Origin of the sequence: Veillonella parvula, assembly GCF_040097785.1 — a bacterium.
Classification (GTDB): Bacteria; Bacillota; Negativicutes; order Veillonellales; family Veillonellaceae; genus Veillonella; species Veillonella parvula_D.
In genome coordinates this window covers 173014-230684 of the sequence record NZ_JBBNNS010000001.1, presented here as the reverse complement: position 1 = coordinate 230684, position 57671 = coordinate 173014, and the positions used below count along the sequence as shown (strand labels likewise).

Genomic DNA, 57671 nt, shown 5'->3' with positions numbered 1-57671 from the left:
TTACTGTAGGCCACTTACGCATGAACGCAAAGGTAGCTAGCATTAAAGCAGGATGACCAATAATGAACTCTTTTTCACGCGGTCTCGCATACATTGTATTTTCAAGAAAACGACGTAGCATAAGTTCAAAGCCTGGTACAGGAACACCTGCAGTGTGTCCACTACGGCCAACAAATACCCATACTGCACCACCAAGTGCTGCTATTATAAAGAATACATATAATTTAACATCCATAGTTAAGAATTCCACTACAAATGTTTTCGCTTCTTCTTTGGAATTAATCATGCGGCCGTTCCACAATGGGAATCGTTGAAGGTACGCAATAATAACTAAAATAATTGGCAGAACAAAGGTCAACTTAACACCTCTAAAGAGAGCAAACTCCATAAAGAATTTCGTATTGCCCAATAAAGATGCGATATACATTCCGCCAATAGCAGCAAATAATGCAGCAATTACAAGATATAATAAGGCAAGAATCGTAGACTTAATGGCACCTAATGGACGTGCACCATCATAACGGCGCCACTCTTCCATCAAGCGTATCATAGCACCTACAGGAGCCATAATAGCACTAGATAGAGCCCATATTTGAGTAATTAAGGTACCACTTGTAAGAATAAATACAACAATGGATGCCAAAGAAATTCCAAAAAAGGCCACAAGTTGCGTATGCTTAGACATTGGTAACATCATTTGTAGAACATATACAAAAAGTGCTATAGCCCCGATCATTGTAATAACTACTAATAATGGATTTGGTGTATAAGCAGGATAAATATCCGCTGGACCAAATTCATAACCTTTTACAGCCAATTTCTCTGTAGCTATGTTAATATAGTTGATTGTAGTCTGTAATACAGTTTCATTATTTATACCTGTTTCATACATCGGAAACAAGTTAAAACGAATATTTCGCTCTATATCACTAATGTAAAAGCGTTGTGCCGCTTCTTCAGGGGTAATTTTCTTTAACTCCTCTTTAGCGATAGTATACACACGACCTACACTATAATTATTTTTGGCCGCCATTTCCAAGAAACCTTGTTGTGGCTCATACTGCAACTGATTTACAGCTTCGATACCAACTAGTGGAATATGGTTTTTATTTAGTAATGCTAATGTTTCATCCGTTAAATTAGGTGCACCTAGAGCTTCTTTACCAGCAAAAATCATCCCTGTTACATGAGGAATGCCTTCAAGTCGTTTAAATACATATTGAATATCTTCAGATGTTACGTTTCTATAGTTTGTTGGACGAACGATAACATTGAAACCACGATCTACAACCTCTTGTGCTTGCAACTTTGAAATACCAAGATTCATCTTTGCATAGCTATCTGCTGTTGCACCATACAATTCAAGAACAGGACCAATACTTGTATTAAGCTCTTTCACCTTGTCCTTGCCAATACGGTGGTATAAATCCTCTCGAATTTCTTTATAATAACCTTCTTTACCTGAAATTAATGCCACATAAGTCGCCCCAGGTTTAATCGCAGCGCCATTAACACGAACAGAGTCCATCTCTTCAGAGCTTAATACTTTAACTTGGCCCGCATCTTTTGCTTTTTCTAACGTGCGATCATAAATAGCAAAAGCAGTCACACCAGCATTACGTAATGCATTAAAAGCTTCTTGTTGACTACGCTTTTCAAAGGCGCTGGCTCGTAAAACTGCATCATAGTCTACAATATTTTCAATATGATTTTGAGATTTCTCAATCTGATGGCGTTCAAATACTAAGTATAAGGAAGATAAAAGACCTATAATAATACAAAGTATAAGAATCCATGAGTACTTACTTTTTTGTGCGTTCCGATGATTCACGACAAATCCTTTCTAGTTGAGTACAGGTTTAACTTTAATGAGAATTTCACCATTATCAACAGTTAAACTTTCCGCTTTTACAGGAATTGGAAAATTGTTAAAGTCATAAATTTGAGTACTTTCTAACACATTAGATGTCATACCAGGAATTGTAGCACCATTTATGGTGAACTTTTTAGGTGAAAACAATAATGTATTGCCCTTTAACTCTAAATTCCCATCTAATTTAACATCCCCTTTAAACACCATGCCTACATTCATTTTACCGGTTAGGCTGATATTATCTTTACTAATGTCAACTTGTACGTCTTGAATATCACTACCTGCTTCATTACTTAAGAAAGTCCCTAAATCAGCTTTATTAATAGTCCCATCAATACTAGCATTCCCAACACTAACGATATCAATTTGTTGACTAGCTAATAAAGAAATTGGATTAACAAAAATTTGTTTAGCATCAAATCGGAAGCTAGCAAAATTCAATTTACCCAGTTTAATATTCTCCAAAGTGCCATAAACACGATCCACCTCACCATATAAAATTTTGAAAGCAGGTTGAGCCTCAACATTTACTGTTTGAGCCGTTGGTTTCAATGTTTCATTTAATTGACTTTCAATACGAGAGCCAATAAAAGATGGTAATAAAAATTGGGATGCCACTACAAGAGCAATAATTAGCACTAATAGGAATAGTAAAAACTTTTTCATAGTATCTCCTAAATTGTTAAGTTAGCCTCTTTTTTTAAGAAACCTTCGATAAATGGGTCTAAGTTGCCATCCATAACAGCTTGAACATTACCAGTTTCTACACTAGTACGATGATCCTTAACAAGATTATATGGATGGAATACATAGGAACGAATTTGACTCCCCCACTCAATTGCTTGGTAGGTACCTCCAATCTGTTCTTTAAGTTCAGCTTGCTTTTCGAGCTCTAACTCAAATAGTTTCGCCCGTAACAAACGTAAAGCTTGTTCTCTATTCTGCATTTGAGAACGTTGTGTTTGGCATTGTACTACAATACCTGTTGGCTTATGGGTCATACGAACAGCAGAATCGGTTTTATTAATATGCTGACCACCAGCGCCACTAGCACGATATGTATCAACTTGAACGTCTTTCATATCGATATTAATTTCTACAGTATCATCGATTTCAGGCATTACATCGACAGCAGCAAATGATGTATGACGTCGAGCCGCGGCATCAAATGGTGAAATACGAACGAGACGATGCACACCTTTCTCAGACTTCAAGTAACCAAAGGCATTTTCACCTTTAACAAGGAATGTAGCAGATTTTATCCCTGCTTCATCACCAGGTTGTTCATCCATTAACTCGATGGAGAAGCCAGATTTTTCAGCCCAGCGCAAGTACATGCGAATTAACATAGAACACCAATCTTGTGCCTCCGTCCCACCAGCACCAGCATGAAATGTTAAAATAGCATTATTTGCATCATATTCACCACTTAACAATAAAAGTACTTCTTGCTTTTCCAAGGTTTCTTCTATTTGCTTAACATATTCCTTGATTTCACTCTCCATGGAGAGGTCATCTTCATCTATAGCCATTTCAAGCATCATATTAGCATCTTCAATATCACTAACAAGTTGCTTATAGCTTTCTACAGCATTTTTTAGTTGTGTGGCCTCTTGAGAAATCTCACGAGCTTTATCTGGATTATCCCAAAATGTAGGATCACTCATCTGTACATCAAGTGTAAATATTCGGTCTTCCTTCTGAGCGATGTTAAAGTGAATCCCTCATCCCATAAATACGTTCTTCTAGATTAGAAATAATCGGTTTTAAATCTTCTAACAATTTATGTTCACCACCTTTAGTTAATTAGCCTATTACATCAATAAACTATTACCTTAACAAAATAGAAAAATGGCCGTTGCCCAGTGGAAATCCCTTTGAGCAACGTGCCATTCACAAATCTTAATCTATGTTTTGTGGCTCCAACACATCTTCATGATGGGATTGTGCACCTTCTAAGTGATCAACTGGTTCTTCGATTTCTTGAATCAATTGTGCACGAATTTTATATAATGCCATGATTGTCTCATCTTGAATAGCTGCAATCATGTTTTGGAACATATCGAAAGCTTCAAACTTATATTCTACCAACGGATTCTTTTGACCATATGCACGGAGGCCAATACCTTCTCGTAGCATATCCATATTATCCAAATGTTCCATCCATTTATTATCAACAACGCGCAACATAATCGCCTTTTCAAGTTGACTAAACATAGCCTCTCCAAGCATATCAACGCGATCTTGATACTCTTCATGAGCAATTTCTAATAAGCGTTCTAATAAGTCTTGACGACTATATTCTTCCATATCTTGAGAAGACATAATCTCCTCTGTTAAGAAATATTGACTTAAATGTTTATAGAGACCTTCATAATCCCATTCTTCTGGATAGAGCTTTTCATCAGCATAAGCATCTACAGATTCGGTAACAAGCTTGTCAATCATTTCATTAATTGTTTCACGCAAGGATTCGTTACGTAAAATACGACGTCGTTGTTCGTATAATACTTCACGTTGTTGATTCATAACATCATCATACTCGAGAACATATTTACGAATATTATAGTTATGATCCTCTACTTTCTTTTGAGCACGTTCAATAGATTTAGTAATCAAAGAATGCTCGATAGGTTCATCCTCTTCCATACCAAGTTTATCCATGATACCTGTAATATTATCAGCACCAAAGATACGCATTAAGTCATCTTCTAATGATAAGAAGAATTGAGAAGAACCAGGATCCCCTTGACGACCAGCACGTCCGCGTAATTGATTATCGATACGTCGGCTTTCATGGCGTTCTGTCCCCAGAATTGCTAAACCACCTAGTTCTGGCACACCTTCTCCAAGAGTAATATCTGTACCACGACCAGCCATATTAGTAGCGATTGTTACCATTCCCATTTGGCCAGCAGCTGCAACGATTTCTGCTTCTTGTTCATGATGTTTAGCATTCAATACTTTATGAGGTACACCTGCACGCAACAACATGTCTGAAAGTTCTTCAGACTGTGTAATAGATGTAGTACCAATCAGAATAGGTTGCCCTATTTGGTGGCGTTCTACTGCATTTCGTACTACAGCACGATATTTAGCAGCTTTAGTTTTAAAAATTTGATCAGGCAAATCCATCCGGATTAAAGGCTTATTTGGTGGAATTGGTATAACCTCTAATCCATAAATATCGATAAATTCTTTTTCCTCTGTTTTAGCAGTACCTGTCATGCCTGATAATTTATCATACATACGGAAATAGTTCTGGAATGTAACAGATGCTAAGGTTTGGCTTTCGCGTTCAACTTTCAAACCTTCTTTAGCCTCAATAGCCTGATGCAAACCATCAGAGTAACGGCGTCCAAACATCAAACGGCCCGTAAATTCATCGACGATAACAACTTCACCATCTTTAACCACATAGTCTGTATCACGATGCATCATAGCATAGGCACGCAAAGAAGCACCAAGCAAATGATTCAACTCGATATTTTCTGCATCATATAGGTTTTCAACACCAAGCATTTTTTCAACCTTTGCGATGCCAGAATCTGTAGGGGCAATAGTTTTTTGTTTTTCATCGATAACATAGTCTTCATCTTTTATAAGGTGAGGAACAATTTTAGCCAATTTATAATAATTATCAGTGGAACGTTGACCAGGGCCTGAGATAATTAATGGTGTTCTTGCTTCATCAATAAGAATGGAGTCTACTTCATCCACAATGGCATAATTCAATGGTCGTTGTACCATTTGAACAACATCGGTTACCATGTTATCGCGTAAATAGTCAAAACCAAACTCATTATTTGTACCATATGTAATATCACACGCATAGGCTTCTTTACGTTGATTAAAGTCAAGATTAGCCACAATAAGACCCGTGGAAAGTCCTAAGAAATTATATAAACGTCCCATTTGCTCGCTATCACGAGTCGCCAAATAATCATTTACTGTTACAACGTGTACACCCTTACCGGTCAATGCATTCAAATATACGGGCAATGTAGCTACTAATGTTTTACCTTCACCAGTACGCATCTCCGCGATATTACCATTATGAAGGCAAATGCCTCCCATTAACTGTACATCGAAATGACGCATGCCTAAAACGCGTTTAGATGCTTCACGAACTACAGCGAATGCTTCTGGCAATAGGTCGTCTAACGTTTCCCCTTTTTGCAAACGACGTTTAAACTCATCAGTTTTTGCCACTAAGTTAGCATCACTTAATTTAATATAATTAGGTTCAATTTCATTAATATGATCTGCAATAGCACGCATTTTTTTAATTTCTTTTGCGTTATTATTGCCTAATAGCCTTTGTAAAAAGCTTAACAAACAAATCACTCCTCTACGGGACATCTTACATTATTTTATCTAACTTATTATAACGAAAAAGCCTTGAATAGTCAAAGAATTCAAGGCATTTCAAGATTATTTATAATATTATTTTGGCAAAAAAGGTGGATGACTATTTTAAGTCATCCACCTTAATATAATAATCGGCTGATTTAAAGTAGAAAGGAGTTAGGATTAAGTTCAGCCGACATTATATATTATTGAAGTTCTGGCTCGATCAAACCATAGAAACCATCATGTCTACGATATACAACGTTCATCGATTCAGTTTCAGCATTGAAGAACATAAAGAAATCATGACCAATAAGATTCATTTGTAAAATCGCTTCCTCAACATCCATAGGACGCACAACAAAGTGTTTGCGTTTTACAACTTCAATAGTTTCTTCTTCCACAGGAGTTGCCAAAGCTTCAGGATGGAAAGCTTCTTGTTTTTTGAAACGTTTAGCCAAACGAGTTTTATATTTATGGATTTGGCGAACAATTTTATCTACTACTAAATCAATAGCTGCATACATATCATCGTTGGTTTCCACACCACGAAGAACGATTTTATCAACAAAGCATGTAAGTTCAATTGTAGATTTATCTTTTACAACGGATAAAACCGCTTGTGCATTTAACTCATCATCGAAGTAACGAGTCAATTTACTCAATCTTTTTTCGATATATGCTCTTAAGGCATCTGTTACTTCAATGTTTTTTCCTCTAATTGCTACTTTCATAAGTCAACACCCTTTCTAAAAATCATCCACGAGATGCGAGTGTGTGGTATTATATAACCTTATCTCTCGTGTTATATTTAGTATTTCTACATCCAACTGTAAAACTCCTTCTTTTTTATCTAAAAATCTTATATTTTTTGTAGAATTATGTATAAAATGTATATAGAAAATCAAAAACCCTGATAGTATATACTATCAGGGTCCAATTATATATTGTTTTTATAATTTTTTTGGTATGTAGTTACGCTTTAACAACGTTAGCGGCTTGAGGTCCACGGTTTCCATCAACAATCTCAAATTCTACATTTTGACCTTCAGTCAAAGATTTGAAACCTTCGTCTTGGATTGCAGAGTAGTGTACAAATACATCGCTACCGTCTTCACGTTCAATAAAACCATAACCTTTTTCTGCGCTGAACCATTTTACTTTACCTAACATGGTAACATCCTCCTAAAAATATATATATTGTCTTGCTGTCTTGCTCTATATGTGTATCATAACACAGCATGTATAAAATATCAAACAACAATATTTACATTTTTAATGAATATACAAACACTAGAAATAAGAATATCATTTGCTGTAAATCTCAACAATCCCTATATCTATACATGTTATAAATAATTATATACACCCTATAAATTAATTGTATATTTTTATAATCATAAAAATATGTGAATTAAAAATTATTATTTTAAAAAATGACTGTATAAATTATTGTTATATCACAAATATTTATAGCAATAATCGTGTTTTTCAGATTAATCTACCCTGTAAATCTTTATACAAACTCTTTATAATTAATAAATTCAGTCTAAAAGTTATCAAATATATTAATAGATATTAAGCTATACATATATAATAAAAATTAATATAAATAGATAGGTTAAATTTAATGTAAAAAAACAGGAAGCAATTTCTAATTCTAGAATTTGCTTCCTATAATTATATTATTTAATCTAACAAAATTTTATCTAAGAATGATTTTGTTCTTTCATTGGTAGGTGCATCAAATACGCGTTCAGGTGTATTATCTTCTAAAATCAAGCCACCATCAACAAATAACACTCTATCCGCTACCTTTTTCGCAAAGCCCATTTCATGAGTAACGATGACCATCGTCATACCTTCCTCAGCTAAAGACTTCATAACATCTAGCACTTCACTAACCATTTCAGGATCAAGAGCTGAAGTAGGTTCATCAAAAAGCATTACTTTTGGTTTCATAGCTAAAGCACGAGCAATAGCAACACGCTGCTTTTGACCGCCTGACAAAGAATCAGGGTATGCATTGGCTTTATCCGCCAAGCCTACTCGATCAAGTAAAGCTTGACCTATCTTCTTAGCCTCTTCCATAGATGTTTTACGAACCTTAGTTTGTGCTAAGGTAAGGTTTTCCATAACTGTCATATGTGGGAACAAATTAAAGTTTTGGAATACCATTCCTACTTCAGCACGAACGTCATTTAACTTTTTCTTATCAGAAAGATCCATGCCATCTACGATAACCTTACCAGATGTAGGTTCCTCTAAATAGTTCATAGTGCGCAGTACCGTACTTTTACCAGAACCAGAAGGGCCGATGATTACAACTACTTGACCTTGTTTAATATGTAAATTAATACCTTTTAGTACTTCATTTTTACCAAAAGATTTATGTACATTTTCTAATTTAATCATTTAATGCTATATTTCCTTTCAAGATATCCAACTAATTGTGAGATAGTCACTGTCATAATAAGGTAAATCACAGCAACCGTACCCCAGATTTCAAAGGATGCATAGGTTTTAGCAATGATTAATTGACCACGACGTGTCAACTCCTCGAAACCGATAACAGAAACTAAAGAGGAATCTTTCAACATGGCAATAAATTCGTTCCCTAACGGAGGAATAATTGCTTTAAAAGCTTGAGGCATAATGATGTAACGCATGGTTTGTCCCCAAGTTAAACCAAGAGAACGACCAGCCTCCATTTGACCTTTATCAATAGATTGAATACCAGCACGGAAAATTTCAGATACATAAGCACCAGAGTTAATACTACATGCGGTAACAGCCGCAATATATGGATCAATCCGTTGACCTGTAATCATAGGCAAGGCAAAATAGATTAGGAAAATTTGCACCAGTAATGGTGTACCACGAATGATATCTACATAACATTTTGCAAGCAATCTAACTAATCTAAATTTAGATAAATTTGCTAAAGATACTAAAAGACCGATAAAAAAGCCACAACCTACAGACATGGCTGTAATTTCTACAGTCACTAGAGCACCTTGTAGCAAGAGCGGTAAATTATCCGCAATTAACCCCCAATTAAAACTCATAATCTCTCCTATTATTTAAATTCTAAAACTACTGGCATATCAGCAGGTGTATCTACATTAAACCATTTTTTATATAATGTATTAAATTCACCATCAGCCTTCATATCAGCAATTGCTTTATTAATTTCTTCTTGCAATGCTTTGTTATCCTTATTAATTGCTAAGCCCAAATATTCTTTAGTATTTGGATATGCCATAAATTTAATATGTTGATCAGGATGCTTAGTACTGTAATATTGAGCTACAGGTAAATCGATTACAGTTGCATCTACTCCACTATTTTGTAATTCTAACAAAGCTTCATTACTATGGTCAAATTCTTTTACAGTAGTACCTTCAATTTTATGAGCTAAATCTGCACCAGTAGTACCTAATTGGGCTGCAATTTTTTTACCCTTTAAGTCATCAAGAGAATTCACAGCCGTTCCATCTTTATATACTACTGCTAAGGCATTTTCATAATAAGGAGAAGAAAATAATACTTTTTCACTTCTCGCTTTTGTAATGGTCATACCAGATGCAGCAACATCAATATCATGTGTGTTCAAAGCTGGAATCAAAGCATCAAAAGCTACATTTTTTAGCTCTACATCTTTATTAATACGCTTACCGATCGCACGAATCAATTCAATATCAAAACCTGTATAATCTTGAGTTTTTTCATCTTTAAACTCAAATGGAACAAATGTAGCATTAGTGCCAACGACAAGTTTATTAGATGTAGGTTGATTAGAAGAACCACATCCACCAACTAAAGAAGCCGCCATCACTAACATACAACCGCCAAGAATTATTTTTTTTACTTTGCTATTTAACATATTATCAACCTCATTATTTTAACTTACTACTACTTTATAATAGTATATAGATTAAGTATAATTATGTCAATAATTTTGTATATAATTTTAGATGCAATCGCAAAATCTCTATATTTATATTTTAATTTTATACATTGTTTGTATAAATATTACGTTCATGTATAAAAACTTTCCCATAGTTAGTGGTTTTCTATAGATTTTATAATATACAACTGTATAAAAAAAGCACATGAGAAAAGCCTCATGTGCCCCTATACGGCTGACCTGGTCTTTGCCCCCACACTCGCCTGCTGGAAGGTTCGCTCATAAGTCCAAGACTCCCCACTACTACCTCTCTCGATTTTATCGGCAGGACTTACACCTAAGCCGCACCATGCTCACAACCCTTTGGGCTGCTTATGTGGATCGTTTTGCCTGCGACTAGCCTCGACTTTCAACCACAGACCCGTATAGACGTATTATAAAGAATAACAGTATTCATGTCTAGTTTTACTATTATTTTAAAAAATTTTGATTATATAGTTAAGTAGCCAAACATAATTTTTTTACCAAACATACTATCGCATAATTCTTAGAACAATGAGAATAAATTTTGCAACCCCTATTTGTTGATGTATAGAAAATTGGAATAGAAAACCTAAAATATTCTTCATAATATTTTAATATTTCTAAAATCACATTTTTTAAGTACCATATCTAGTGGATTCTTAAATTGTCAATTAGTTTTTGTATGCCAAATATGAATACAACATATTTGTAAGAACATACGTATCATACACAAAAAATTATTTATGGTGTATAATTTGTATACTGTTAAATTAGAACGGCCTAAAGTTGTACGATATGAACATAAGTACGAGGGGTTGTACCATATGTTCAGTTTGTTAGTTAGAGGGGTTTATTATGTTTATGTTATCATTGATGCAACCATCAGGTTTGTATGAACTGGAGAAAGATAGTTTAGAAGCCATAAGCGCACAACTTTTACAGATGATACAAATGAAAAGCTATCATCTCTATACACATTCTATCCAGGTTTCAAACTATGCTGTTAGCATCGCAGCTAAAATGGGTTTGCCATTAAATGAAATTGAACAGATTCGTCACGCAGCTCTACTTCATGACGTGGGTCTATTAATGGTACCTAATGCATTAATCCAAAAATCTCCATATCTTAATAAGCAAGAAATGTCTAAGTATAAACAACATGCGGCAAGTGGAGCCAATATGATTGAAAACTATCCTTGCTGCCAACAAATTTTGCCTTATATTCGTTACCATCATGAAAAATGGGATGGCTCTGGTTATCCCAAACATTTACGTGGTGCCAATATTCCGTTAGGAGCTCGAATTATTGCTGTAGCAGATTACTATGATACAACAGTTAATCCTTCTACTGAATTTTGGGCGAAAACAAAAGCTAAAGCAAAAGAAGAACTCTTTAGTGCATCTGGCTCACTCTTTGATCCTGATGTAGTTAAAGCATTTATTGATGTGCTTGGCTAATATGAAATCAAATATTATATTCCTACATTTAGTAATAAAGATTAGAAACTACCACTAGCCAGCGTAAGGGCATCAATGCGTAGCGCTTTATGCTTTTGTAAGACTTTTGCTACAGCTTCAATTGTGGCACCTGTAGTATATATATCATCAACAATTAATATATTCTTATTGGTAAAATCAATATCCTTATAATCAGCACATATAACAAAGGCATCATCAATATTTTGATGTCTTTCTTTATTTGTTAATCCCCACATATCTCGAGAAGTATCAAACTTGTATATACAATCTAACCATTTAAAGTTTTTTCTATCTATCTCCCATAAAGAATGAGCCCATTCAAGAAAGAATAAATCTACTTGATTATATCCTCTCTTAGCTTTTTTCTTTTCGCTAGATGGTACAGGAACAATATAATCATACATAATTTTACAATTACTATTCACAATATTAGACTCATTATATTTCATGTAAAAGTTGTACGATACTAAAAAAGGAGCGGCCCCTTTGGACTGCTCCTTTTTTTCATTAAATTTTACATCGTAAATCATAGACTTTAGACCACCACGATATTCGGCCAACACACATACATCATCTACATAGTGTAAAAATTTATGTGGTACATGACGAATATGTAATAAATCTGTAAAACAAGCTTTACACCAATCCCCTTGTGTTGCCACAGGTGCACCACAGTGAGGGCATACAGGTGGAAATAGGAAATCCCAAAGACTCATTACGAATCACATCTCCCTTGTAGTCGTTCTTTAAACAATGTGTAACGTTCATCGGCATTAACAGTACGCACAGCACGTTCAACTGCGCTCGTAGTACCAACGATGATTACTTTACGCTTTGCCCGTGTAACAGCAGTATACAACAAATTACGTTGTAACATACCACCATAACGTGGAACAAATGGAATAATAACTACACCATACTCACTACCTTGACTCTTATGGACCGTAATAGCATAAGCAGGCATAATCATATGTGCTTCATCGATAGGTAGACGAACCTCTTTATGGATAAATCGGATATAAATATCAGTCCGTGTAATAGCGTAAATAACACCAATTTCACCATTAAAAACTTCTAACTCATAATCATTGAGAATTTGAATAACCTTGTCCCCAACGCGATAAGTAATGCCATTGACACGAGTTTCTCCCTTGTAGCTATCTGGAGGGTTTACGGCTTGTTGTACATATTGTGATATCAATGTACTACCTGCTTCACCACGGCGCATAGGAGAAATAATTTGAATATCTAATTCATCCTCTAAAGTTTCTTGTTCACGTTTATATACATCAATGATGGCTTTCATCATCATGTCATAAGATTTAACAGGAATAAAAGAAAACTCTTCGCTCACACCTTCAAGGTTAGGCATTTCACCACGGTTAATTGCATAAGCACTTTCAACGATAGTATTACCAGAGCTTTGACGATAAATCTGGTTAAGTCGTGTATAGGGCACACAATCACTATCTAATAAATCTTTTAATACAAATCCAGCACCTATAGGTGGTAATTGATCTACGTCACCCACAATAATGACATGGGCTTCCTTTGGAATAGCAGCCATCAAAGAATAGAATAAACGCACATTAAGCATAGATGCTTCATCGATGATAATGACATCTATATCTAGAGGATCATCTTCATTCTTTGTAAAGTCATAGGAGTCACTACCTTGAACAGGTACCAATAGACGATGAATTGTAGTAGCTTCAAACTCAGTGGCCTCGGTCAGACGCTTTGCAGCACGTCCCGTAGGAGCACAAAGTATAATGCGCCCCAATCCACCGAGTTGGAAACCTTTTACTAGTGCCTTGATGATAGTTGTTTTACCTGTACCAGGACCACCAGTTATAAGAGAAAACTTTTCAAAAAATGAGAGCTGTATAGCTTCTTTTTGAGCATCACCAAAGATAATGTAGTTGTCTCGTTCAAACTTTTCAATAAAACTAGAAATATCTAATGCTATTGGATCAGCTTCTAATAGAAACTCACGAGTATAGTGGACACCTTCCACTTCAGAAACATACATCTCTGGCGGATAGATATATAAGATATCTTCATAATACGTACTATACAGTGCACCTTGTTCCAGCAGGCTTTCAATAAAGTTCGCAATATCATCTACATCAGTTTGTAATAAATCGTCAAGTCGACCGATAAGTTGGTCTACTGGTAAACATGTATGACCTTGATTATCTAGACTACGTAGAATCCATTCTAAACCAGCCTCTAAACGGCGTGTATCACTACCATTAATACCAAGATGCTCTGCTAGTGTATCGGCCGTACCAAAAAGCATATCCGGTGCTACACGTAATAATGTATAAGGATTATCCTCTATAACTGCGACAGACTGCACACCATAATAGGTATATACAATACGACTCCATTTCGATGAAATGTGATGACTTTCAAAAAAATGATTTAAATCAGATAAAATACCTTCGCCAAGTAAGGTATTGAATAGCTCATCCTTAACACTCTTTCGGAGACCTGGAACATCTTTAATCTCTTCTGGACGTTCTTCCCGTAAAATTTCTAAAATACGAATACCGAAATATTCTAGTACCTTCTCTACGGATTTTTCACCAAAACCTTTTATTCCTAGATTCAACAAATAAGTCTTGGCAGCACCCATATTATCAGGTTTTAACTTTTCAACACTGCTCGCATCAAATTGGCGGCCGTACTTTTCATGTTCTACATAGCGGCCCCGTACTTCGATGTCTTCCCCTTCTTTAGGAGACTCAAATTTGCCAGTACAAGTAATGTATTCCTCATTATAATCTTTTAGGATAAACACGCAATATGTACGTTGTGTATTCTCATATATAGTTCGGTATACAAATCCTCGTATGGCGTCCATTATTTCTCCGTATTCGGCAAAGCTTCAATAATTTCTTGCACTGCATCGGTAATACTGCCTTCGTTACCAATTTTAATATGTGCTACTTCTTCATATAAAGGATAACGTTCTTCATATACATTAAAAATATATTCGATACTTTCTTTTACAAGCGGACGAATCTCTAGATCCAAATCATCTAAAATATGATTTACATCACGGTTAACAAATACAACAAGACCATTATTGCGCATCAATTTAACAGTTTTATCATAGGTAACAGTGCCGCCACCTGTAGCAATGACAGATGGTTTATTGTGAATTAATTCTTTGATTGTACTATATTCATATTCACTGAAAGCATCTTTACCATCGTAAATATAAATATTTTGAACGGATTTACCTACCTTGTCTTGAATCGTTTGGTCTAGATCGAAAAAGTCGCGGCCTAACTCTTTTGCTAGAACCTTACCAACAGTAGTTTTACCTGCGCCAGGCATACCAATGAGAAAAATATGCTTATGCATATGCTCCTTTAAGAACTCATTACTCATAGAAACGACGGTTTTTATATAATTTTCAACATAAGGTGCTAACACTTTATCTTTACAATTTTGAGTATGTAAAGCAATGATACTTTCATCCCGTTCTTCATCAATAAGTGGTAAGTGATGTTCATCCTTATATTTACCAATTTCTTTAATCAGTGTGAGTCGCTTCTCAAACTCCGTAACTAATACAGAATCAATACTATCTATCTGTTTTCGAGCTTCTTTAATATCCATGAGAACCCCCTTTTATGCATTAGCCAAAATAGCTAGAGCCTGTTCTTCATCTACCTTCATTTGATCGATAAGATCTTGTAAATTATTAAATTTAACTTCCCCTCTAATATAAGAAATGAACTGTACAATTACTTCTTTTCCATATATATCTTGGTCAAAGTTAAAAACGTGTACTTCACATCTATGGTACTGATTTCTAAAGGTTGGATTATCTCCAATATTGCCTACCCCATCATACCAAATACCATCAATACATACACGATTAGCATAGACTCCGTCTGGAGGTGTAGCCATTTCATTAGGAAGTAATAGATTTAATGTAGGAAATCCTAATGTGCGTCCCCGTTGATCACCTTTAATCACAGTTCCTTTAAACTGGAATGGCCTACCTAGCCAATGATTTGCATCCTCCAAATGCCCTTCATGAATAGCTTTTCTAATTTCTGTACTAGAAATAGGTGTACTACTACCATCACAAGGTAATAAAGGCTGTACAAGAACTCGTATATTCTTATCCGCTACCACTTGTTTCATATATTCTGGATTACCAAGCCCCTTTGCACCAAATGTAAAGTTCTCACCGATTACAATAGCTTCCACATTCATATCATTGCAGAGTTCATGTAAGAATTCATCTGCAGTCATTTTTAATAATGCTTCAGTCATAGGTAACCGCAAAATATAGTCAACTTTGAGTTCTTCTAGCACAGTATCCATAATCTCTTCTTGAATCACTCGTTTAGGTACTCGTTCTGGATGTAATATAGTCAATGGATGATGCTCGAAGGTAATGATGATACTAACCCCATCGACTGATATAGCCTCTTCAACAGCCTTATGTATAACTCGTTGATGACCTCGATGAATGCCATCAAAGGTACCAAGGGCATATACTTTTGTATCTTTGATTTGACGTAGTTCATCAAACGAATGTAGTTGCTTCATACTTATCCTTCAATAAAAATATTTTTTTCCACTTTTAATGTGTGGTTGTTTCGTTTCATAATACCAATAAAACCATTCGGTCCATAAGCTCTATAGAGCTGACCTATTTCTGTGAAAGCAAATTCTTTACCAATCGGTAACTGCTTGCCTTCTATCATCATTCTTAATTGTACACTATTTACAGTTACTTTTGAAAGATGAGAAACAGCCGTATCTGTTGGCAACAACAGACTTTCACCATGTAGCATCAATTCTTCGGCCATCTTAGCAGAGCCGATATCAAAAGGGCCTACTTGAGTACGTGCCAAAGAAGTCATAGCGCCAGGAATACCTAAAGCAATACAAATATCGCGTAATAACGAGCGAATATAAGTCCCCCCTGAGCATGTCACACGAACCGTGAAAAAAGGGAATCCATAAGCAATGAGCTCAATATTTTTAATATGAATTTGACGTAATGGTAGCTCTACAGGAATACCTTTACGAGCATATTCATAAGCTCGAATACCATTTACTTTAATGGCAGAATACTTAGACGGCCTTTGGTCCTGAACGCCAGCAAATTTTCTCAAAATACTAACCAATTCTTCAAAGCCTGGTTTAACCATCGTTGTCGAGATTTCTGTAGATTGAATAGCTCGATTCAATACAATACCATCTCGCAATAGCATATCATTATCTGGCAATACAGGTTGTCCTGAGCTATCTTCAGTATCTGTAAAAGTACCCAATTTACATTCTGCTACATAGGTTTTATCAAATTCATCCGTGTATTCTATAAGGCGCGTAGCCTTACCAAGAAACACAGGCAATACACCATAAGCCATAGGATCCAATGTACCGCTATGACCAATGCGCTTTTCCTTTAGAATACGACGACAAATAGCAACGGCATCATGGCTTGTAATGCCAGGTGGTTTTAAAAATGGTAATATCCCATCCATTATTAAATTACCTCAATGAGAGCTTGTTTTGCCTCTTCTAATGGTAGATTAATAGTGCAACCTGCAGCACGAATATGACCACCACCACCAAAATGGCTTGCTACAACGTTCACATCAATACCTTTGGAACGTAAACTTACACGTGTTATATCATCAGCTTCTGCTTTTAATAAAATTGCCACGTCTACAGTATCAACATTTCTAATAATATCTACAAAACCATCTGTATCATCGCCAAGAATAGTCATAGCCTCACGATTCAACTCGATGGTAGCAATCGTATCATTCTTGTAAAACTCGATAGTTTGCATAACTTGTTTTGTTAATTCTAAACGACTGGCAGATACGGCTTCTATGGTTTCAGAAATAACATTTGGTCTAGCCCCTGCAGCTACACATTTGGCAGCCATCTCAAGAGTATTTGCTGTAGTATTGCTAAATTTAAAGAAACCACAATCTGTAGCAATCGCCATATATAATGCAGTACCCATAGATTCAGTGATAGGCCAATTCCATTTTGTACATAAGTCGGTAACAATTTCACCAGTAGCAGCAAAGTCAGGCTTTAAATATAGATGGTCCGCGAATTCTGTATTAGAAATATGGTGATCTATATTAAAAATAGGTGCACTCCAAAGTGCACCTACTTTGCCAATTCGCTCATACGTGCTAGCATCCAAAACCATAAGCATATCAATATCAACTGGATTAGTTTCAAAATACGCTACATCATGAATGTGGTCCGTATATCGTAAGAATGTGTACTTCTCAGGAACTACATCATCCACTACCATATATACAGTTTTACCTTGTCCTACAAGGGCTTCGTAAAAGGCTACCATGGACCCAATAGCATCACCATCAGGTCTAATATGGACGGTTAGCATAATAGAATTAGCTTCACACAGAGCCATATGTAATTGATTAATAGTAATCTTACTCATGTTCTGTATCCTTTTTGTTAATTTATTTCTTCATCCATTTTGATTTCATTCAAAAGGGATTCAATATGCATGCTATAGTCTAAAGACGTATCCTTATCAAAGGTGATGGAAGGAATATGGCGTAATTTAAGTACTTTACCAAGCTCTGTACGAATATGACCTGCTGCATGCTTTAATGCGATAAGGGTATCTTCTTTTTCCTTATCGGAACCAAACAAGGAGACATAAATCGTAGCTTCACGTAAATCACCTGTTACATGAACATCGGTAATAGTAGTGAAGCCGATACGCGGATCTTTCAATCCGCGCATCAACATTTGACTTACCTCTTGTTTGATAAATTCTTGTAATTTTCTGACACGAACATCACTCATATAAACCTCCTATAATTGAGGTGCAATTTCTTCCATCAAGTAAGCTTCAATAACGTCGCCTTCCTTGATGTCGCGGTATCCTTCTAAGGAGATACCACATTCAAAGGATGTTTTAACTTCCTTAACTTCATCTTTAAATCGACGTAAAGAATCAACCTTACCTTCAAATACAACGATGCCGTCACGAATTAAACGAACTTCAGAGTCGTTAGTAATACGACCTTCTGTTACATAAGAGCCAGCTACAATAGCCTTTGGTGTGGAAATAACCTGACGCACTTCTGCACGACCTACGACAACCTCTTTAAATTGAGGCGCCAACATACCGCGCATAGCAGATTCAACGTCATTGATAGCATCATAAATTACACGATATGTACGCAAGTCAACCTTTTCTTGTTCCGCTGCACGTCGAACATTAGCATCAGGGCGTACATTAAAGCCCATTACAATCGCATTAGATGCAGATGCCAACATGATATCCGATTCATTAATGGCACCTACTGCAGCATGAACAATAACAATACGAACCTCAGGGTTTTTGATGCCTTCTAAAGATTGACGCAATGCTTCTACAGAACCTTGAACATCGGCTTTGATGATAATATTAAGATCCTTCAACTCGCCTTGTTGAATTTGGTTGAAAATATCATCTAATGTAACTTTATGTGTAGCTTGCAATTCTTGAACCCGTTGCTTAGCAATACGTTTTTCAGCAATTGCACGTGCTTCGTTGTCATCCATACCATTTATAATTTCACCGGCTTGTGGAACTTCGGAGAAGCCCAAAATTTCTACCGGCATAGACGGACGAGCAACTTTTACTTTTTCACCGCGCTCATTTGTCATGGCACGTACTTTACCGTATGCAGTACCAGCAAGTACTGTATCACCTACACGAAGAGAACCTTTTTGTACCAAGACAGTACATACAGCACCACGACCTTTATCAAGTTGAGCCTCGATAACTACGCCATATGCCTTACGGTTAGGGTTCGCTTTCAATTCCATAACCTCTGCTACAAGCAAAATATTTTCAAGTAAGTCATCAATACCTTGTTTTTGTTTAGCAGATACAGGAACCATGATGACATCGCCGCCCCATTCTTCTGGTAAAAGACCATGTTCAGACAATTGTTGTTTAACATGGTCTGGGTTAGCACCTGGTTTATCCATTTTGTTGATGGCTACAATAATAGGTACATCTGCAGACTTCGCATGATTAATGGCCTCGATAGTTTGTGGCATTACTCCATCGTCAGCAGCTACTACGAGAACTGCGATATCTGTAGATTTTGCACCACGTAAACGCATAGCAGTAAACGCTTCATGACCAGGTGTGTCAAGGAATGTGATTTTATTATCCTTGTAGCGAACTTGGTACGCACCGATATGTTGAGTGATACCACCAGCTTCGCCAGCTGTTACATTAGTTTGACGAATTACGTCCAACAAAGATGTTTTACCATGGTCAACGTGACCCATAATAGTTACTACAGGAGGACGTGGTTTTAACGTTTCTGGTGCATCTTCAATTTCGATAACATCTGTAGGATCTTCTTCTGGTTCTACTTCAGTTACAGTTACACCGAACTCTTCAGCTACAATAGTAGCTGTATCTACATCAACCTCTTGGTTAATGCTGGCCATAACACCTAAAAGCATCAATTTCTTGATGATTTCAGATACTTCACGACCCATTTTTTCAGCTAATTCTTTAACAGTTAAAGGACCGCTCAATTCAATTTCTGTAGCAATTGCTGCTTCAGCTTTACGTTCAGCTTCTGCTTTTTGCTGTAAGTACTGCTCGTTACGATGTTTTACGCGATTCTTCTTTTTTTGCATAGATGTAGATAACAAGGATTGAGGGCGGTTATTGCCACCTTTTTTATTTTTCTTGTTACGGCGGTCATTATTAGAATTGCGGTTATCGTTATTGCGGTTGTCGTTATTACGATTATCGTTGTTGCGATTATCATTATTACGCGCATCATTAGAACGAACGTTATTACGGTTATCATTATTGCGGGTATTATTAGGGCGATTGTTAGCGCGGTCTCCACCATGTTGGTTACCATCGGATTTGCGTGTAGGCTCAGAGATTTGTACATGACGTACATTGCCTTTTTTATGGTCCTTTTGTTTAGATTGATCGTCTTGTTTTTGACCAGATTGTTTATGTTTATCTTTTTTCTGTTCGTTAGAACGATTTGGATGTTGTTTATGTGACGCAACTTCTTGTTTATGAGCTGCAGGAGCAGACTTTTGTTCTACCTTTTTTTCTATTTTTTGTGCTACTTTAGGAGCTTCAGATTTTTTACCTAATTGTTTTTTTACAATTTCATAACCTGAATCATCTACAGAATTAACTGCTTTCGTAACATTGATATTATTTTGTTGCAAGATAGAAATGACCTGCTTACTTTCTACGCCGAACTCTTTGGCGATTTCATGAACGCGCTTTTTGGACATCTACATACCCCCTTATTATCGATCAATCTCTTTAAGTAATGCCTTTGCAAATCCATCATCTAGTACGGCAACTACTACCCTAACTTCCTTACCAATGGCCGTTCCTAAAGCCTCTTTATTGGCAATACTGTGAAGTGGAATGTGATGGGTTTCTGCTAATTGAGTATATTTCTTTTCATTATTGGCTGCACAGTCACCAGCGAGAAGTACCAATTTCGGTTCCTTTCTCTTTATAGCTTTTTCTACGATAAAATCACCAGAAATAACTTTTCCTGCTCGTTGTACTAAGCCTAAGAGATTCAAAATTTTATCTTCATTCATGTATATCAGTGATTACTCATTCTCTTGTAAATCACGTTGTAATGCTTCGTATATCTCTTTAGATACACTATGTTTTAATGATCGTTCTAATCGTTTTGCCTTATAAGCCTGCTCAAAACACGACATAGACTCACATAAATAAGCTCCACGTCCTGGTGCTTTACCGCTGCGATCAATAGTGATATTGCCGTCTGGACTCAAGGCTACGCGAATCAACTCTCGTTTTGCCTTAGGTTCACCACATCCTACGCAAGTACGCATAGGTTGGGATTTTGGTTTCATGACTATTCACCATCCTCAGCATTGCCAAAACCTGTGAAAGGTTCTTCAGCAGCTTGAGTTTCGCTTTTAATATCAATTTTCCAGTTAGTCAACTTAGCAGCTAAACGAGCATTTTGACCAGCCTTACCAATAGCTAAAGATAATTGATAATCAGGTACGACTACATAAGAAGCTTTTTCTTCTTCGCTTACATCTACCGATACAACCTTCGCAGGGCTTAAGGAGTTAGCAATATAAATTGCTGGATCTTCATCCCATTTAACAATGTCTATTTTTTCATCGTGTAATTCATCAACAATATGTTGTACACGTTGCCCTTTAGGACCTACGCAAGCACCTACAGGATCAATATTTTCATCACGACTATATACGGCGATTTTAGAACGCATCCCCGGTTCACGAGCTACAGACTTAAGCTCTACTACGCCTTCAAAGATTTCTGGAACCTCTAATTCAAATAGACGTTTTAATAGACCTGGATGTGTACGAGAAATCATAATTTGAGGGCCTTTCGTAGTTTTCTTAACCTCTACGATATAGCATTTAATACGATCCCCTTCACGGTATGTTTCAGTAGCAATTTGCTCTGTTGGAGGTAAAATTGCTTCTGTTTTACCAAGGTCGATAAACACATTTTTACCTTCGACACGTGTAATAACACCAGTGATGATATCACCTTCACGACTGTAGTATTCCTCATATACTACACTGCGCTCAGCCTCTTTCAAACGTTGAATAAGCATTTGTTTTGCAGTATGGGCAGCACTACGACCAAAGTTAGCAGGAGTTACATCGACTTCTACTACATCACCAATCTCAAAACGCTTATCTTTTTTGCGAGCATCCAACAAGCTAATTTCTGTTTCAGGCAATTCAACAGTTTCCACAACTTGTTTTTTGGCCATTACTTTATAAACACCTGTTTCGCGGTCAATCACAACGTACGCATCTGGATTAGATGTTGGTTCTTTGCGATATGCTTGCAGTAATGCAGCCTCTAAGGATTCAAAAATAACCTCAGGAGCAAAACCTTTTTGTTTTGTAAGCACCATTACCGCTTGAATTAATTCTTGACTCACTCGTATGCCTCCATATATTAAAAATCAAGATGTAATCGAATTTGTGCAATAGCAGAACGTTCAAATGTTATGCTTTCACCATTAATAGTAAAGTCGATAGATGTGTCCGTAAAACCTTGTAATGCACCAGTAAATTGTTTACTGCCATTAACAGGCTTAAACAACTGAATATCTACATCACGGCCATTATACCGAACTAAATCCTTATCTTTCTTTAGAACTCGATCAAGGCCAGGAGAAGATACCTCCAATAAATAATTTTCCGTAATTGGATCCTTTTCGTCGAGGACAGCACTTAATTTTTCGCTCACCAACTGACAGTCATCCAAATCTACACCACCTGGTTTATCAAGGTAGACACGTAAATACCAATCCCGTTCACGTACATAGTCTACATCGACGAGTTCCATATCGGTGCCGGCTATAATACCTTCAACTACAGAGGATACAAACTCCTCCACTGCTTCTCTTTTCATAGCCATCGCCTCCTTACTTACTACATCTTGTATATATCTCTTGATTCTAAATACTCTAAAATTGAGCTAATCATAAATGAAAGAGTGGACATAAGCCCACTCTTTTAAAAGATTATATAAAAGTCATATATAGTATATCACATTTGCTATGTATATACAAATTCTACGCTTTTGAATGGGCATTAAAGAAACCAGTCCCACATAAGTCATTCTATAAAAACAAAAAATGACAAAAAATAGCATAGTTAAATCTATCCAAACTTTAATCAATGCGCTCATTCAAGCCTTTTAGTATAGCACCTAAATGCTCACGCAATACCACTGCTAAATCATCTAGATTTTTTGCATCTAAATGATGATCGATTTCTGGATAACTTTTATAACGAAGTTCCGCAAAATATTCATCGCGCAATTCATTATAATACAAGAGTAATCCTGTACATTCATCCATCTTGCGGTATTCGCCGATGATAAAAGACCCATTAATCATGCGAATCGCATGGGCTGGATCAATATCACGTACAAAACCTTCTAACTCCTCAGGCATAACTTGTGAGAAGTCCCATTCAGGAATCCCTCGGCGACGATAAGTAAAAGTAAAATTATTAGCGGGTTCTATTAACATATTGGTTAACCCTTTTACACATCGTTCTTGTAGCCCAGTCCAAAAAGACGCTAAATCGGCTCGCACAAAGGAAATGTCTACAAAGGAAAATAGTGGCATCTCTATATGTACTGTATAGTCCTCTACCTCTTTATCATATAAGGCAGACCAACGCCACCCCAATTCATTTTGATAATGGAAAATAGGTACCTTTAATACGTCTTCACCATCACTAATACGATTAGCTAATATTGTATAGTCACTTTCAGTAGATGTAACTAACGTAAAGCCGTCAACAGTTTGAGGTAACCAAGAATAGTCTAAGGCTTTACAAGCTTCAATAATTGTTTCCATATAACGCCTCATATCTTTCTTGATACTGTAAGACCGCCTTTACATAGCTACGGGTCTCAGGAAACGGAATCGTATCGACCATTCCATTCCAGTTATTTTCACGAAGCCACGATTCCACATGACCACGACCAGCATTGTAAGCAGCTAATGCTAACACCTGATCACCATTAAATTCCTTTAACAAGTGACCTAAATACCATGTACCTAACTCAATATTTATAGTAGGCTCTTTAAGTTGACGATCTGTATAGTTACCATGCCCCACTTGCTGTGCCACCCAACGAGCCGTATCTGGCATGAGTTGCATCAATCCAAGAGCCCCCGTTTCAGACTCCGCTGTGTTTTTATACTTGCTTTCTGCTAAGATAACACTAGCTACCAAAGATGGAGGTACCTGCTCTTTCTCAGCTGCAGCTATAACTTCCTCTTTATAGTTAAAGGGATACGCAATCTGACGCGCCAAATGGTCATCTAAATATGTAAAATAAAACCATCCTAGTACAACACAAGATAGTGCTGTTGCCGTTGCACGTTTCATATATCCCCCTTTCTATATAGAAACTATACATAGTCACCAAGATATAAAATATAACAAAATACTAGGTTAATATTATACGAAGTTTTATGGGCTTATTATACCATTTAATAGTAATTTTTATATACCAATTTTGACACATAAAATGACTATCATTGAGGTTCTTATAAGACTGATTCGATACGCTCATTCCAAATGATATCTAATTGTTCCTTTAAATCCAGAGGTGTACCATTATTGTCAATGATTACATCCGCGTAAGCCCATTTATCCTCAAGACGCATTTGACTATTAATACGAGCCAATGCCTCCTCCTCAGTCAATCCATTGCGGCTCATTAAGCGCTCAATTTGAGTCGACTCATTCACATATACGAGCCACACCTCGTCCATCATGGTATACCATTCTCCCTCGATGAGTAAAGGGATATCATATAGTAAAACTGGTGTATGTAGCTCCTCATAATGAGCTGTAAGTTCCATAATTCGATTTTGAATATGCTCCTTTAAACAACCATTCAATTGTTGGCGCTTTTTTGCATTATGAAAGACAATAGCTCCTAATGCTTCTCGGTTTAATGTCCCATCATCGCGCAATACATCGGTTCCAAATGCATCTACAACTGCTTCTAAACCCTTTGTACCAGGCTCAACAACTTCACGAGCCACAATATCAGCATCGATATATGGTATACCTTTATCCTTAAAATATGTAAGAACTGTACTTTTGCCAGATGCAATGCCACCAGTTAAGCCAATTTTAAACATATATACCTTCTATTAATTATAAATACATATTACTTTACTAATGCCCAGTTTTCTGCATGGTGTACGTCTACAATAAGAGGCACTTGTAACTCTACAACAGACTGCATTGTACTACGTAGTAACTCTTCTATAGCTTCTAATTCAGAGTTCACCACTTCAAGTACTAGTTCGTCATGCACTTGTAATAAGAGTCGAGACGTAAAGTTTTGTTCTTCTAACTTTTGCTCTACTTGGTTCATAGCTAACTTAATGATGTCTGCGGCGGTACCTTGAATTGGCGTATTCATTGCGGTCCGCTCAGCAAAGGAACGACGGTTAAAGTTACGACTATTAATATCAGGTAACTCGCGTTGACGACCAAACATAGTGCGAACTTTGCCGGTTTCATGAGCCTCTTGAACCATTCGATCCATATACTCTTTAACCTTAGGATAACGGCTAAAATAAAGATCAATATAGTTTTTAGCTTCACCCCGTGTAATACCAAGGTCACGAGATAAACCAAAGTCAGAAATACCGTAGATAATACCGAAGTTAATGGCCTTCGCATGGGAGCGTTCTTCGCTAGTTACCTCATCTTGAGATTTACCAAGCACCTCTGCCGCAGTAAAGCGGTGAATATCCTTACCTTCCACAAAGGCTTTAATCAATGCTTCATCGCCAGACAAATGAGCTAAGATGCGCAACTCAATTTGAGAGTAATCGGCACTCACCAATGTATCATATCCAGCACCTGGATAGAATAAAGCGCGAATTTCACGGCCTTTTTCGGTGCGAACCGGAATATTTTGCAAGTTCGGATCAGATGAGCTCAAACGACCTGTAGCCGTAACCATTTGATTAAATGTTGTATGAATACGATGTGTCTTATCATTAATAAGAACTGCCATACCTTCGCAATAGGTAGATACCAATTTAGCAACAGAACGGTATGCCAAGATTTTTTCAACAATCGGACTTTCATGACGAAGCATATCTAGCACTTCTGCATCTGTAGAATAGCCTGTTTTAGTTTTCTTAATGATTGGTAAGTTCATCTTTTCAAACAAGATTACGCCCAATTGTTTAGGTGAATTAATATTAAACGTTTCTCCGGCTAGTTCATAAATCTCTTCTTGTACTTGAGCTAGTTCCTCTTTAAAGCGAGCCGTTGTTTCCGCCAACTTCTCTGTATCGATATAGATACCATTTTTCTCCATCACAACTAAGGTATGAATCAAAGGTAACTCAATTGTCTCATATAAAGACCATAACTCTTCACGGCGCGCAGACTCACAGGCAACTTCATTCATAGCGAGTAATGCTTTCACCATGGACACGCATTCTACGTCTACACTACCGTTAGCAATGCTAGGTACAGAAAAGCGCTCAGTTAGGTATAAATAACCATAATTAGTACGCGTAGGATCTAATAAATACGCAATGAGCGACATATCGTGAACACGAGCAGTTTTATCAGCATTAAATAAAGAAATCTCAGCTGGCACATCTGCACCAAAGGCTTCAATAATCTCCTTGGTTTGAGTTGTAACGATGGCTTTGGCACCTTGTAATACAGCTAAAACAGCTTTAGTATCGTCTGTTTTTACAATAATATCTCCATTAGATAGATAAGCATTCGTTACCGTTCTAAATGGAGTTTTACCATCTAATATAACATGTACTGCTACCGTTTTATCTTTATAAAAATCAGCGGTTAATGATTTAGCATCCGCTAAATCATCTAAAGAAATCTCTTCTTGTTGTGCAAATAAAGAACCTGGATCTCCAAAAGCTACTTCCTCACACCCCATTACTTGTGCAATGCGAGGTGTTAATTTAGTAAAACCTAAAGTTTCAAATAACGGTTGTACTTCAGAGGCATGAAAGTTTTGTACAAAATCTTCTACTTTATAAGATAACTCCATGTCTGTTTTTATTGTAGCCAACTCACGAGACAAGAAGGCTAACTCTTTATTCTCTACAAGGCGCTCTTTTAATTTCTTACCAGAAATATCTTCAATATGATTGTATACAGATTCAAGATTGCCGTATTCGGTAATTAATTTAAGCGCTGTTTTCTCACCTACGCCTGGTACACCTGGAATATTATCGGAAGAGTCACCCATAAGAGCCTTCATTTCGATAACCTTATCAGGACCATAGCCATAAAGTTCTTCCATATTATCTAGAGTAACCTCTAACATATCAGAAATACCTTTTTTAGTTAAGAACACATGGCTATGTTCTGTTACAAGCTGTAAATTATCGCGGTCTCCTGTAATAATTTGAACAGCCATATCAGGGGCTCCAAACTTCTTGCTTAAAGATCCGAGAATATCATCCCCTTCAAAACCTTCTTCTTCGATGACACAAATGCCTAATGCTTTTAATACATCTTGAATTAAACTAAACTGCGGACGTAAATCCTCAGGTGCATCTGGACGATTTCCTTTATACTCGCTATACATTTCTGTTCGGAATGTTTGACGCCCTTTATCAAAAGCTACGGCAATATAGTCAGGATTAATCTCTTCATACAATTTAATGAGCATTGTTAAGAAGCCATATACTGCATTCGTTGGTGTTCCCAAAGCGGATTTCAACGGTGGTAATGCAAAAAATGCACGAAATAATAAACTGCTGCCATCTATAATCATTAATTTTTTCATAAGACACCTCACTTAATTCTATTCTTCATTATAACATAAGGACCCTTTTAACTTTTATAAATAAAAATTAATATATTGTTTCACTATAAAATAAGTAAATAATTTGATTTTAAAAACCACATATATGCTTTCGTTAATAAACAGTAGAAAATGTTTTACAAATCATGTCATTAAAGAAAATATTGGGCTGAAAAGTCCTTGCGTATCAATATTTGGTATGATATAATCATTCAGGTATAAGAAACGATTTTTAAGGAGGTGACTCAATTGCCAAACATTAAATCCAGTATTAGAAGCGTAAAAACGGATGCTGAACGTCGTGCGAAAAATGCCGCTGTAAAATCTCAAATTCGTACAGCAGCTCGTAAAACCGTTGAAGCTGTTCAAGCAGGCGCAGTAGAAGAAGCAAAACAAGCACTTGTTCATGCTACTAGCGTAATTGATAAAGCAGCCTCCAAAGGTGTACTTCATAAAAACACTGCAGCTCGCAAAAAATCTAACCTTGCAGCTAAAGTAAACGCTTTATAATTTTAAAAGCAAGCAAGACAGTCTCTCGGTTATCCGTTGAGACTGTTTTTTTATGCTTTTTTCTATTTACTCATAAAATAATGTTTCGTTTGTTATACAGATATTATGACTAAATTCAAAGGGCCTTATTATAATATGTGGAAACACAGACGAAATCGCATTCTAGAACCGTATCAAAAATTTGGTAAAATTCCATATGAAAACTGTAAAAATGAAGATGACACTAAATTTGCAAACTTCCTTGGTTCATTAGATTATGATGTAGTATGTAAATCTACCATACTTGATATTAAAGATATGATGGAAAGTCAAGGCTTGCTATAGTTAAATAAACTCATTCTGTTTTAAGGATAAAAGCAAAAGGGACTGCAACTAGAATGTGGTAAAACCACATTCTGTTACAGCCCTTTTTTTATTAGCTTTTCATCAAACTTAATACTAAAACTCCATCACACCTGTAGTAGTGATTCTAATTTCTGGAATAACAGTTAATGCAAGGAAACTCAAATTAATAAAAGGATCTAGACCTTTTGGCACACCCATACCATAAGCAATATCTTTCATCTTAGCCACTTTTGCATCTACCTCTTCATGAGGTCGATTTGTGATTAAGCCCATTACTTCAAGAGCTAGTTCCTCTACTACTTTGCCTTCACTTGCAATGACATATCCGCCGCCAATTTCGCAAATACGCTCAATGGCAATCATCATATCTGCATCGTTGTCGCCAACAACAATCAGATTATGTGAATCATGTGCAAAGGACGACGCAATAGCACCATTTTTTAAATTAAAGCCTTTCAAAATACCGACACCATTTCTACCAGATGCTTTATACCGCTCGATACAAGTAATTTTATTGTACTCAGCATTTGGCTTGAACAGTCCATTTTCAACAGGAACCTCTTCAACGGTTTTTTGTGTAACTATTTGACCAGGCACAATATTAATAATTGCTTGTGGACCTTCAATAGAAATATCTAATTTTTCCTTTGTGAAAGTACCTATATTAATCGTATGAAGTAATTCAGATGGTACAACCTTCTCTTCTCTCACAAGAACGCGTTCAATCGGCTTTCCTTTATAAAACACTTCGTGAATATCTACGCATTGCTCATCATTGAGGATTACAAGATTAGCACTATAGCCGGGAGCAATAGCACCTAAATCTTTTAATCCGTAACATGCTGCCGGATGAGTGGAGGCCATTTTATAAGCTTGGATTGGTGTCAGTCCCAATTCAATAGAACGACGAATATTATAGCTAATATGGCCTTCTGAACGAATATCCTCAATATGCTTATCATCTGTACAGAAACCATAACGTTCCGTATTCCCTTGTTCTTCTACAAGCCCTTTCACAATGGAGTCTAGATTATGAGCCGCACTGCCCTCACGAATCCATACATAAATCCCATTTTTAACTTGCTCTTTTGCTTCTTCGTAGGAAATACATTCGTGATTTGTAGTAATGCCTGCCAAACGATAACTTGCTAGTTGCTCTGGTGAAAGTCCAATAATATGTCCATCCATAATTGTATCTTTAAAGTAATCTAACTTTTTCATCATGTAAGGATCACTATTGATAACACTATAACAGTCCATGACTTCACCTAATCCTAAGATACGTGGATTAGCTTGTAGCTTATGTAACATATCGCCATCTAAAATAGCGCCATTATCTTCACCTGGTACAGCAGGCACACAGGATGGAGCCATAACATATACATCACCTTGAGCCGATGCAGTTTCATTGATCATGTACTCAACACCGGAAATCCCCGCTACATTACCGGCTTCATGAGGGTCTACAATAAATCCTAACGTTCCCACTTGAGAGGCCTCAAATACGAGTTCTTTCGGATTCACCAAGGTGGATTCCAGATGGAGATGGCTGTCTATGAATCCGGGCACAATATATTTACCGCTATAATTATATTCTATTTCACCACTATAGGTACCGACACCTATAATCGTGTCATCATGAATCGCAATATCCGCTTTTACCCATTCATCAGTGAATACATTTAAAACAGATGCCCCCTTCAATACGACAGGAGCCTTATCCAACCCCTGTGCCTGTCGAGAAATTTTTGCATTAAATTGTATCATATAAGGATCCTCCTTACATAAAGATTTCTTTCAAAATGAAAATGAGCGCCAAGAAATACATGACACCGGAAACATCTCGATATTTTCCAGTCAAAACCTTAATCAATACATAACTGATGAGACCCCATTCGATACCCACACCTATGGAGTAAGCAAATGGCATCATGATAATGGTCAAAAATGCCGGTAGTCCTTCCGAAATATCACCGAAATCGATGTCCTTAACGGATGCCATCATAAATAGACCTACCACGATGAGTACCGGCGCTGTAGCCGCCACAGGAATAACCATGAGTAACGGTGCCAGGAATAAAGATGCTATAAAGAGTCCCGCAATGGTTAAAGCAGTCAAGCCCGTGCGACCGCCCTCTGCGATACCCGCTGCCGATTCAACAGCTACAATATGAGGAGATGTACCTAGTGCACTACCGATAATAGTGCCTAATGCCGATACTTTCATACAAGAGCTTTGTACACCCAACTGTTTATCTTGAGGCACTTCGGCTTGATTCGTAAGACCAATCAATACGCCCACTACATTAAATAAATTAACAAACAAGAACGTAAAGGCCACAAATACCATATCTACAGATAAAAGTTCACTCATATCATAATGAAACCAAATCGGTGCCAACGATGGTGGAATAGAAAATATCGTCGACGGCAACTTGGTAATCCCACAGAAGAACCCAACAACAGCAGCAATGATAACAGCTAGAAATATTCCTCCTTTTACATTGCGCCCCGTAAAAACGGCGATTAATATGATTCCCAAAATGGATATCAAGCTAGATGGCGCCTGTAAGTCCCCAATACTCACTATAGTAGCAGGATTACTGACGATAAGACCTGCACTACTGAGACCAATAAGGGCGATAAATAATCCGATGCCCGCCGTTACCGCCAGTTTAATCGTATGAGGTATGGCATTGAATAGGTATTCTTTTAATGGTGTAACCGCAATCAGTAAAAAAGCTAAACCTGCAATTAATTGAGCCGTCAGAGCAAAAGCAAAGCTATGTCCCATCTGGACTACGATAGTATAAGCAAAAAAAGCATTGATACCCATACCAGATAAGCCAGCGAATGGCATATTACTATACAAAGCTAGCAATAAAGTCATGATGATGGCACTCACAGCCGTCGCCGTGAACACCGCACCTACATCCATACCGGCGGCACCAAGGATAGCGGGGTTTACAGCTAATACATAAGAAACGCAAAGAAATGTAGTGGCCCCCGCAAATAACTCTCTCAATACGGATGAGCCTCGTTCTGAAATCTTGAATACTTTGTCCCATATACTACCTTGTACTTGTTCTCTCATGATGATTCCTCCTCTCGTACTTACAATCATGGGCGTATTCATTTATATTTATATATTTCCACATAACTACATAAATTTCCTGTATATGTTTGAAATTTTGTATACAAAAATACCGCAACACATGGTAATTACTTCAAATTATCATGTATTGCGGTATTTAAATAATCAATAAAGTATATTATGCCACCCAAATATTCTAGATACATATATATATGGTTCCAATGATACAGAAAGTATTATAGAATCGCATGTATCTATGATTTCATAATATCCAAAAATGATTTTCCAATATGCCATTGTTTCAATCCAAAGTTTTGTAATACTGTTTCACCTATATCTGCAAAACTATGTCTATCACCCAATGCTACGGAATGACTCATACTTGGACTATAAGCTAGCAAAGGCACCATTTCTCTCGTATGATCAGTACCTTTCCAAGTCGGATCATTCCCATGATCTGCAGTGATGAGAAGTAAATCATCATCTTTAAGCAAGTCCAACAAACCGCCTAATTGGTAATCAAAGTCTTCAATAGCACGCTTATACCCTTCTACATTGCGCCGATGGCCGTACAGACTATCAAATTCAACAAGGTTGACCATCATAAATCCCCGTGCAAAGCTTTGGCCCAACAGATAAGGAACTACGTTCATACCATGCGCGTTAGACTTTGTCGGATATGATGCATCCCAGCCAACATGAGCATAAATATCGCCGATTTTGCCAACTGCCACTGTTGGAATGTTTGCATCTTGTAACTCTTGTTGCACCATTTTCTTTTCAGGCATACGACTGTAATCATGACGATTTGAGGTGCGTACAAAATGACCTGGTGTACCAACAAAAGGCCGAGCTATAATACGCCCCACATAATAATCACCGACACATACTTTATCGCGTGTAATTTGACACATGCGATACAAATCTTCTAAGGGAATGATATCCTCATGCGCAGCAATTTGAAAAACCGAATCCGCCGATGTATATACGATTGGCTTACCAGTTCTTATATGTTCTTCTCCGAGGCGTTCAATAATTTCCGTTCCAGAGGCTACCTCATTACCAAGAAATCCATAACCCGTTTCTTTTGTGAAAGCATCCATCAGTTCCTTCGGAAATCCATCATAAAATGTCGGAAATGGCACCGTTACAGGATGCCCCATCATCTCCCAATGACCACTTGTCGTATCTTTGCCAGTACTCGTTTCAGCCATACGACCATAAGCGCCAATAACAGGCTCATCAAACGCTGATATATCAGCAATATTAGCTAAACCTAGAGATTTTAAATTTGGACAGCGAATAGGTCCTGCTACAGCTTCGATATGTCCTAATGTATTCGAACCTTCATCGCCAAATTTAATCGCATCGGCTGCATGCCCTACACCGACACTGTCCATTACTAGTAGAATAATTCGATTATACATATGTACTCCTAAATCTATATGAGATTAGTTACTCATATAATGTAAAAATACTTTGTAACATATTACAGTTAAAATCATCAATATGAATTAATAAAATACATAATATATTGAGAGATAATATTTCTAAAAATTACTTAAGATATGGCATAGCAAGCATGAGGGCCGCCAAAGATTTGCTATCCTTAATAGCCTCATTCTTGATAGCCTCCAATAGTTCTGGCAATGTGTAGTATTCTAACTCCACATATTCATCAGGATCCCAATTGGTTTCCCCCATGGTAAGGTCCTTCGCAAGATATAAATGTAATACTTCATTGCAGAAACCAGGACTCGTAGCAATTGTCCCTAACGAAATCCATTGAGCTGCACGATAGCCGGTTTCCTCAGCAAGCTCCCGTTTAGCACAAACAATCGGTTCTTCATTTGGATCCAATTTTCCTGCTGGTACCTCCAGTAGCGTCTGTTGCAAAGCATATCTAAATTGACGTTCCATAACAATCTTATTATCCTCTGTTACTGCCACAATCGCTGTAGCACCCGGATGATGCACAACCTCACGCCATGCATCCTTTCCGTTCACATCGGCTATATCATAGGTAACTTGAATCAACTTACCGTTAAATTTCATTTCACTGGATTTCTGAATTTCCTTACTAATTGCCATATATACCTCTAATCTTCTATTTTATGTAAAAACCCGAGCATTCTTATACGTTGTAAAATTTCCTCTAAATACACTTTATTAGGAACAATAAAATCAATATTATCCCGCGTATGACGCTGAACTGTAATATTGTCATCCATAATAGCAAGAATCTTTTTTCTTGTTGTAGGCTCCACCATTTGCTTTATTACAAAGAGAAATCCATTATCTATATCTTGTTGTACTTTATTGTACATGTCTCCTATACCAATATAGGAGCTGCCTTCTTTTTCTACTATAGTAGAAATAAAATCTATAAAACGTTGAGGTATATACACCTTATTATCTTCGAAAGCAACTCTTTCATATGGTTCGGCGTACATGTCAAGATTATCTACAATAATCAAATATAGTAAACGAGAATAAACTCTGTCCATTTCGATAGTATAACCAGGCAACTTTCTATGTATATGATCTACTATATCCTGAACAGTAAATATATCCCCTCGATCCATAACCTCTTTAATAGCAATATGGATACTATCCGTCATATTAGAAGGAATACCAGTGTTGACAACGCTGCAATAATATAATTTTGATAATACATCTATACTAACTCGTTCATTACGAACAATCTTTTTACTATGTTTATTTTTCGTTAACAGGGACATTCTAAACTGCGTATCATAAATGTAATCATAATATTGCTCTTTTGCAATATAATCATCATTTGCCAATTGAGCTATATTATCGTGAATATCCTCCGGTAACCAACTTATGAAAGATCGTGAAAGAAATACATCCCCTATATAGGCACAACCTTGGTCATTGGCACGTTTTATAAATTCATGTACATATACAGGATCATTAAAAGGCTCTAAATATTCATGAGCCACATAATAATCGTTAGAGCTCAACACATTTTGGATGTTATCAATTTTATAACTCGCTTTTTGACTTATCCGATTATCTAATCCCATTGTATCCGCTACGAGCTTCAATATATTCTTCGTATATAAAGTCCGTTCCATCAACGGTAGCTCTAACTCTTTTTGTTCTGCATATTGCATGATTTCTCGATACTGCTCTAATCGTTTCCATCCAGGATACGTATTATATGATACATAAGCTACACCATTGTCGGATAAATTCTTATTACAGATCGATAGAATTTTATCTTTTACCACATCCGGAACCCAGGACCAAATACCATGTACAATAATATAGTCAAAGGTGCCGAATGAATCATCAATATCTAGAATATCCTTCTCAAGCAAATGTATATTAGATAGTCCCATCGACGCAATCAGTTCATTTCCCATCTTAACCTGGGAAGAAGATAAATCGATGCCCGTAAAAGACGCTTCAGGATAGTATAAAGCTTGAGAAATAATATTTCCCCCAAAAGAACATCCAAGCTCAAGGACACGCGCCTTTTTTAAAGATACAGGATTTAGTCCAAATAACAAAGCTCGCGCTGCCAATGTGTTTAACGAGGTCGCCCCAAAAGGTTGAGATATATATACTACATCTTCATAACTCTTTTTAAGAACCTTATTCTCATCCAATACGTGCATGGTATTTTGTGTAGTCTCAATGTTATTCCCCATAACTGATGTACCTACATTCTTTTTTTGTTTTGACTCCTGTTTCATAAAGCCTCCCGAATTGTTCTACTAACTATAATAAATATTATATAGTATTATGCAAAAGAATTACAGACATTAAAAACCACGAATCATAAATCCGTGGTTAATGATATTATTAAATTTTGCTTAATTGTAGAATGAAATTGAACAACTAAAAAATCCATAGTGAACCTTGTGTTATGATTTAAGTGACCAAACATAATCTAACCGAGGTAATCACTATGTACTATATTAATCATAACACGACATTACGTACAAACAAACACTTAAACCTAGAAGAACGCTTTTATGTAGAAAAGAGAATCGCCGCTGGCGATTCTGTTACAGCTATTGCCACCGTATTAGGACGCTCTAGAACCACTATTTATACAGAACTAAAACGTGGTTCGGTTATCCAAATTCGACAAGGTAAAGCTCGTCTTGTATATTTAGCAGATTCAGGGCAATTAACATATGAACAACAACGTCTTGGCTCATTTAATACAATGAAGTTAGGCTCCATAGAGTCTTTCATACTCTGGGTTGAAGAAAAAGTATGTAAAGAACATTGGTCCTTTGATGCTGCTGTTGGATATGCTAAACGTCAGTGTATATTTGCACGTAATGAAATGGTTTGTACTAAAACTTTATATAACTATCTTCATCAAGGACTACTTAGGGTAAAAGCTATTAATCTACCTCTAGTAACACGTCGCTCACTAAGAAAGTTCGTTTCGAGTAAGTATAAACGTGAACTAGGAAAATCAATAGAACTTCGTGATGCTACGATTGAAACTCGAGAAGAGTTTGGTCATTGGGAAATAGACACTGTTCGTGGAACAAAAGATAAAACAGATGATGTATTGATTTCTTTAATAGAACGAAAAAGTAGATTATATGTAGCGTTACGTTGTCCGTCAGCACGTGCCAGTGATGTAAAAGAAACACTAGAAACGTGGTTAAGTACGTTTAGAAACAATGTGGAGTTAAGATTGTTATGTAAGACGATAACCGCCGATAATGGTTTAGAATTTGCGGATATATCTGATCTTGAAGATGAGATACTATCTATCTATTTTGCAAGGCCCTATTCAGCTTGGGAGCGAGGCTCTAACGAAAGACATAACGGTTTACTTCGTCGTTTTATTCCGAAAGGAAAACGAATAGAAGGTATCTCAGAACATACACTACGCCGAACTATTCATTGGTGTAATAACTTACCACGTAAGATATTACATTACAAAACACCACAAGAAATCTTTTTAGAAGAAGTTAATAAAGTAGTGGATTTACATACTGTTCAATTTTATATTGCAATTTAGGACTTAATGTCTATATTTAGGTGTAAATACTATGTGGTATTTGCATAACCATTTTGTGTGCTCAAAACTCTGTGTCTTTGTTGCCATATAAAATCACCTTTCTTTTGCATATAATGCGGCTTGAACACCTACATTATACTTAAGCAAGGCGATTTTTTATATAACTTTCGTTACTGCACCCACATAGCGGGTGGTTTTATGGTTCGCGACTACGTCGCAAACTAATCTATAAACAATAATTAATACAAGCTACTCTATCCTTTATAAGTAAATATATTTTCACTAGTGTTCAGAACACTTTTAATCAATATAACTTCTCATACTTTTCTAATTGTAGTGCACAAGGATCTATATTTAATATTACATAATCTAATTTAATAAAAATATCATCTAAAGAATTTATATACTCTTGTTTTATAAATGATAATATAGTATCTGCTTTTTCTCTAGACTTATAACAATCATTATCTTTACTAAAACAATAAATACGCATAAAATAAGCTCTTGATCCATCAAGTTTACACTTAGGACATAAAGATATAAAGACATCAAACTTATTTTCAATTATAGATTTAAATTTATCATGAAACGTATCCGTAAGTAAATTATAACTAACACCATCCAAATTAAGCTCATTATTATTAATAATAATAGTATATACAGGCATGATTAGAGAAATTTTTTTAGTTTGGTTATCATAAAACCCTAAAATTTCACTATCTAATGTTTTTAAATCTTTAACTAAACAACAATTCAAACTATGTTTATATGAATCAATTAATTCCATCTCATTAAACATTGAAATATTTTTACCTTGAAATTCCTTATAACATATCATATTTGACCTTTTAAAGTTGAACAATACAATTCAATAATCTATCTATGCATAACTGAGAATCCGGATTCCCTGCATCTCTAGCCCTTTCATACCAACGTATAGCTTCTTGACAATCTCTAGCAACTCCATTACCAAACTCATAGGAATTTGCAATTAAATATAATAAAGTTGGAATTGATTCATCATTTTTTCTAAGGGCATAAGCTCTCATATATAAAGAAAAGCCTTTTTCTTTATTGCATTCTACTCCATTACCATTCATATAATGGTTACCTAAATTAACCATAGCTACAAGATGATTATTTTTAGCAGCTAAATTATACCAATATGAAGACTTATAATAGTCTTGCGGAACGCCATGCCCCTTCTCATACATCCAACCTAATTCTGCCTGTGCATCAGGATAATTATGCTCTGCCGCCATTCTATAGTAATCGTATGCAACTAAATAATCCCTATCGACTTTATTTCCATCATCAAAAATCTTTCCTAAATTATACATTGAAACTTCATTTCCATTCTTTATAGATTCTTTGTATAACTGAATCACAGTTAATTTATCTGATTCAGAATTAATTTCATTCCATAGAATAATCGCTAAATTACCTTGTGCTTTACTAATAACTTTCTTATCAGAGCATTCATCTATAACTCTTCTATAGTAAGTTTTCGCTTTATCTATATCTTTATCAATTCCATTACCATTGTCAAAAGCTCGCCCCATTAAAAACAAGCAATTATTATTTTCCTTATCTAGACCAAGCCTAATTAGAGATATCGATTTATCATAATTAATATCGCTACCTCTTCCCCAATAATAGCACTCACTTAATTCATAGATTGCATCTATATTTCCCAAATCAACGCTTGTTTGGAAAAATTTATAAGCACTATCATAATCTTTTTCTTCTAACGCTCTCTTTCCCTCCTCGTACAAACGTACTGCTTCTCTTTGTTTCTCTTGATTTATATATACTGTATATTTATCAGCACTGCTATTATCTACTAATAAGAATTGATCTTCTGCTGATTTTAAGTTATACAATAAATCTAGTAGAAAATCATATCGATTAATATTTTGATTTCCATTAATACCTTTAGTATCCACGAAATATATTTTTAATAAATCATTTCTCACAGAAAGGTCATCAACTACTTCAGATACATATTTTTTACATAAATCAATTTGATATTTTTCATCAGATTCTAATAAATTTAATTTTCTTAAAATATCCATCGCCAATAAAGACTCACTAAAATCTTCTTTTATACCTATTGCAGAATCACCTAATAACTTGGCTCTAATAATAGGATTATCATGTATAGAAATTAATGTATCTATATAATTTATCTGATCATTAGGTAATAGGTTTAAAGAACTAATAGTTGTCTTTAATAATAATAAGTCACTAGTTCTCCAAACACCTTTAGTTATTTCGTAAAAATCACGAACAATACAAATCATCTTAGTTAATTCATCTAATTCATTATATGGAGTTCCTTCAAAGGTTTGATACTCTATAGAGGTAGTCCATGTCAATAAATTAACATTTCGTTCTAATGTGTCAAGTCTCGATTCAATTTGTACCAAATGCCCTTTATACATGGTTATAAATTTATTTAAACCATTATAAATGTTTTCGATTTCACTATTTAATTGTTCTACATGAAAGTTCAATTTATTATTTACACTGGCAATCAAATCAAAAGATAATAAATTCTGTTCAGCTAATTTCTGTAGAGTTTGTTGTGCCAAATACTGTGCTTTACTACGATTCTGATTAATGATTGTTTCAAGTTTTCTATTAGATCCGGTAAGTGATCCTACTAAACGTTTAAAGAACCCTTTTTCTGCTAACGTATCACTGGCGGTATCTGCATCTGTTAATAAGGCCATACTATCAAAAACAAGACGATTAATTGTTTGTCGATTATTCTTATGTTGACCAATGATTAAATCTATTTGATTATTAAAGAAATCTTTATCTTCAAATGTAACAACTTCACTATTAATAATATTTAACTCATTCATTTATTTACTCCAGAGATTACTATAATTATCAAATTATTCAATTTTACTTTTCTGTCATACGATTTATTGACTCATTAAAAATTTCTTTACTATCATGTAATTTATTTTGTATCATATTAATATTTCTTGAATGTTTAATTTCATCTTCTTTTATCTTAGATTGAATCATCTCTTCCTGTACTCCGATAGAATTAAACTGTTTAGTAACATACCAAGCTTTTTTTGCAGCAAAATCACTTATATTATGATTTAATAACCTTTTTGCAATATCTTGTGAGTTGATATTAGAAGAACTAGATAGAGTAAAAGTATTATTTTCTAGACCTATAATGACTCTACTTACTCCATCCACAAATTGTGATTGACTAGGTACTCCAACTTTCGTTCTCCATATTATTACAGAGTTTATACATTCAAGTATAAGTTCATCTGCAAATAATTCCCTATTTTTTGCGGCAAACATTTCTAATAACTTACTCTGTATTAAGCATCCTCTTAAAACTTCTAATGATAACTCAATCTCTTCTTCACTCAATAGATAATCAAATGCTAATATTGAAAATTGTTTATTTATAATTCGTACTAGTTCTATAGCGTCATCCTCAATAAATCGGTCTAATATATTTTTTGATACAGCTGTACTCATACCAGCGCCTATTATTCCCCCAACAATAGATGTAATAGCAGCCCCAATTGGACCTAAAGATAACCCCAATGCACCAGCTAATGCTGTAGTACCGGTTGCTCCAACAGTTGTCCCAACAACACCAGAAACTATAGTAGTCACTTCTTTAAATAATTGTTTGCCTGAGATTTTACCGCTAACAAAGTTAAGAATATCCTGACTTGATAAAACTAGTGACGTAACTGCAGAAACAATTAAATTTCCACGTAATAATTTTGATAAATTATTGCTGGCTGCAGCTCCAAAAATAGGTGCACCATTTCTCATAGTTGCTAATAAGTTTGATCTTACAACACTTGGTAAAGCTTTTACCATTTCTATTGAAGGCTCTAATAATATAGTATTTAAATTAGTTTTAGTGAGTTGTGCAGACACTAAAGATATTATAAAAGCACTACCTCCTGCTTGAATACCTATGAATACAGCATTATCGATAGCAGAATTAAGCTCTTCACCATTCCATAAAGCACGTGCAAAAGTTATAGTTGCAGAAATTCCGGCAGCACTTGTTCCAATTACCATACCATTAATTGCATCAAAAGTTAAGGATTCAATTGTACCTGCCTTAGCTAAATTAGTTGCTTGCTCTAATGTTATATTTCCCTTCCGCACTAAATCTTTTGCCTTGCTAGGATTATTACAATTTGGAACTTTACCATCTTCTATTTTCTTAGCCATAATTTTAACAGCTTCTTCATATTGATCACTAGGTACTTCTAATTGCATTGGGTTACCATTTGTATCAAGATATCTATATTGACCATTTTTAAATCCAGCATCAATAGATGCTCGAGCATTTTGACAATACTTTGTTTGAATTAACTTGCCATTAACTAATCTATCAGCCCCATTTTTAGCATTATCATCACCTAAGATTTTTGCCTCATTTCCTAGCATTCGATCCCATAAATCATTTCCTTGTTCTGCAGCATATCCATGACCTTGTTGACTATTAAATCTGTTTAATCGATCATTATGAGTTATTGAATCAAATTGACCTTGATAAAGTGGTTGTTTCTTAATCTTTGAATCCATAAAATTTCCTACGCTTCTACCCATATTTATCAAATATTTTATTATAATTATATCATCTCTTCATTTAATTTTCATTGTTCAATTAAATTTTTCTATCATTTCATAACTATACGTTTTAAATTTTTCATATTTATTATAAAAAAATTTATGTCCAAGTTTATACACATAAAGAGACTACTACAAAATACAATTTTACCGTAAAATAGTTGCCTCCTTTTTAATATGATGAATTGCAAAATATATTGCGGCAAATAAAAAGACTCATATTAGAGCTCTCGTGTAAAATGTAAATAACCACAAATACATGGCACGGAGTTCTCTAATATGAGCGATAACCTCTTACCATAGATAAACGAAGTCAAATAGAAATTTTAAGAAAAGAAAGGTACTCTGTTCGTAAAATTGCTAGTTTAATCTGTATCCACCATTCTACTGTAGCAAGAGAATTAAATCGCGTTGAAGGCGAATACTCTACGATTAAAGCATAGCAGGTGGCAAATAGTAGTCTGCTAATAAAGGAATACCAATAAAGTTAACACCTCAATTAGCGGCTTTAATTGAATCCATCTTACAACAAACTTGTTCTCCATAAGAATTAATTGGTGTTGAATTAGTTGGAATTCTGAGCTTTAAGACGATATATTTCTTGATCCATCGTGGTTTTCTTACTCTAACGGAAACAGTACTTCACCTAAAAGGGAAAAATCCGGTACACAAGAAAAGCGTGGATGATTCAATGTTAAAAGAACCATTAAAGAACGTCCTCAAGAGGTTAAAGACCAGGAGGATTTTGGTCATTGGGAACTAGATACAATAGTTTCTTCCAGAGGTCAAAGTAAAGGCCGTTTAGCTACGTTTGTTAAATGTAAAACTCGATTCTATGTAACAATAAAAATGGATGATAAAACTAAAGATTCTATATTTTTAGCTATTAGTTCTCTATACAACACATTAACCAGTAAATTACTTAAAACCTTTACGGTGGACCGTGGTAAAGAATTTGCGTGCTATGAACAAGTTGAAGCCGAGTTCGGAATACCAATGTATTTTTCTGATGCTTATGCAGCATGGCAACGTGGTTCTAATGAAAATAGTAATGGTTTACTTCGAGAATTTTTTCCTAAGAAAACCGATTTAGCTAAAGTAACACTAGATAAACTAACAGAAGCACTAATGTTGATTAATAATCGACCTAGGAAATGCTTTGGGTTTAAAACACCATTTGACATGTTAAAACATGAGATTAGAAAATTGATTTAATTTTGTCTCATTACTTATTGCAATTCAAGATATAAATTCCTATGTTTTCTTGGTATTTCTTATTTTTAGTGCACTGAAATGGGGCTATTTTGTTACTTTCCCTTTCTACTAGCTGATTATTTACTAATTATATAATGATGATTATTACAAATTCCAAAACATAATAATACAGTATTAATTTTAATATTCAACATTTCTAATAACAAAAAACTACGGAAAAAATCTTAATGCATTATTTAGCGCCTCATTATAAAGATAATAAAAGTCAGAAATTAAATCTTCAGAAAGTGAACTTTCAATCTTATTTTTTAAATAAATAAAATTTGAATTATTAATAACTAAAGCTGATAATGCCCCACTATAAGGTTTATCAGATTGTACCATCTCCAATATATTACATAGTTTAAAGACAAGCGAGTCTGAATTCTCATCTATATCTCTAGCATTATATATATTATATAAATCCTCAAGATCTATTTGAAATTGAGTATAAATAGTATGATATTGTAAAGCCAATTTAAATACATATCCATTTTTATATATAGTATTTATGAAGAACTCCCCAACTCCATTTTGATCAACACCTATTAGTATGTACTCTTTATTTATGCCAATATAATCTTTAGGATCATCATCATATGGATTAACTAACTTATTGTTAACAGTATCTAAAGTGCCTTTAGCACGATTACATTTAGCACAGGAAAGCAATAAATTTTCCCAACAAACAACTTCATCAGGATATAGACTTTTAGGATGAAAATGTTCTATATGAAGATTCCCTTTATCATATTTACATTCACAATAACAACATTTCCCATATGAAGACTCCAATAGAGTATCTTTTATATATGGTTGATTCCATACAGATTCTTTTCGATTATTAATAAATTTTTCCGTTAATAACCTAATAGTTTCATCATCTAGTTGTTGAGGTTTAAGTGGTCTAACAAGCTTAATCATTTAATACACCTTTAAGTTGATATTCCAACAAAACTAATTGTGGATTGGAAGGATGTAGCATTTTTTTTAATTCATTAAAACAGTGCTTTGCATGATTTTTATCCTTACTTTTAACAGAACTAACAAACTCATCTATATAATTTCTATATAAATCAGTTTCTAATTTATTATCTCCCATTACATAAATTAAAATCTCCTCAAATGTCCAACCTTGTAAACCATAATCACTTAAATCTAATGAGTTAATTGTTATAATGCCCTGATCATTTAATGTTAAAGGAATTATTGCAGATTTATCTAAATTCTGTAATACTGAAGGACTATGAGTAGAAATAATAAATTGTGCATTAGAAAAAATCTTACTTAATATTCCAACAATTTCTTTTTGCCAAACCGGATGCAAATGTAAGTCAATCTCATCAATAATAACTATTCCATCAAACTCTTTAATATTATGTTTTCCATGATCAGATTTATTAAGCGTAATATCAAATCTTTCTTTTATTTCTTTTATGATTCCCCAAATTATATATATACAACTTTTATATCCACTAGACAAATACTCAAAAATTATTGGACTATTATAGTGAACATCTTTCAACAATATCTCATTTGTACTGTAATCAATACATTTATAATGCAATTCTCCAGAGCTTAAAATATTCAATGCAGCAATAGCAGCATCGAAATAATCAGATTGATATGATGATAAGTGTTCATGTATTGATTCAGCATGAAGAGCTAACATTAAAAACCAATCTTTTATATTTTCCAATTTAACACCTAAGCTAAATTCATAACCTCTGTCAGAATTATCTCTTGAATAGAATAACTCTGGCTCTAATTCAATTTGTTTTAACTTTTTATACTCTATATTCCTTTCTGTATCAAAAAAAATAATTTCTCCTGGAGTATAAAATTCATTATTATTGTTAATTAAATCATAATCTGATGGAGATTTATTCGATATATTGACAATAAACCTCTTTGAATCATCATATGTAAAAATTATTTCTCCATTATTTGAATCTACATTCGGCTTAACCCTTGTTCTTGTTGCAGGAATAGATGATAAAATAGACTTGAGAATGGTACTTTTACCTATACCATTCATTCCACAAATAACATTAATATGGCTATTAAGTTCTAACGATAGATGTTTTATTCCACCAATATTATTTAACTCTAATCTCTTTAATTTCATTAATACACCTTTAATTATTTAACTAAATACGAATAACCTTATTATATTGAATATATAGTATTCGTAATGACATAGATTTACCATTAAAAATAATATTATTTATCATCCTAAGAACCTAATATTAAGGAAAGTTAACCTTAAATAAATCACTATACTATTAAAATAAACCACCTACCTTATCTACCATTAAATCTAGATACTTTAAGTATTAGTTAATAATTTATTGTAACTATTATAAAATTTTTTCTTAGAATCTTTTATTAGCTCTCACAATTATATTATTTAAAATGGGTTAATTTTAATTAATTATATCACTATTTCATCTTGTTTTCATCATTAGACTTACTGAAATAAATTATAGTTGATATCATATTTGGGTTATAAGACAAAACCTGTTACAAATTTGGCTCTCTGTCAAATGTTGGGGTGTTCACCCTACGAGTCTTCTTTGGCACCAATCATATGTATGGTTGGTGCCATTCTTTTTGCTCAAAAGTAGAAGACGTACTCTAAATCTACCAAAGTGGCGAAGTCCATAGCTTATTCGTTTTAATACTTTAATTTTGTTGTTAGTTCCCTCTGTATATCCATTAGAATATGGTAGTAAGAAAGCATTAGTTAATTGCTTTATCCACGCAGGAAATGATGTAAAGAAGTTATTAAATTCATTCAATGCAGATGCTTTTACTAATTCTAACCAATGGGTTAAATGTGTAGTGATACCTTGTTTACCATAGGTTGAAAAGATTTTTCTAAAAAAGAGCTTTAAGTCATATGCTTTTCGTAAATCATCAGAAATTCGGAGTATTTCACAGAGCTTAATGTGTTCAGCTTCCGTTAAATAGTCTGGATGTTTCATTAGTACACATCTATTCTGTTTTAACATGCGTGAATGAGTAGCTAGTTTATGTTGTTCACACTTTTTAACTCGCTCTACTGCCCAATCTACAAGTCGACACACATGGTATCGATCACAAATAATATGTGTATGCGGAAATAGCATCTCCATGATGCGTTTAAATTGTATAGACATCTCCATTACAATAAACTTAACTTGTAGGCGATCCTTATGTTTAAATGATGCGAAATAGCGGATTAATGCTTGTGTATCACGTTTTGGTAAAATATCTAAGATTTCATGTGTATCTGGATTAGTTAAATTGACTTGGTAGTGGTATTCCTCTGCATTACCTTTAAATTTATCAATACCAATAACAGTAGGTAGTATTTTGGGCTTTAATATAGTAATCATAGAACAATAGCGTAATACAGTAGTAATAGAGTTGTCACACTCTTTAGCAATAGCGGTATAGGTTAAACTTTCGGTAAGTTTATCAAATAGCTGCTGAATATTAGTTACACTTAGTTGCATATGTTTTCGAACAAATGGATTACTTTCAGCAAATGCGTGCTTACAATGAGGGCAAATATAACGACGCTGTCTATATTTTCCAATTCATGAGCCACGCTGTACTTTTCCAAACTTCACCGTACGTATGCGATAATCCTTAATATGTTTTGTAATTTCACCACATTTCGGACAAATATGTGGTGTTACTGATAATTCTATATCAAAAATAAATGTTCCATCTAGTTCGTAACTATTTGTAATAAACTCTTGTTTTATATTATGATTATGTAAAAATTCAAGTATAATCAATAGTAGGCAAATAAGCTCACATTCTTTCTTTAGGACTTTGACACTTTTATTGTAAAGCATGTGAGTCTTGTATGCTTATTTTGGGTAAAAAAATAATGCTGGAGGTGACATTGTTATAGTGTCACCCCAACATTTATTATAGAGCCTGTTTTTTTGACTAATAATGCTTTTTGAAAATCTGTACCACCATCAGAAATAATAACTAAAGGACTAGATATTCGTTGTAATAAAGCATGCCAAGCCCTAGAATATTCATATCTACATACATACTATCCTAAAACATGTTTTTCGTTACAACAAATTAAAATACAAGCATTTCTAGCTAGATAAAATCCATCAACAAACACAACAGTGCTCGACATTTCAACTTTTGGAGGCAAGGTCCAAGGGTTCCAAAATTTTGCCACAGTTCTACGAAAACTACGACCTTATCCAGACATTTCACTTTGAATCGTCTTACCAAATAACCAATTTAAAAATCTTTGTAACTCAACATCAGTTTTTGTAATTATATTCGTAAAAAAACACTTACATTATTTACAAATCCACCTTTTGGAACCCGCATTAGTTCTACCGTGTTTTCTACAATTCAAACCACAATTAAGACATTTAACTTGTTTCATAAAAATACTCCTTCTAAAAATAACATCTTCCTAGAAAGATAAAACCCTATTCAACCTTGTAAATGTAAGGGCTTTCAGCTTTTCTACAACACGTTTTGTCCAGCCTTTAAAGTTTACTCAAAAAAACAAAATGACGATGCAGCTAGTTGCATTATCATTAAAAACAACACATTCTGTCCTATAAGCCTATATTAAAGTCAAAAATAAATAACATAATAAATTATCCTCTAAAATCAAATCAAATTGATTTTAGAGGATAATTTATTACGAATTACTTTTTCTTACAACTATTAATAAAAGCTTCAATACTCATTACAGACTTGCGTTTATTAAAAAGTGTATAACTCTTATAGATAACATAGATTATAGACATAACTAATAATACTACGAATATTGCAGACCAATATTCTTTAGAAATACCAAAAGTATCTTTAAATTCAGCAGTTAATAAAGTAAGGAATAAAGATAAAACAGTAAGAATTAAGCCCCATAAAGAGTCAAAAGAAACTAATGATTCCAGAAAATCCTTAACTTTAAGTTTTAATCGATCTTCTGTAATAGTTATTATATCTTGATGAATATTATATGTAGTCGAATCTATAAAATTGTTAGATGCATCAGAACTAACATCTAAATTGGCACTTTTAACTCTATTATTTTCATCATCATGGTTACACATAATAGCCTACTTTTCTTTATCAGTTTCATTAGAATCAACAGATAATTGTTTAAAATCATCCATTAATCCTAATGCACCAATAGCATGAAAACTAATATATCCACAATGCTCACAAATAATCATCATTGATGGAATCGTTGGTCCCCCTATTAATATGCGATCCCCAGTAGGTGACTCATCAACAGAGATATAAGCAATACCTCTTCCAAGAGTAAACTCATTATGCCCACATCTTGGACAACTACTTACAGCTTTTTTTTCATTTAAAGCTTCAGCAGTTTTGCGTCTAAAACTTTCCATTTCTTTCGAAATACCTTGTTCTTTCATAAATGAATATCTCCTGATATTAGTTGATGCAATTAAATAATTCACATTGTACTAGTACTACCGATACCACCTGTACGGACGCCTGTTGCATCGTCATCGTTAGTGAGGAGGTATTTAGAGAATATACCTTGAGCAACGCGTTCCCCTTTGTCAAGGGTAACTGTTTCTTTGCCAAAGTTTAGAAGGGCAATCATAATATGACCTTCATTGTCCTCATTATTGTAGTAATCACTATCGATAATACCTGTGCTATTCACAAGTGCTAGATGGCGTTTAATAGCCATACTAGAACGAATATGAATGGCAAGGTATTCATCGTATGCCATGAAAGCTTTAATACCTGTCGGAACGAGCACTACTTGGCCTGGTTCTAATGTAACAGCTTCAGCACATTCAATATCATAGCCTGCGCTTTCAGTTGTTTTACGTGTTGGTAAGTTGATATCTTGTTCTTCAAAAGCAGAAACTACTTCAAAGCCACGAATATCCATGTAACACCTCTTATTTTAAACAATCTTTACGGGACAAGTTTACACGGCCCTGTTTATCAATTTCGATAACTTTTACCATGATTTCATCCCCTACACTTACTACGTCTTCTACATTTTCAACGCGTTCTTTCGCAAGTTTGGAAATATGTACAAGACCTTCTTTACCTGGTAATACTTCTACAAATGCGCCAAAGGCCATTAAACGAGTTACTTTACCAAGGTATACTTCACCTACTTCAACCTCTTTAGTAAGGTTTGTGATAATTTCTTGAGCTTTTGCAGCCCCTTCTTGTTCTACAGAAGCGATAAACACTGTACCATCATCTTCGATGTCAATTTTAGCGCCTGTTTCTTCGATAATACTACGAATTACTTTACCGCCAGAACCGATTACGTCACGAATCTTATCAGGATCAATTTTCATTGTAATAATACGTGGAGCGTATTGGGACATTTGTTGACGTGGTTCAGCAATTGTATCAAGCATGATGCCCATGATATGCATACGGCCTTTGTGAGCTTGTTCTAATGCTTCTTGAAGGATTTCACGGGATAATCCAGAAATCTTGATATCCATTTGAATTGCTGTTACGCCTTTAGCTGTACCAGCAACTTTAAAGTCCATATCTCCAAGAGCATCTTCCATGCCTTGAATATCTGTTAAAATTGTATAGTGCTCCCCTTGAGTTACAAGACCCATAGCGATACCAGCTACAGGCGCTTTAATAGGTACACCAGCATCCATCAAAGATAATGTAGAACCACATACGGAAGCCATGGAGCTAGAACCATTAGATTCCAATACTTCAGATACTAAACGCAAAGCATATGGGAAATCCTCTTCACTCGGAATCACAGGTACCAACGCGCGTTCAGCCAACGCACCATGACCAATTTCACGACGCCCAGGTCCACGGGAAGAACGAGTTTCCCCTACGGAGAAGGATGGGAAATTATAATGATGAATATAACGTTTTTCAGTTTCAACACCAAGACCATCGATAGTTTGTTTTTCAGATAAAGGTGCTACTGTTGTGACATTTAATACTTGAGTTTGTCCACGTGTAAACAAGCCAGAGCCATGTGTACGAGGTAATACGCCTGTACGGCAAGAGATTGGACGAACTTCATCAAGTTGACGACCATCTGGACGGATTTTTTCAACAGTAATCATATGACGCACGATTTCTTTTGTCATTGCATCAAATGCTTTATTTACATCAGCCAAGTTATCTGGGTAGATTTCTTCAAAGTGAGCTAATACATCTGCCCGTACTTCATTTTCTTGTGCATCGCGTTGTTGTTTATCTGCACAACGAACTGCAGCATCAAGTTTATCATGACCATAGGCACGAACTGCATCACTAATTTCAGCAGGAACATCTTTACATTCAAATACGCGTTTTTCCTTACCTACTTTTACAGTCATATCTTCTTGGAATGCTACGATTTTTTTGATTTCTTCGTGAGCTGCCATGATAACTTCAAGAATGATATCTTCCGGTACTTCTTCAGCGCCACCTTCAACCATGAGGATAGCATCTTTAGTACCAGCTACAACGATATTAAGATCTGTTTCTTCTAATTGTGCTTTCGTTGGATTTACAACAAATTCACCATTGATACGTCCCATACGAACGCCTGCAATAGGACCATTCCAAGGAACATCAGAAATAGACAATGCCGCAGAAGCGCCAATCATACCACAAATGGCTGGATCACAATCTTGGTCCACAGACATAACTGTTGCTACTACGTGTACTTCATTACGTACACCTTTATTAAATAATGGACGAATAGGACGGTCAATCAAACGGCTATTCAAGATTGCAGACTCAGGTGGACGCGCTTCACGTTTAATGAACCCCCCTGGTAAACGACCAACCGCATACATTTTTTCTTCATAGTCTACTGTAAGTGGGAAGAAATCGATGTCCTTCGCCTCTTTAGAACCTGTAGCAGTAACGAGTACACGAGTATCGCCATAGCCAACCATTACAGCACCGCTAGCTTGTTTTGCAAGTTCCCCAGTCTCAATCGTAAGCATACGACCAGCTAGGTCCATTTGGAATTGTTCCATTCCTATTCCTCCTAAAAATCTTCTTATATGTATACCTTCTAATTATATATCAATTAAAGCTAAATAGCCAATTCAAAATAAAAAAGCCGTCCTTTAGGACGGCTAACTTTATTATTTACGAAGACCAAGGCGTTCGATAAGAGAACGATAACGTTCGATATCTTTACGACGAAGGTAGTCAAGCATGTTACGGCGTTGACCAACCAATTTCAACAAACCACGACGAGAATGATGGTCTTTTTTGTGCTCTTTCAAGTGCTCAGTTAAGTATTGAATGCGACTTGTTAAAATCGCAACTTGTACTTCTGGAGAACCAGTGTCACCTTCATGAGTAGCGTATTCTTTAATTACTGCTAATTTAGCTTCTGTAGTTAACATTAATGTTACCTCCTAAAAAATTATAATCCCGATAAGCTTAAGTAACCGTTGGAGAATCGAATACTTAGCTTACGATATGTCTTACGACCTAATTTAGTATACAGTATCTGCCCTATCTTGTAAAGCAAAAATACAGTAATTGAACAAAAAATAGATTAGAACTTCCTTCTATTATTTAGCACCTAGCACCATGCGGTCGCTCAGTGCATTTTCACCAGCTACCTCGAACTTTTGAAGTAAGTCCGCAACAGTTAATTGTTTCTTTTCTTCCCCTTTTACATCATAGATGATTCGACCAGCATCCATCATGATGAGGCGATTACCAAATCGCAATGCATCACGCATATTATGGGTAATCATAAGAGTTGTTAGATTATGTTCTGCAACGAGTTTATCTGTTAGTTGCAATACATTTTCTGCAGTTTTAGGGTCAAGTGCCGCCGTATGCTCATCTAGCAATAAGAGTTCTGGACGAAGCATGGTAGCCATTAACAATGTAATAGATTGACGTTGACCACCAGATAGTAAGCCCATACGAGCAGATAAACGATCTTCAAGGCCTAAGCCTAATAATGCAAGACGCTCCTTGAAAAATGCTTGTTCACTATCTTTGAAAGCCCATTTAAGACCTAATCTTTTACCACGACGCATAGCAAGAATCAAGTTTTCCTCGATTTGCATATTACCAGCAGTACCAACCATAGGGTCTTGGAATACACGACCAATGTATTTAGCACGTTTGTATTCTGGCATTTTTGTCACATCAATCTCATTAATTGTAATGGATCCTTCATCTACTGGAAATACACCAGCAATGGAGTTTAACAAAGTACTTTTACCAGCACCATTACCACCAATGACAGTACAAAAATCACCCTCTTCTAGACGAAGATTAATGCCTTGTAATGCAGTCTTTTCATTAATTGTGCCCTTAAAGAAGGTTTTTACCATATTTTTTACTTCTAACATAGTGTCCTCCTTAACGAGCCAACCATTTTGCTTTCAATGTAGGTAAGGAAAGCGCGATGGCAACAAGAATTGCAGTGAATAATTTCAAATCATTTGGTGGCATACCCATGTAGAGAACGGCTGCAATAACGATACGATATACAATAGAACCAAGTACTACGGCGATGAGACTGCGTACGAAGGATTTCGTACCAAACACTACTTCACCGATGATTACAGAAGCCAAACCAATAACGATGGTACCAATACCCATACCTACATCAGCAAAGCCTTGGAATTGACCGATAAGAGCCCCAGACATACCAACAAAACCATTGGAAATCAAAAGGCCAAGAACGATCATATTATCAGTATTTACGCCTTGAGCGCGAATCATTTGAGGGTTAACACCTGTAGCACGTAAGGCTGTACCAATTTCGGTACCGAAGAACCAAAATAAGAACAAGCATACTACTACAGCAACGATAATACCTACGATGGCTGCAGACCACATATTCGGCGTATGGAAAAATCCACCAAGAATCGTATAAATTGTATCCATACGAAGCAAAGATACATTAGCTTTGCCCATGATGTGAAGGTTTACAGAGTACAATGCAATCATTGTCAAAATACCAGCCAATAATGCAGGAATTTTTAATTTTGTATGAATCCAACCTGTTACAGCACCGGCTATCATACCACCCACACCGGCAAGTAAAATGGAAAGGATTGGATTCATACCACTTGTAATTAAAATAGCAGAAATGGCTGCCCCCATTGGGAACGTACCTTCCACGGTTAAGTCAGCCACATCTAATACGCGGAAGGTTATGAATACACCGACCGCTAACAAAGACCATAAAAGGCCTGTGGTTATGGTGCCTACCACTAAATCTAACATCAAATTCTCCTCTATTGTTTCATATCTTTACGAAGAGCTTCAGGAATCGTAATACCTAATTTTTTAGCACGTTCTTCGTTAACAGTTAACTTAATCTCTTTTTGTGTCTCAATAGCTAAGTCTGCAATTTTTGCTTCTCCTGCAAGAACTTTAGCAGCCATTAAACCTGTTTGATAACCCAATTGATAGTAATCAACAGAATAAGTTGCTACACCACCAGTCATTGTCATACCTTCATCGGCAGCAAATACTGGAATTTTAGCAGCATCTGTAATTTGTGCTAAGTTAGCCATAGCAGATGCCAATACATTATCTGTTGGCGTATAGATAGCTTGTACATCTTGGTTCACAAGATTTGTAGCCGCTTGTTGGATATCATTTACATTGGAAACAGTTGCCTCTACAACAGTAATACCTTTTGTAGCAGCATACGCTTTCATTTTTTCAACTTGCAATTGGGAGTTGATTTCAGAGGATGTATAAATGGCACCAATGCGCTTTACATTCGGTACTAATGCTATGATAAGATCAACCTCTTTTTCAACAGGTGTCATATCAGATGTACCAGATACATTACCACCAGGGTGTTCGTTAGATTGAACGAGTTTAGCTGTCACGTAATCTGTAATAGCTGTACCCATGATTGGCATGTCATGAGAAGCATTTGCCATCGTCTGAGCCGCAGGCGTTGCAATAGCTAATACTAAATCTTTTTTATCAGATACGAAACGTTGTGCAATACTATTTAGATTAGATTGATCGGCCTGTGCATTTTGTTGGTCAATTTTAATGTTTTGACCATCCTTAAATCCTTTAGCTGCTAAACCATCTACGAAACCTTTATTAGCAGCATCAAGAGATGGATGTTCTACTAATTGAATAACACCAATTTTCTTTTGGTCATTAGTTGCAGTATTGGAACCACAACCGCCTACCATTGCCATAACAGCAATGGCACTAAGTGCCACTGCAATACTTTTTTTCCAGTTCATGTATAACTCCTTACCAGTTATGTATTAAATCATAGTCGCCTTGTTCATCAAATCCTCTGGTAAGGTGATGCCCAATTTTTCTAATTTATCTTTTCCCACAACTAATTTAAATTCTTTCTGCATTTCGATAGGCATATCTTCAACTTTAGCTTCGCCAGTTAGAATTTTAGCTGCCATCAAACCAGTCTGGTAACCAAGTTTGTAGTAATCTACAGACAAGGACATAACTGCCCCACCTTTTATGTGGTTATCTTCACCGCCAAACACAGGAATTTTTGCTGGATCGGTAATAGCTACAAGATTGCTCATCGCAGAAGCTACCACATTATCTGTTGGCACATAAACTGCATCCACACGTTGAGATACTAGGTTTTGTGTCGCTTGTTGAATATCGTTTACATTGGAAACTGTAACTTCTTCAACTTTAATACCCTTTGTAGCTGCATAAGCTTTCATCTTCTCCACTTGAATTTGAGAGTTTACTTCGCTTGAGCTATAGATAGTACCAATTGTTTTCGCATTTGGCATTACTCGTAAAATTAGATCTACTTGTTGCTCTACTGGATTCATGTCAGACGTACCAGATACATTACCACCAGGTTTTTGATTGGATTTAACAAGTTTAGCTGCCTCGTAATCAGTAATTGCTGTACCTAAGATTGGAATATCATGAGTTGCATTCGCCATGGATTGAGCCGCTGGCGTAGCAATTGCTAAAATCAAGTTTTTCCGATCGGATACAAAACGCTGTGCAATACTATTCAAATTAGATTGATCAGCTTGCGCATTTTGTTGATCAAAAGTAATCTTTTCTGCCAAACCTTTTTCTTTTAGCGCATCAACAAAGCCCTTATTTGCCGCATCTAGTGCAGGATGTTCTACCAGCTGTACAACACCAACTTTATATTCACCATTCGATGTAGTTCCATTTGAGCCACAGCCTGTAAACGCCAACAATGCTGCCGCCGTGAGCGCTAGGGCAATACCTTTTTTCAAGTTCATGGGGATTTCCTTCCTATCTGCAATGACTATAATACATCTATTATAAACAAATTTCTTTACTACATCAATGTAGCAGGTTAAAGTATTTTACATTTGTCCATTTATAGAACACATTAAAATACGAAATCCTTTTACTTTTCAAGAGACGCTAACATGTCTTCTGTTAGATCATTAGCTGCCAAAATATAGTCCTTAAGAGTCCCTTTGTCGAGAGCTACCTTCATAACAGGCACTTCAAATGGATCCAATATGACGCACATTAGAATTTTACCCGTTATATAGTAACCAACCACTGCTTCCCCTTCTTCAGGATCTAAGGTTTCACGTTTTACAGTAACACAGTATGATTTCATAACCTGCGCTGCTGCTTCTGCTACCTCTTCACGATTAGCAATATATTCTTCAACCTTCGTTTCAGGGATGTCAAAAATATCTACCTTTACAGTCTTGACCTCTGTAGCCTCTCCTTTCGCAGACTCTATAGCTGCGCCTAATTCTGTTTGCTTCATATACACCTCACAAAGAATGGACTTTTACCATTGGTGAAAGCCCCATTATCTTAGATTGATTCATCAGCTGCATTTAAGAACGCCACATAGCATTGTTTAGCCTCGTAAATATCAGCCTTAGATGTAACCTCCCAAGGAGCATGCATGCTAAGAACGGCTACACCACAGTCGATGACATTCATACCATAAAGAGCCATGATGTACGCAATGGTGCCACCACCACCTAAATCAACCTTACCGAGCTCTGCTGTTTGGTATGTTACATTGTTAGATTCCATGACACGACGGATAAAGCCCATATACTCAGCATTCGCATCATTAGAACCAGCTTTACCACGAGAGCCAGTAAATTTATTAAATACTACACCCATACCAAGGTAAGAAGCATTTTTCTTTTCATACGCCGATGCATAAAGCGGATCATAGCCTGCACTTACATCGGAGGATAACATACGAGATTTCTCCAACGTACGACGTACACTTACAGAATTAGGTTTACCCATAAGTGTTAAAATTTCAGCCACTGCATTTTCAAAGAAGCGTGATTGCATACCTGTAGCACCTACAGAACCAATTTCCTCTTTATCTACAAGTAAGCAACAAGTAGTACGCTTTACATTATCCACTTCAAGCATTGCTACCAAGGATGTGTAGGCACACACGCGATCATCTTGGCCATACGCCATTACCATGGAACGATCAAAGCCCATATCACGTGCTTTACCAGCTGGTACAATTTCTAGTTCTGCAGACAATAAGTCACGTTCAATAAATCCATACTCTTTTTCAAGAAGGCTATTAATAAATTTAGTAACCCCTTCTTTTTCTTCGTCTTTAACTGGACGGCTACCGATGAGTAAATCAAGAGCTTCCCCTTCAATTACTTTAGCTGCATTTTTTTGCATTTGTTCTTGTCCCAAATGAGGCAACAAGTCAGTAATACAGAATACAGGATCGCTTTCCTTATCACCAATATTAATATTGATACGAGTACCATCTGTTTTTACCACAACGCCATGAATAGCAAGAGGCATAGCTACCCAATGATATTTTTTAATACCTCCATAATAATGAGTATCCCAAAATACTAAATTACTATCCTCATATTGTGGATTTTGCTTTACATCGATGCGTGGAGAATCAATATGAGCACCTAAAATATTCATACCCAATTCAATATCATCAGTACCAATATTAAATAAAGCAATAGATTTATCCATATGTGTGTAATAAATCTTATCACCAGCTTTAATTGACGTATTGCTTTTAATAATGTCATTTAGATTTACATAGCCCTTTGCTTCTGCAAATTCTACAGCTTGCACAACGCATTCACGTTCTGTTTTACCATTATCTAAAAATTGACGATATGTATCACTTAAAGCATATACCTTTTCCATAGTGGCATCATCATAATTATGCCATGCATATTTACGTTCCATAATCTATCCTTTCTAAAAGTTCATATCCTAATATATAGTACAGTTCAGAAAACGAACTTGAATTTACATAACTATTTTTGGCGGACTTTTTCTTGTTCCGCCTTACGATACTCTAAATATTTTCGCTCTTTTTCGCGATTGATTTCAGACTTCTGAGTATATAGAGAACGAATTTCATCCGTACAATGGGTCAGTACCTTAGTAACATAGAATTTACTACTGCCGGACTTAATCGTATACTTTCCAACTTTAAGTTGCACCGCAAAATCGCCATGTTTAGGACATACTCCAATGGCTAGGTGCTTATCCCCTTGTAATCGTTCAGGTCTTGTCGTTTCTAAACGTGTTTGACAGTACGGACAGAAGGACATACGTACTCTTCTATCATGAACAATACGTTTTTTCTCAGAAAAATTTTCATACATAAAAAAGGTAAGAATAGGAGGATATAGGAAAGGATTACTACTTTCCTTGCGAATTAGATCATAATGCAGAATTCCTTGTGCAATATCTAAAGTCTGACAAATGTGAGCTGTAAAAACTGCATCATGCAAGGCATTATGAGCAGATAAATGCTCCGTCGATATATTGAGATCCTCCATAGCATGCGCCACA

The 57671-nt window shown here is 35.6% G+C and carries 51 protein-coding genes and 4 pseudogenes (2 of these 55 only partly in view); 5 read left to right on the top strand and 50 right to left on the bottom strand.

The genetic code is table 11. The features are described 5' to 3' along the window. The 9 genes from AAA071_RS01035 to AAA071_RS00995 all read right to left on the bottom strand — a co-directional run. Positions 1–1831: the 5' portion of a DUF5693 family protein gene (locus tag AAA071_RS01035; protein WP_195213237.1), read on the bottom strand. Its footprint begins 212 nt before the window's first position; 1831 of the gene's 2043 nt are visible here — the first part of the coding sequence; the start codon lies at positions 1829–1831; its stop codon lies off the left edge, out of view. Positions 1832–1843: 12 nt separating this feature from the next. Continuing rightward, positions 1844–2539 (bottom strand): LmeA family phospholipid-binding protein, encoded by a 696-nt coding sequence (locus AAA071_RS01030; RefSeq protein WP_004697145.1) that lies wholly within the window; start codon positions 2537–2539, stop codon positions 1844–1846. Between the two features lie 8 nt (positions 2540–2547). Then, a protein-coding gene (prfB, locus tag AAA071_RS01025) for a peptide chain release factor 2 (protein ID WP_206669385.1) occupies positions 2548–3655 on the bottom strand; the annotation gives its coding sequence in 2 pieces (ribosomal slippage) (positions 2548–3597 and positions 3599–3655; 1107 coding nt in all). Between the two features lie 120 nt (positions 3656–3775). Next, positions 3776–6211, bottom strand: a complete 2436-nt coding sequence (secA, locus tag AAA071_RS01020; protein ID WP_004693148.1) for a preprotein translocase subunit SecA — start codon at positions 6209–6211, stop codon at positions 3776–3778. Between the two features lie 218 nt (positions 6212–6429). Then, on the bottom strand, positions 6430–6957 hold the full coding sequence (gene hpf / locus AAA071_RS01015) for a ribosome hibernation-promoting factor, HPF/YfiA family (RefSeq protein ID WP_008600782.1): 528 nt from the start codon (positions 6955–6957) through the stop codon (positions 6430–6432). 241 nt (positions 6958–7198) lie between these two features. After that, on the bottom strand, positions 7199–7396 hold the full coding sequence (locus AAA071_RS01010; RefSeq protein ID WP_004693056.1) for a cold shock domain-containing protein: 198 nt from the start codon (positions 7394–7396) through the stop codon (positions 7199–7201). A gap of 516 nt (positions 7397–7912) precedes the next feature. After that, the gene (locus tag AAA071_RS01005) at positions 7913–8638 is read right to left on the bottom strand and encodes an amino acid ABC transporter ATP-binding protein (protein ID WP_004693054.1); all 726 of its coding nucleotides are present in this window, start codon (positions 8636–8638) and stop codon (positions 7913–7915) included. Further along, positions 8635–9291, bottom strand: coding sequence for an amino acid ABC transporter permease (locus AAA071_RS01000; protein ID WP_004693053.1), 657 nt, complete (start codon positions 9289–9291; stop codon positions 8635–8637). The genes AAA071_RS01005 and AAA071_RS01000 overlap by 4 nt, the downstream gene beginning before the upstream one ends. A gap of 11 nt (positions 9292–9302) precedes the next feature. After that, positions 9303–10109: a basic amino acid ABC transporter substrate-binding protein gene (locus AAA071_RS00995; protein ID WP_008600779.1), complete on the bottom strand. Its 807-nt coding sequence runs from the start codon at positions 10107–10109 to the stop codon at positions 9303–9305. A 903-nt stretch (positions 10110–11012) separates the two neighbouring features. Here AAA071_RS00995 and AAA071_RS00990 point away from each other — a divergent pair. After that, positions 11013–11615 (top strand): HD-GYP domain-containing protein, encoded by a 603-nt coding sequence (locus AAA071_RS00990; protein ID WP_004693025.1) that lies wholly within the window; start codon positions 11013–11015, stop codon positions 11613–11615. 41 nt (positions 11616–11656) lie between these two features. Here AAA071_RS00990 and AAA071_RS00985 read toward each other — a convergent pair whose 3' ends face one another. From AAA071_RS00985 to polA, 16 genes are all read right to left on the bottom strand, one after another. Next, a complete protein-coding gene (locus AAA071_RS00985; protein ID WP_004693022.1) occupies positions 11657–12352 on the bottom strand; it encodes a ComF family protein in 696 nt (231 codons plus the stop codon). Next, on the bottom strand, positions 12352–14505 hold the full coding sequence (gene recD2, locus AAA071_RS00980) for an SF1B family DNA helicase RecD2 (RefSeq protein WP_195213238.1): 2154 nt from the start codon (positions 14503–14505) through the stop codon (positions 12352–12354). Before recD2 ends, AAA071_RS00985 begins: the two co-directional genes overlap by 1 nt. Then, on the bottom strand, positions 14505–15269 hold the full coding sequence (locus AAA071_RS00975; RefSeq protein WP_004693019.1) for a shikimate kinase: 765 nt from the start codon (positions 15267–15269) through the stop codon (positions 14505–14507). The genes recD2 and AAA071_RS00975 overlap by 1 nt, the downstream gene beginning before the upstream one ends. A 12-nt stretch (positions 15270–15281) precedes the next feature. Further along, a complete protein-coding gene (locus tag AAA071_RS00970) occupies positions 15282–16214 on the bottom strand; it encodes a bifunctional riboflavin kinase/FAD synthetase (RefSeq protein WP_004693017.1) in 933 nt (310 codons plus the stop codon). A gap of 2 nt (positions 16215–16216) precedes the next feature. Next, positions 16217–17158 (bottom strand): tRNA pseudouridine synthase B, encoded by a 942-nt coding sequence (locus AAA071_RS00965; protein ID WP_004693015.1) that lies wholly within the window; start codon positions 17156–17158, stop codon positions 16217–16219. A gap of 2 nt (positions 17159–17160) precedes the next feature. Then, on the bottom strand, positions 17161–18102 hold the full coding sequence (locus AAA071_RS00960) for a DHH family phosphoesterase (protein WP_004693013.1): 942 nt from the start codon (positions 18100–18102) through the stop codon (positions 17161–17163). A gap of 17 nt (positions 18103–18119) precedes the next feature. Continuing rightward, positions 18120–18476: a 30S ribosome-binding factor RbfA gene (gene rbfA / locus AAA071_RS00955; RefSeq protein ID WP_195213239.1), complete on the bottom strand. Its 357-nt coding sequence runs from the start codon at positions 18474–18476 to the stop codon at positions 18120–18122. A gap of 9 nt (positions 18477–18485) precedes the next feature. Continuing rightward, the gene (gene infB / locus AAA071_RS00950; protein WP_004693008.1) at positions 18486–20948 is read right to left on the bottom strand and encodes a translation initiation factor IF-2; all 2463 of its coding nucleotides are present in this window, start codon (positions 20946–20948) and stop codon (positions 18486–18488) included. A gap of 15 nt (positions 20949–20963) precedes the next feature. Continuing rightward, complete coding sequence (locus AAA071_RS00945; RefSeq protein WP_195213240.1) at positions 20964–21269, bottom strand: L7Ae/L30e/S12e/Gadd45 family ribosomal protein; 306 nt, start codon at positions 21267–21269, stop codon at positions 20964–20966. Between the two features lie 12 nt (positions 21270–21281). Next, a complete protein-coding gene (gene rnpM, locus AAA071_RS00940) occupies positions 21282–21551 on the bottom strand; it encodes an RNase P modulator RnpM (protein ID WP_004693005.1) in 270 nt (89 codons plus the stop codon). A 2-nt stretch (positions 21552–21553) separates the two neighbouring features. After that, complete coding sequence (nusA, locus tag AAA071_RS00935) at positions 21554–22630, bottom strand: transcription termination factor NusA (RefSeq protein ID WP_004693004.1); 1077 nt, start codon at positions 22628–22630, stop codon at positions 21554–21556. A gap of 17 nt (positions 22631–22647) precedes the next feature. Next, positions 22648–23106 (bottom strand): ribosome maturation factor RimP, encoded by a 459-nt coding sequence (rimP, locus tag AAA071_RS00930; protein ID WP_004693003.1) that lies wholly within the window; start codon positions 23104–23106, stop codon positions 22648–22650. Positions 23107–23368: 262 nt separating this feature from the next. Then, positions 23369–24064 (bottom strand): hypothetical protein, encoded by a 696-nt coding sequence (locus AAA071_RS00925; protein WP_316073396.1) that lies wholly within the window; start codon positions 24062–24064, stop codon positions 23369–23371. Continuing rightward, positions 24048–24602: a lytic transglycosylase domain-containing protein gene (locus tag AAA071_RS00920; protein WP_004693001.1), complete on the bottom strand. Its 555-nt coding sequence runs from the start codon at positions 24600–24602 to the stop codon at positions 24048–24050. The genes AAA071_RS00925 and AAA071_RS00920 overlap by 17 nt, the downstream gene beginning before the upstream one ends. A 161-nt stretch (positions 24603–24763) precedes the next feature. Beyond that, complete coding sequence (coaE, locus tag AAA071_RS00915) at positions 24764–25366, bottom strand: dephospho-CoA kinase (protein ID WP_316073397.1); 603 nt, start codon at positions 25364–25366, stop codon at positions 24764–24766. A gap of 29 nt (positions 25367–25395) precedes the next feature. Beyond that, positions 25396–28017: a DNA polymerase I gene (gene polA, locus AAA071_RS00910; RefSeq protein WP_316581428.1), complete on the bottom strand. Its 2622-nt coding sequence runs from the start codon at positions 28015–28017 to the stop codon at positions 25396–25398. A gap of 267 nt (positions 28018–28284) precedes the next feature. Here polA and rpsT point away from each other — a divergent pair, with 267 nt between their 5' ends. Beyond that, positions 28285–28545, top strand: coding sequence for a 30S ribosomal protein S20 (gene rpsT, locus AAA071_RS00905; RefSeq protein ID WP_004692998.1), 261 nt, complete (start codon positions 28285–28287; stop codon positions 28543–28545). A 135-nt stretch (positions 28546–28680) separates the two neighbouring features. Then, a complete protein-coding gene (locus AAA071_RS00900) occupies positions 28681–28869 on the top strand; it encodes a hypothetical protein (RefSeq protein ID WP_229055816.1) in 189 nt (62 codons plus the stop codon). A 114-nt stretch (positions 28870–28983) separates the two neighbouring features. On the opposite strand, the gene ade is transcribed toward AAA071_RS00900, so the two are convergent. The 5 genes from ade to AAA071_RS00875 all read right to left on the bottom strand — a co-directional run bounded on the left by ade (position 28984) and on the right by AAA071_RS00875 (position 35709). Further along, positions 28984–30657: an adenine deaminase gene (ade, locus tag AAA071_RS00895; RefSeq protein ID WP_329843898.1), complete on the bottom strand. Its 1674-nt coding sequence runs from the start codon at positions 30655–30657 to the stop codon at positions 28984–28986. 13 nt (positions 30658–30670) lie between these two features. Further along, complete coding sequence (locus AAA071_RS00890; RefSeq protein WP_349234002.1) at positions 30671–31984, bottom strand: NCS2 family permease; 1314 nt, start codon at positions 31982–31984, stop codon at positions 30671–30673. 254 nt (positions 31985–32238) lie between these two features. Continuing rightward, a complete protein-coding gene (locus AAA071_RS00885; RefSeq protein WP_316581432.1) occupies positions 32239–33411 on the bottom strand; it encodes a phosphopentomutase in 1173 nt (390 codons plus the stop codon). 130 nt (positions 33412–33541) lie between these two features. Then, a complete protein-coding gene (locus tag AAA071_RS00880) occupies positions 33542–34075 on the bottom strand; it encodes an NUDIX hydrolase (protein ID WP_024061770.1) in 534 nt (177 codons plus the stop codon). An 8-nt stretch (positions 34076–34083) separates the two neighbouring features. After that, on the bottom strand, positions 34084–35709 hold the full coding sequence (locus tag AAA071_RS00875; protein ID WP_316581433.1) for a class I SAM-dependent methyltransferase: 1626 nt from the start codon (positions 35707–35709) through the stop codon (positions 34084–34086). A 215-nt stretch (positions 35710–35924) separates the two neighbouring features. On the opposite strand from AAA071_RS00875, the gene AAA071_RS00870 reads away from it, so the two are divergent. Next, positions 35925–37004 (top strand): IS30 family transposase, encoded by a 1080-nt coding sequence (locus AAA071_RS00870; protein ID WP_024062541.1) that lies wholly within the window; start codon positions 35925–35927, stop codon positions 37002–37004. A gap of 9 nt (positions 37005–37013) precedes the next feature. Here the strand turns inward: AAA071_RS00870 and AAA071_RS00865 are convergent. The 4 genes and pseudogenes from AAA071_RS00865 to AAA071_RS00850 form a co-directional block, all read right to left on the bottom strand. Further along, positions 37014–37091: pseudogene (locus tag AAA071_RS00865) on the bottom strand (IS200/IS605 family transposase); the annotation flags it as partial. A 217-nt stretch (positions 37092–37308) separates the two neighbouring features. Then, on the bottom strand, positions 37309–37842 hold the full coding sequence (locus AAA071_RS00860) for a hypothetical protein (protein ID WP_024062542.1): 534 nt from the start codon (positions 37840–37842) through the stop codon (positions 37309–37311). 10 nt (positions 37843–37852) lie between these two features. Next, positions 37853–39874 carry a tetratricopeptide repeat protein gene (locus AAA071_RS00855; protein ID WP_024062543.1) on the bottom strand — a complete coding sequence of 674 codons (2022 nt, stop codon included), beginning with the start codon at positions 39872–39874 and terminating at the stop codon, positions 37853–37855. 43 nt (positions 39875–39917) lie between these two features. Then, positions 39918–41594, bottom strand: coding sequence for a hypothetical protein (locus AAA071_RS00850; RefSeq protein ID WP_316581434.1), 1677 nt, complete (start codon positions 41592–41594; stop codon positions 39918–39920). Between the two features lie 344 nt (positions 41595–41938). On the opposite strand from AAA071_RS00850, the pseudogene AAA071_RS09505 reads away from it, so the two are divergent. Beyond that, positions 41939–42854: pseudogene (locus tag AAA071_RS09505) on the top strand (IS30 family transposase). A gap of 210 nt (positions 42855–43064) precedes the next feature. Here the strand turns inward: AAA071_RS09505 and AAA071_RS00835 are convergent. The 16 genes and pseudogenes from AAA071_RS00835 to AAA071_RS00760 all read right to left on the bottom strand — a co-directional run. Further along, positions 43065–43817, bottom strand: a complete 753-nt coding sequence (locus tag AAA071_RS00835) for an HNH endonuclease family protein (protein WP_024062546.1) — start codon at positions 43815–43817, stop codon at positions 43065–43067. Beyond that, positions 43810–45021 (bottom strand): AAA family ATPase, encoded by a 1212-nt coding sequence (locus AAA071_RS00830; RefSeq protein WP_024062547.1) that lies wholly within the window; start codon positions 45019–45021, stop codon positions 43810–43812. Before AAA071_RS00830 ends, AAA071_RS00835 begins: the two co-directional genes overlap by 8 nt. Positions 45022–45451: 430 nt before the next feature. Beyond that, positions 45452–46691 (bottom strand): annotated as a pseudogene (locus tag AAA071_RS00825) (ISL3 family transposase). 151 nt (positions 46692–46842) lie between these two features. Then, a pseudogene (locus AAA071_RS00820) lies at positions 46843–47304 on the bottom strand (IS256 family transposase); the annotation flags it as partial. Between the two features lie 271 nt (positions 47305–47575). Next, complete coding sequence (locus tag AAA071_RS00815; protein WP_024062550.1) at positions 47576–47983, bottom strand: hypothetical protein; 408 nt, start codon at positions 47981–47983, stop codon at positions 47576–47578. 6 nt (positions 47984–47989) lie between these two features. Further along, positions 47990–48310 carry a hypothetical protein gene (locus AAA071_RS00810; RefSeq protein WP_024062551.1) on the bottom strand — a complete coding sequence of 107 codons (321 nt, stop codon included), beginning with the start codon at positions 48308–48310 and terminating at the stop codon, positions 47990–47992. Between the two features lie 41 nt (positions 48311–48351). Then, the gene (gene dut / locus AAA071_RS00805) at positions 48352–48801 is read right to left on the bottom strand and encodes a dUTP diphosphatase (RefSeq protein ID WP_316581435.1); all 450 of its coding nucleotides are present in this window, start codon (positions 48799–48801) and stop codon (positions 48352–48354) included. Between the two features lie 10 nt (positions 48802–48811). Next, positions 48812–50881: a polyribonucleotide nucleotidyltransferase gene (locus AAA071_RS00800; protein WP_316581436.1), complete on the bottom strand. Its 2070-nt coding sequence runs from the start codon at positions 50879–50881 to the stop codon at positions 48812–48814. A 111-nt stretch (positions 50882–50992) separates the two neighbouring features. Further along, complete coding sequence (gene rpsO / locus AAA071_RS00795; RefSeq protein ID WP_004692991.1) at positions 50993–51259, bottom strand: 30S ribosomal protein S15; 267 nt, start codon at positions 51257–51259, stop codon at positions 50993–50995. 171 nt (positions 51260–51430) lie between these two features. Then, complete coding sequence (locus AAA071_RS00790) at positions 51431–52228, bottom strand: ABC transporter ATP-binding protein (protein WP_119562894.1); 798 nt, start codon at positions 52226–52228, stop codon at positions 51431–51433. Positions 52229–52238: 10 nt separating this feature from the next. Continuing rightward, a complete protein-coding gene (locus AAA071_RS00785; protein WP_349234001.1) occupies positions 52239–53111 on the bottom strand; it encodes an ABC transporter permease in 873 nt (290 codons plus the stop codon). 11 nt (positions 53112–53122) lie between these two features. Beyond that, positions 53123–54103 (bottom strand): ABC transporter substrate-binding protein, encoded by a 981-nt coding sequence (locus tag AAA071_RS00780; protein ID WP_012864241.1) that lies wholly within the window; start codon positions 54101–54103, stop codon positions 53123–53125. A 24-nt stretch (positions 54104–54127) separates the two neighbouring features. Next, positions 54128–55105 (bottom strand): ABC transporter substrate-binding protein, encoded by a 978-nt coding sequence (locus tag AAA071_RS00775; RefSeq protein WP_349234000.1) that lies wholly within the window; start codon positions 55103–55105, stop codon positions 54128–54130. Between the two features lie 131 nt (positions 55106–55236). Next, entirely contained in the window at positions 55237–55614 is a 378-nt protein-coding gene (locus AAA071_RS00770) for a hypothetical protein (protein WP_349233999.1), read from the bottom strand. A 50-nt stretch (positions 55615–55664) separates the two neighbouring features. Beyond that, positions 55665–57056, bottom strand: a complete 1392-nt coding sequence (locus tag AAA071_RS00765; RefSeq protein ID WP_004697029.1) for an aminopeptidase — start codon at positions 57054–57056, stop codon at positions 55665–55667. Between the two features lie 71 nt (positions 57057–57127). Continuing rightward, positions 57128–57671 carry the 3' portion of a 3'-5' exonuclease gene (locus AAA071_RS00760; RefSeq protein WP_316581438.1) on the bottom strand. Its footprint extends 440 nt past the window's final position, so only the last 544 of its 984 coding nucleotides appear in the window; its start codon lies off the right edge, out of view; the stop codon is at positions 57128–57130.

What these genes read in the sequence shown, in the direction of transcription:
- AAA071_RS00870 (WP_024062541.1), top strand. Translation starts at nt 35,925, where the DNA reads ATGTACTATATTAATCATAACACGACATTACGTACAAACAAACACTTA.
- AAA071_RS00770 (WP_349233999.1), bottom strand. Translation starts at nt 55,614, where the DNA reads ATGAAGCAAACAGAATTAGGCGCAGCTATAGAGTCTGCGAAAGGAGAG.
- coaE (WP_316073397.1), bottom strand. Translation starts at nt 25,366, where the DNA reads ATGTTTAAAATTGGCTTAACTGGTGGCATTGCATCTGGCAAAAGTACA.
- AAA071_RS00965 (WP_004693015.1), bottom strand. Translation starts at nt 17,158, where the DNA reads ATGGATGGGATATTACCATTTTTAAAACCACCTGGCATTACAAGCCAT.
- AAA071_RS00985 (WP_004693022.1), bottom strand. Translation starts at nt 12,352, where the DNA reads ATGAGTCTTTGGGATTTCCTATTTCCACCTGTATGCCCTCACTGTGGT.
- AAA071_RS01005 (WP_004693054.1), bottom strand. Translation starts at nt 8,638, where the DNA reads ATGATTAAATTAGAAAATGTACATAAATCTTTTGGTAAAAATGAAGTA.
- AAA071_RS00860 (WP_024062542.1), bottom strand. Translation starts at nt 37,842, where the DNA reads ATGATATGTTATAAGGAATTTCAAGGTAAAAATATTTCAATGTTTAAT.
- AAA071_RS00775 (WP_349234000.1), bottom strand. Translation starts at nt 55,105, where the DNA reads ATGAACTTGAAAAAAGGTATTGCCCTAGCGCTCACGGCGGCAGCATTG.
- AAA071_RS00785 (WP_349234001.1), bottom strand. Translation starts at nt 53,111, where the DNA reads ATGTTAGATTTAGTGGTAGGCACCATAACCACAGGCCTTTTATGGTCT.
- AAA071_RS00945 (WP_195213240.1), bottom strand. Translation starts at nt 21,269, where the DNA reads ATGAATGAAGATAAAATTTTGAATCTCTTAGGCTTAGTACAACGAGCA.
- AAA071_RS00975 (WP_004693019.1), bottom strand. Translation starts at nt 15,269, where the DNA reads ATGGATATTAAAGAAGCTCGAAAACAGATAGATAGTATTGATTCTGTA.
- AAA071_RS00800 (WP_316581436.1), bottom strand. Translation starts at nt 50,881, where the DNA reads ATGGAACAATTCCAAATGGACCTAGCTGGTCGTATGCTTACGATTGAG.
- AAA071_RS00960 (WP_004693013.1), bottom strand. Translation starts at nt 18,102, where the DNA reads ATGAGTAAGATTACTATTAATCAATTACATATGGCTCTGTGTGAAGCT.
- AAA071_RS00880 (WP_024061770.1), bottom strand. Translation starts at nt 34,075, where the DNA reads ATGGCAATTAGTAAGGAAATTCAGAAATCCAGTGAAATGAAATTTAAC.
- polA (WP_316581428.1), bottom strand. Translation starts at nt 28,017, where the DNA reads ATGAAAAAATTAATGATTATAGATGGCAGCAGTTTATTATTTCGTGCA.
- infB (WP_004693008.1), bottom strand. Translation starts at nt 20,948, where the DNA reads ATGTCCAAAAAGCGCGTTCATGAAATCGCCAAAGAGTTCGGCGTAGAA.
- AAA071_RS00810 (WP_024062551.1), bottom strand. Translation starts at nt 48,310, where the DNA reads ATGAAAGAACAAGGTATTTCGAAAGAAATGGAAAGTTTTAGACGCAAA.
- AAA071_RS01000 (WP_004693053.1), bottom strand. Translation starts at nt 9,291, where the DNA reads ATGAGTTTTAATTGGGGGTTAATTGCGGATAATTTACCGCTCTTGCTA.
- rpsO (WP_004692991.1), bottom strand. Translation starts at nt 51,259, where the DNA reads ATGTTAACTACAGAAGCTAAATTAGCAGTAATTAAAGAATACGCTACT.
- AAA071_RS00875 (WP_316581433.1), bottom strand. Translation starts at nt 35,709, where the DNA reads ATGAAACAGGAGTCAAAACAAAAAAAGAATGTAGGTACATCAGTTATG.
- AAA071_RS00815 (WP_024062550.1), bottom strand. Translation starts at nt 47,983, where the DNA reads ATGTGTAACCATGATGATGAAAATAATAGAGTTAAAAGTGCCAATTTA.
- AAA071_RS00765 (WP_004697029.1), bottom strand. Translation starts at nt 57,056, where the DNA reads ATGGAACGTAAATATGCATGGCATAATTATGATGATGCCACTATGGAA.
- recD2 (WP_195213238.1), bottom strand. Translation starts at nt 14,505, where the DNA reads ATGGACGCCATACGAGGATTTGTATACCGAACTATATATGAGAATACA.
- AAA071_RS00925 (WP_316073396.1), bottom strand. Translation starts at nt 24,064, where the DNA reads ATGGAAACAATTATTGAAGCTTGTAAAGCCTTAGACTATTCTTGGTTA.
- AAA071_RS00995 (WP_008600779.1), bottom strand. Translation starts at nt 10,109, where the DNA reads ATGTTAAATAGCAAAGTAAAAAAAATAATTCTTGGCGGTTGTATGTTA.
- AAA071_RS00855 (WP_024062543.1), bottom strand. Translation starts at nt 39,874, where the DNA reads ATGAATGAGTTAAATATTATTAATAGTGAAGTTGTTACATTTGAAGAT.
- rnpM (WP_004693005.1), bottom strand. Translation starts at nt 21,551, where the DNA reads ATGAAACCAAAATCCCAACCTATGCGTACTTGCGTAGGATGTGGTGAA.
- AAA071_RS00990 (WP_004693025.1), top strand. Translation starts at nt 11,013, where the DNA reads ATGTTTATGTTATCATTGATGCAACCATCAGGTTTGTATGAACTGGAG.
- AAA071_RS00850 (WP_316581434.1), bottom strand. Translation starts at nt 41,594, where the DNA reads ATGGATTCAAAGATTAAGAAACAACCACTTTATCAAGGTCAATTTGAT.
- rbfA (WP_195213239.1), bottom strand. Translation starts at nt 18,476, where the DNA reads ATGAGTGATGTTCGTGTCAGAAAATTACAAGAATTTATCAAACAAGAG.
- rimP (WP_004693003.1), bottom strand. Translation starts at nt 23,106, where the DNA reads ATGAAAAGAGAAGCAGTGGAGGAGTTTGTATCCTCTGTAGTTGAAGGT.
- ade (WP_329843898.1), bottom strand. Translation starts at nt 30,657, where the DNA reads ATGATACAATTTAATGCAAAAATTTCTCGACAGGCACAGGGGTTGGAT.
- dut (WP_316581435.1), bottom strand. Translation starts at nt 48,801, where the DNA reads ATGGATATTCGTGGCTTTGAAGTAGTTTCTGCTTTTGAAGAACAAGAT.
- AAA071_RS00885 (WP_316581432.1), bottom strand. Translation starts at nt 33,411, where the DNA reads ATGTATAATCGAATTATTCTACTAGTAATGGACAGTGTCGGTGTAGGG.
- AAA071_RS00920 (WP_004693001.1), bottom strand. Translation starts at nt 24,602, where the DNA reads ATGAAACGTGCAACGGCAACAGCACTATCTTGTGTTGTACTAGGATGG.
- AAA071_RS01010 (WP_004693056.1), bottom strand. Translation starts at nt 7,396, where the DNA reads ATGTTAGGTAAAGTAAAATGGTTCAGCGCAGAAAAAGGTTATGGTTTT.
- AAA071_RS00780 (WP_012864241.1), bottom strand. Translation starts at nt 54,103, where the DNA reads ATGAACTGGAAAAAAAGTATTGCAGTGGCACTTAGTGCCATTGCTGTT.
- hpf (WP_008600782.1), bottom strand. Translation starts at nt 6,957, where the DNA reads ATGAAAGTAGCAATTAGAGGAAAAAACATTGAAGTAACAGATGCCTTA.
- AAA071_RS00830 (WP_024062547.1), bottom strand. Translation starts at nt 45,021, where the DNA reads ATGAAATTAAAGAGATTAGAGTTAAATAATATTGGTGGAATAAAACAT.
- AAA071_RS01030 (WP_004697145.1), bottom strand. Translation starts at nt 2,539, where the DNA reads ATGAAAAAGTTTTTACTATTCCTATTAGTGCTAATTATTGCTCTTGTA.
- AAA071_RS00900 (WP_229055816.1), top strand. Translation starts at nt 28,681, where the DNA reads ATGTGGAAACACAGACGAAATCGCATTCTAGAACCGTATCAAAAATTT.
- AAA071_RS00790 (WP_119562894.1), bottom strand. Translation starts at nt 52,228, where the DNA reads ATGTTAGAAGTAAAAAATATGGTAAAAACCTTCTTTAAGGGCACAATT.
- AAA071_RS00890 (WP_349234002.1), bottom strand. Translation starts at nt 31,984, where the DNA reads ATGAGAGAACAAGTACAAGGTAGTATATGGGACAAAGTATTCAAGATT.
- AAA071_RS00835 (WP_024062546.1), bottom strand. Translation starts at nt 43,817, where the DNA reads ATGATTAAGCTTGTTAGACCACTTAAACCTCAACAACTAGATGATGAA.
- AAA071_RS00970 (WP_004693017.1), bottom strand. Translation starts at nt 16,214, where the DNA reads ATGAAGCAACTACATTCGTTTGATGAACTACGTCAAATCAAAGATACA.